This is a genomic window from Rahnella perminowiae (assembly GCF_019049695.1).
Taxonomy (GTDB): domain Bacteria; phylum Pseudomonadota; class Gammaproteobacteria; order Enterobacterales; family Enterobacteriaceae; genus Rahnella; species Rahnella perminowiae.
Window position 1 is genome coordinate 57,547 of sequence record NZ_JAFMOT010000175.1, and the last position, 56,653, is coordinate 114,199.

Sequence of the window (56,653 nt, forward strand, 5' to 3'; positions counted from 1 at the left end):
GTAATCATCAAAGTTTTTGTAGCGGCGTGAGCCTTTAACCCAGATGTCCCCGGAGCGCAATGCACCCTTAAGCTCGCTGAGCGCACAAAATTCATAGTACTGCCGGTCAATACCCGCAGGTGTAATCACCACTTTGCGCCAGCTTTCAGGGACAAACTCAAGCGGCGCTGTCGCCGGAACTTTACGCGACTGCTTCCGGTACATATCCTTGATCACAACCAGCGCATCAGCCAGAGGTTGCGCTGCCGGGGTTGCGATTAACTGTAAAGCGGACAACATGCGCGGGGCATATTTCCGTAATGTGCTGTATTTCTCGGTAATAATATGTAACGGGTCAAAATTATTTTTTCTGGCAAGATGGCGTGTTTCCTCCAGACTGGCGACAAATTCAGGCCATGGGAGTATGTTTTCTATTGCGAGCCATGGATCGCCACCGGAATCACGAGCTTCAGACAGTGCCTGGCCGACATCTATGTACTGCCTCAGTTTTGACTGGATTAGCTTTCCGGTCTGTTGAAGGCGCTCAGCCTGTGTTCTTTTGGCTTTGCTGAACAGGCTGTTCAGCATGCGTTCATGCAGCTCAATCACTTCATCTGTCAGTGTGGCTCTGGCTTCTTCCAGCACGCACACCAGGATCGCATGACGGCGGGCTGCTGAAAATCGGGTCAAATCCCGGCTACTCATCTTTCGGCCTTCCCGCGCCAGTTTCAGCAACCGGTTCTGGTGAATGGTACGATCTATACCTTCAGGTAATGCCAGCGATTCAATGCTACTGAGCCGATCAAGGTGTTGCAGCACGTTCTTACCATTTATTTTACCCGGCGGTTGCAGAAGCCATGTCAGCCTGGAAGGCTGATTATCTGAGGACTCAAGTAAACGATCCAGGGCATCCCTGTGAGCCGGAGTTAACGGGGCATTCAGGGTCTGAAATACGATTTTATCGCCGCCAGCCATGGCCTCCGCACAGGTACGCTCCACGACATCAATCGCGGGAATTATCACGTTGTTCTTCCGGAGCCAGACCAGCAGTTCTTCGGCCAGGAGAATACCTTTATCGGTGCGCGTCGCCATCGGCAGCAGGTGTGTAATACAGTCCTGCTGTATTTTTCCGGTAAACGCTTTTACGCCAAGATAGCGGTACAGTTCGGTTAAATGTTCGCGTCGCGTGGTTTCCCTGCCGGAAAGGTAAGCAGGCCAGAGATCCCCGGTAAGTTTTAGCCTGCTGGCGATATGCTTCAGCAGCGCATCAGAGGGTGGGATTTTTTTATCCGGTGCAAAGCCGACATTTTTCAGATAGCAAAGAAGGACGGCAAAACCAAAACGACTGGCGGGTTTACGGTGAGCACTGATAAGCGCCAGATCATGCTCACTAAAATACGCCATTCGTGTCAGCGTTAACTCATCGTCCGGTAATGCCAGTAATGATTCTCTTTCCGACAGAGAAAGAATCTGCCTCCTTGCCATATAGTTTCCCTCATAAATTATTTGATGCGGAATTTTTAACAAAAATGGTATCGCATAAGGGTACACCCTTACGCCATAATCAAAACGTGACGTAATACAATGAATGACATAACCTATATGCGACAGATTAAATGCAATAACCTAAATGCGATAATGCGGTGAAAAAATGTTCATCAGAGCTTATTTAAGGGCATCGACGGAAGATCAGTTTGCCGATCGGGCAAAAGAGATGCTGGAGCAGTTCGTCCAGGAACGGGGGCATAAAATAGCCAGTTACTACCGGGAGAACATCAGCGGGACAAAACTTGACCGTCCGGAACTGGGTCGCTTACTGATGGACAGTCACCACAATGATATTTTACTGGTCGAGCAGATAGACCGCCTGACCCGTCTGAGCAACAGCGACTGGATGACGCTGAAAAAGCAGATAGAACAACACGAGCTGCGTATTGTCAGCCTGGATGTGCCCACCTCATGGCAGGCTTTGTCGGATAAAGACCCTTCGCAGGCTGACCCAATCACCCGCGCCGTGATAACAGCCATCAATAACATGCTTATCGACCTGATGGCCGCGATGTCGCATAAGGACTGGCTGAGCCGCCGCCTGCGTCAAAAGCAGGGAATTGAACGGGCACATACACTGGGGAAATACCGGGGTAAACAGGCCGATCAGGAGCGACATCAGAAAGTCTTGTACTACAGACAGGTAAAGAAACTGAGTATCCAGGAAACGGCTGATGCTACGGGCTACAGCGCGTCACAGGTTTGCCGGATACAAGCGCTTCATAAAACCTAAAAAGCTGAAATAACCGTATTTATTTGCAGTCATGGCGTAATAGTTAACTCCCTGTGACTAGCAGCCTGACACATCATCTATGTAAGTAAAGTCCGCTGTGTGCCAATAGCGGACATTACTAACATCGCGTTGCATTAAAAATTAGGGAGCACGTCAAAATGAATTACATTAAGTATTGGACTAACAGAAAATAGTAATGGACCTTTTAATCAGTAAGGAAAATAGCGCATGCTGATACCCACGCTAAAAACAGATCGTTTGCTATTAAAGCCATTAGTTTCCAAAGATGCACTCCAGATTCAGAAGCTCTATCCGCGCTGGGAAATTGTGCGTTATATGGTGTCATCAGTTCCCTGGCCCTTTCCTGACAATGGTGCAGCGCATTACGTGAATAATGTCGCGCTGCCTGCTATGGCAAAAGGCCATGCCTGGGTTTGGACCATACGGCACCGGGATAACCCTGACAATTTGATAGGCGTTATCTGCCTGGACGAAGCGGAAGATAATAATCGTGGTTTCTGGTTGGTACCTGAGTATCAGGGGCAGGGATTAATGAGGGAAGCAAGTATTGCGGTTACAAATTACTGGTTTAATACTTTGAACAAGCCTGTTTTGCGAGCCCCAAAAGCGGCCGAAAATATACGTTCTCAGCACATTTCAGCCAGTAGCGGTATGCGACTAATCAAAACGGAAAAGAAACAGTTTGTCAGCGGGCTTCTGGACTCAGAATTGTGGGAGATTACTCGTGATGAGTGGAATGCCCTTCACTCAAGCTAATGGGATACAATGTCCACTTTTCGCTCTCAGCAGACCTTCAGCGTCAGGTGTTTGTCTGCTGCGTGCCAACAGCAGACGTTACTTCTTGCATATTTCAATTTTCTTCTCCCCACAGCGGTGTATCTCCTAACGCTTTAGCAATAAAATCAACAAAGCTGCGAACCTTGAAAGGAATACGGATCGCGCTGGGATAAACAGCCTGAATAGTAAGTTCAGTCGTCCGGTATGCTGGCAGCAGCTTTATCAGCTTGCCCTGCTTAATATGCTCGCCAAAAACAAAGTTGGGCCCGTAAGCAATGCCTGTTCCGGCCAGTACAGATTCAAGAAGCAACTGAATGTTATTGGCAGTCATACGGCATGGGCCTTCAATACTGTGCGGCCTGCCTTGTGCATCATAAATCGTCCAGTCTCCCGCTGAAACCGCCTGGCTGAACGCCAGTCGAGGCGCACGGGAAAGATCATCCGGCGTCTCTGGTGTGCCATGTTTTTTCAAATACTCCGGTGAGGCGCACAAAACCATCCTGCAAGGTGCCAGCCGCCGCGTAACCAGTGTCGGATCCTCAAGACGCCCAACTCGGATGGCAACATCGATTCGATTTTCGAGTAGATCGGCGTATTTATCCTCCAGTACAACGTCCAGACTGACCTCCGGAAATTGCTCCAGATAGCGTGATACGATCCTACCAAGATGCATTGCACCGAAGGCGACCGGTGCTGCAACGCGAAGCAACCCCTTCGGTGTTTTCTGAACATCACTGGCTTCCCGGTTCGCATCCTCAAGAACCTCAAGAATAACTTTGCAACGTTCATAATACCGCTCACCGGCATCCGTCAGGCTAAGACGGCGTGTTGAACGCTGAAGAAGTCGTACATTTAGATCAGATTCTATAGCGCTGACATGCTTTCCTGCCATTGCAGCCGAAAGCTTAAAACGTCTCGCGGCGGCGGCGAAACTGCCTTCATCCACTGCCGCGATAAAAATCTGCATGCTGGTGAACCTGTCCATTACTTACCACCATTCGATAATCAGAGTATCGGCTGTCGACACAATTACGCTGATTATCATCACTCATGACAGCAATTACCATTACCTTAATTACATGAAGAGGCATGAGACGATGAAAATTAAGGTGAATGGAACGGGTATCCACATTGAGCAACAGGGCAGCGGTGAAATTGCACTGGTATTTTTGCATTATTATGGCGGTTCATCCCGTACCTGGGAGAGCGTGATAAGTCAGTTACCTGACCACTACCGCACAGTTGCAATCGACCACCGGGGCTGGGGGGGCTCAGACGCACCTAAATCAGGATACCGAATTGGTGACCTTGCTCGGGATGCCGAAGGGGTTATTTCAGCGCTTGAGCTTAAACGCTACATTCTTGTTGGCCATTCGATGGGGGGAAAAGTTGCCCAACTGATGGCGTCGCGTCGGCCTGCAGGTCTTGAAGGCCTGATGCTTATCGCTCCCTCTCCACCTTCACCTATGCGTCTCACGCCTGAGCAGCGCGATACGTTATCCAGCGCATATAACAGCCGCGAATCTGTCGGCTTTGTGATTGATAATGTCCTGACAGCGGGGGCACTAAGTTCTGCTCTGCGTGAACAGGTAATCGAGGACAGTTTGAGGGCCTCATCCGAGGCCAAAGAAGGCTGGCCTAATACGGCTATCGGCGAAGACATTACCCAGGAAGTGGCCTCAATTAATGTCCCTGTGACGGTCATTTCAGGGGAGTTGGATCGTGTAGACCTTCCGGCTACTCTGCAAAGAGAATTGCTGCCCCTTATTTCACATGCATCAATGTATATCATTCCAGACGTCGGACATCTCTTGCCTCTGGAGGCCCCTACAGAGGTCGCCAGCCACCTGTTAAAATTTACAGCCGCCATTGAAGGGGGGACAGCAGTCTACCATTCGCCTGTCGAAACGATAGCCGCGTTTGATGATGCTTTCAATGCAGGCAGGGTTGATGACCTGCTGGCTCTGTTCAGTAACCGTGCCACTATGAAAATGACTGATGGTGTGGTCATCGAAAGCGATCCTGAAAAGCTTCGGGACACTTTTTTGTCACTGACATCATCCCAGCCAGTTATCAGAAACCATATCCGCTCGATCCTCTCCGCCGGTGAAATGGCTCTGCTTATTATTGACTGGACTTTGACCATAACCACTAAGGATAGAACACTGCACGAAGAGTCCGGTACAGCAACGCAGGTGTTGTTGCGAAGCGTTGACGGAGGTTGGCGGCTGCTGATTTCAAATCCATCAGGAACGTAGTGAGTTCAGTAAGAATAGCTTGCGCTAGCAATATCGCGTGGCTGCAGAGAGGTAAGTGACATCCGCCACCACCCGCATGCCGTTTTAAGGCATGCGGTAATAACGATGAGCGCAAGATTGCTGTTATGTCTTGCTGCTTTCGGAGCGCCTGCTTTTCGCTCATGAGGGACAATCATACTTAAATCTCCTACATTGCAGGAGGTTTGGGCATGAACACGTCACCGTGGAACAAAAATCGTATCATCGGACAAAAAAGACCGCTTCAGATATCTCATATCTGGGGGATTCGAATCAGACTTGAACTGGAAGGAAAAACACGCGATCTAGCCCTGTTCAACATGGCTTTAGACAGTAAACTTCGGGGTTGTGATTTGGTAAAACTCAAAGTATCAGATGTTGCATATGGCAGTTCTGTTGCGAGCAGAGCAACGGTGTTACAACAGAAAACCGGTAGCCCCGTCCAATTTGAGATAACCAAAGGGACAAGAGAAGCAGTTGCAGCGCTAATAAAGCGGGGCAATCTGCACAGTAAAGACTACTTGTTCCAATCTCGGGTCGGTTCCTGCCAACACATTTCAACCCGGCAATACAACCGTATTTTTCATGGATGGGTAGAAAAGCTTGATCTCGAAGATTCGCTGTACAGCACACATTCCATGAGAAGAACAAAACCTTACCTGATATACAAGAAGACCAAGAATCTCCGGGTGATCCAACTTCTGTTGGGTCATAAGAAACTAGAAAGCACAGTGCGTTATCTGGGCATTGAAGTCGATGATACGTTAGAGATCTCTGAGTCGATTGAAGTCTAAAGTCGATTGAAGTCTAAGGTTGTCAGGGCTGCAACAGCAGCCCTGTGCCAGAAGCGGACGTTTTCTTTGAGCCAGAACTGCCAAATTTCTATCAGTATCAAAACCATTAAACTGTGTGTGCCGCAAAGCGGTTTTCAGGTAATCCGGGACTGAGATCAGATTTAGCTTTGAGCAATGCACCGTCATATTCAGACAGCGCAGTGAGTCCCACTGTAGCCGTGGTGCAATAGAGACGGGTAAAACCCTCACCGGCGAGTGTCGGACAGGTGCTCTGGATTCCAGGTGACGTCAGAATAACGTCTGTGGTCCCATCCGGGCGGTAACGGACAACACGGTTCCCCCCCCATTCAGCATTCCATAGATAGCCCATCTCATCCACGCAGGAGCCGTCAGGCGCGCCGCTGCCTTCGCTTTCGGCGAACACGCGCTGGTTCTGCAGCGAGGGGTAATCACAGCACATTATCCGACCCTGCATCGAGTCACAGTAATAGAGCGTGCCGCCATCGGGGCTGAAACAGATGCTGTTCGGTATAGCGACATCGGGCAGTGCAAGCATCTCAACAGTCAGCGTTGCCGCGTTGAGTCGATGAAACTTACCGATGGCTTTAACGGGATAACCGTCATCCATCGTCCCGAAGACAAAATTACCGGCACGGTCACATCGTCCATCACCTATGCGGGTGCCGGTGCCTCCCGGTGAAGCGGCCACTGGGGTAATTAACCCGCTGTTGAGATCATAGAAAGCCAGCCTTGACGCGAATCCCATCAGCAGAATGTGACTTTGTTCAGTCAGTGCAAAGGAGCCGAGGCGTTCAGGCAGCGACCAGCGCATCACAGCATCATTGCCTTCTTCTATGGCGAGCAGTTCACTGGCTTCAATGTCAGTCCAGTAGAGCCTGCGGGTTCTTTCACACCACAGCGGGCACTCTCCGAGCGTATTCCTGACCTCAGCTGCAATTGAAAACATGATAATCCTCCGGATATAAAAGGTCGTACTGCACGAGGGCAAAAGTGGATAACGCAGTTACTGCAGAAAACGTGCAGAGAGCCGATCGCCGAAAAGCATGACGGCAAGTCCGATCAGCATGACAACCATTCCCCCCAGCCTGAGTAACGAAACCGGACGCCGCACAGCGCCCAGCAAGCCAAAATGGTCAATCATCTGCGAGGAAAGTAACTGTCCGACAATCGCCAGCCCGAGCAGAGCTGAAAACCCGATTTTCGGCGCAAGCACGACATAGCTGAACAGGGCACATGCGCCTATCATTCCGCCCGCCAGACTCCAGAGGGGTTGCGACGGGATCGCCGCTAGCGATGTCATCAACCCACCCCGCAGCAGCGCGTAAATCCCCAGACTGAACGCGCCCGCCGTAAATGAAAACAGCGCCGCAGTGACCGGGTCGCCGCCCAGTCCCTTTGCCAGCTGGCTGTTCAGGGTCGTCTGCAGGGTGATCCCCAGACCTGCGGCAAAAGCGATTACGTAATAGATCATGCCCATGCTTTTCACCCTGGTCAGTCGGCCTGCACCAGCGGCAGGAAGGTGTCAGCAAAAATGTCAGGCTGGTAGCCAGAGGCTGCAAAAAGGTGCTCACGCGACTCATCAATCGCCGCACGTAGTCGCGCGCTGTCTACGCCCAGCACCTTACCGTTCTGTTTAACGATGCGTCCGCCGATCATGACGGTGTCGATGTTGCTGCGCTCGGCGGCATGAACCACCGTGCCAAAGGCATTGCCGGACGGGTAAAGATTGAGATCACTGACGCTAATCAGCACCAGGTCGGCTTGTTTGCCTGGCGTCAGGCTGCCCACTTTGTCCTGCAGCCCTGCACAGGCAGCGCCATCAAGAGTCGCGGCTTTAAGGAGTTGCGCCGCCGGAAGCGTTTTCAGCGCATGTTCAGAATCGCAGCACTGCTGCTGATGCATGCCCATCACGCGCTGCAGGTAAAAGGCGACGCGCATCTCCATAAACATATCGGTGCTGTACGACGTTTCATTGTCTACGCTCAGGCCAGGGTTGATGCCATGACGCTGCGCGGCCTCAATGGCGAACATCCCGCTTTCGATGCCATAGTGCGAATCTGAGCGCGGGCAGACATTCACCCGGACACCGGCCTCCCGTAGAATTTTCCATCCCCGGTCGGGCAGCGCCGTGCAGTGATTGAAAATATTGTCCGGACCCAGCAGCCCTTGCTGATGCAGCGACTCAAGTTCAGACCCCATCTCAGCGCCAAAGAACTCAGTGACAATCGACAGTCCCAGCCTGCGGGCCTCGGCCCACAACTCCGGCTCCAGCTGGGCCATGACGGCGAGAGAGACCAGGCTTTCAGGGTTGTCGGTGAAATACTTATCCTGCAGACGCTGCCAGTTTCCCGGCCAGTGGGCTTTATCCCATTCGCCAGCTACCGGTGCGCCGGAAGCATGAATGGCACGAATGCCGGTATCAAGCAGGGCCTCCACGGCGGCATCGGAATGCGCTGCGGTTCGGCTGTTGTGCGAGTTATCGATCATCATGGTGATGCCCGCGTCAATAGCGCCCAGCGCCGTCAGCAGGTTGCCAACATAGATATCGGCAGGACGGTAATATTTAGCGAAGGAGAAGTGCGTGGCGTTGCTGTAGTCGTCCAGGCAGGTGGCGTTTGGGTTAATGCGGCGCAGCTGTCCTTCCCATGCGTGACGATGAGAATCGACCATTCCCGGCATGGCGATCATGTTGGTGGCATCAATGACATGCGCACCCTGCACATCAAGGTTCTGGCCCACGGCGGTAATCGTTGAGCCGTTGATGAGAATATCGCCGCGCTCAATGTTACCGACGTTCCCGTCCATGCTCAGTATCGTCGCGCCACGAATCAACGTAGCCCGTGAAGTGACATTCTGATTGTTAACAATATTTCGGATGTAGTCGGTCATTAAACCTGCCTCTTTCCTGATTAATGGGGAAACGATACGCCACGTCATTAGCCTAAAAAAGATGCTTAAAACGTTTTCATAATTCATAATTCGCGAATAATCAGACTCACTTTTACCCAGGAGCAGGACGATGGATCGGATTCAGGCTATGCAGGTCTTTATAAGAGTTGCTGAAGCCGGAAGCTTTGTGCGCGCGGCAGAGACACTGTCACTGCCAGCTTCCACCGTCACCAGCACGATTAAAAATCTGGAGAGATACCTGCAGGTGCGTCTGCTTAACCGGACGACGAGGCGGGTCAGACTCACTCCTGAAGGCCTGCAGTATCTTGCGCAGTGCCGGGAAATCCTTTCACTGATTGAACACACGGAATCCAGCCTGATCGATTCCGTCAGACGGCCCCAGGGGCGACTGCGGATAGATATGCCCGGTGGGATCGCCCATTTTATCGTCATGCCGAATCTGAAAGATTTTTACCGGCTCTATCCGGATATTTATCTGATGATTGGCGTCAGCGACCGGCAGGTTGATCTTGTTCAGGAAGGTGTGGATTGCGTCATCAGAACCGGGGAATTAACCGACTCCACGCTGGTTGCCCGTCCCCTTGGCCGGTTTCGCTGGGTGACCTGTGCCTCGCCGGACTATCTCAGGGAGTACGGTATCCCTGAGACGCCTGAAGCGTTGTCGCAGCATAGGGCAATCCATTACTTTTCCGGTTCGGGAAGACGGACCAATGAACTGCGTTTTACGCGTGGCACTGAGATGCTTTCCGTTCCGGTAGAAGGGGACGCAGCCGTTAACGAAACGGGACTCTATATCAGACTCTGTCTTGAGGGTTTTGGGCTGGCGCAGCTTGCTGAGAATGTGATTTCGGAGAATCTGCGGCAAGGCAAACTGGTCGAGGTTCTGGCGGACTGGCAGCCACCTTCCGTGCCGGTGACGATGCTCTATCCGCATCAGCGTTTTCTCTCTCCCGCCGTGCGTGCTTTTGCTGACTGGGTCGGCGAACTTTTCAACGATGTCGCAGGTGAGAAACGGCCTTCCCGGTAAGAGATGGTCTTGAGAGCAAGAGTACGCTTCAGAACGATAATGGACAGCATCCACAGCAGAGGAACCGATCGTTCCCCTGTGGTGCCAGCCAATTCAGCCCGTCTGCTGTACAGGTTCCAGATGCGCATTTCGTCCGGCAGCCATTCCGGTGCAGGCACCTGCGACCGCGATTGCTGCGGTCATCAGTAATGGCAATGTCCAGCCTCCGGACAACTCCTGTACTTTGCCCAGCAGCAGCGGACCCATCGCCGCCATCAGATAACCGACGCTCTGCGCCATGCCTGACAGCGCGGCGGCGTCACCGGCATTTTTGGTACGAAGTCCGATGAAGGTCAGGCCCAGCATCATACTGGCACCCGAGCTGAAGCCGAGAAGAGCAGCCCACAGCATCGCCAGATTCGGCAGGTACATGATGCCGATAAAGGACGCAGCGGTTAACAGGCTGACGCCGGCAGCGGCTGCTTTCTGATCGTTGAGGCGACGCAGCGTGGCGGCCAGAATCAGGCCGGGAATGGCGGTGGTCAGCTGAAGAATGCCGTGTACTTCACCGGCCTGGGCTGAGGAGAGTCCACTGTCCGTTAGAATGGCGGGCAGCCAGCCGACAGCAACATAAAACGGCATCGCATTCAGGCCCATAAACAAGGTGACCTGCCATGCCAGAGGCGAGCGCCAGACCGCGACGGTCGCCGTTGTTTTCTCACCCGCTGCTGGCAACTGATGCTTCATCTTTAACTGGGGCAACCATAAAAGCAACGCAAGCAGCGGTGCAATAACCAACATGGCTAACGCGATGTTCCAGCCCCAGTTCTGCGTCAGAGGAATGACAACGGCTGAACCAATAGCACCAGCCGCGCCCATGGTGATGGAATATGCCCCCGTCACGGAAGCCACGTTGCCAGAAAAGTCGCGTTTGATAAGGCCAGGCAACAGGACATTGCCGAGGGCAATCCCGATACCTATCAATATGGTTCCGCCATAAAGCGCCCAGACACTGCCTGTGGAGCGAAGCAGGATGCCCGCTGAAATCACGGCCAGGGCACCAAAAAGGGTGCGTTCAAGACCGTACTTGTGTGAGATGGATGCGCTCAGCGGTGAAAAGGCGGCAAATGCCAGTAAAGGCAGCGAGTTAAGCAACCCAACGGCAGTAATACTTAGCCCAAAATCATGGCGAATAGACTCTAAAACGGGTGCGATAGCGGTAAAAGGAACACGCAGGTTGATAGCTATAAAAAGGATGCCGGTCACAAGTATGATTGAAGACCACTTGTTCGTAGTGTGGGACATAAATTTTGCTTTCTCTGGTAAAAAGAAAGACTTTAAAGGACGCATGAGTTACAGAATATAGATAACCTGACAACATATAACTAAATCATGCCACTTAATAAAAAACCGGTGACCTCACCGGATGAGTTTAATTCCGATGCTTTCAGTCAGGCTGCTATCGCGCTGCATGTATCATCGTCAGGCGAGTATGCAGGTCAGAGTCCGCACGCTCACCGTAAGGGACAACTTATTATCTCTTTGCGCGGTGCAGTGAGCTGTGAGGTTGAGGATGCGCTGTGGCTTGTTCCACCCGGACATGCTGTCTGGGTTCCGGGTGAAATCCCCCACAGTTGCCGGGTCACGAAGAATGCAGATACCTGCTTTCTGTTTATCGAACCCGGCGCGGCAGCGATGCCGGAAATCTGTTGTACCCTGGCGATTACTTCTCTGGTCCGCGAGCTTGTTCTGTATCTGGCAGAACAGGGACAGGCTTATTCTCCTGACAGTAAAACTGCCAGGCTCGCAGCGGTGCTGCTGGAGCATATTCCGGATGTGCCGGTTGAAGCGCTCCATCTTCCCGTATCCGATCATCCTAAAATCCGGAATATGGCGGAGGCACTTTTTAATGAGCCTGATGATCGGCGAACGTTAAAGCAGTGGGCTGCACATCTGGTCACCAGCGAACGATCGCTGGCCAGGCTGATAAAAGAGGCGACAGGAATGAGCTTTGGTCGCTGGCGTCAGCAACTGCATTTGATGATTGCCCTGAGCCATCTGGCTGAAGGTCAGTCCGTGCAGCGCGTAGCCGGAACGCTGGGATATGATTCGGTCAGCGCATTTATTACGATGTTCAGAAAAGCGCTGGGTAAATCACCGACGCAATATTTTTCGTCTCTAAACTAATGCAAAACAACACAAACCGAATTTTTATAAAGAACCCCAGCGTCCGCTGTTCACTCAAAACTGCCTGTCATTCCTGCTTAAAAAACAGGCTTAACGTAGGATATTTTCCGTTTTCCAAGCGGACCCTATCCAGGCATTGCTCAAGTTGCCCAGCCAGCAGGGGAAAATCCATGAGGCTGTATAGTCGAGGCCATTTGATCAATTTTCGGTAGCGCAGTTGCTCCGACTCGATGCGCAAGTCATCATTTGGGCGCCACTGAATGTTGAACAGCTTGTCATGACGCGATAGGTCGACCAACCAGTTTCCGTTAGATGGGATGCGCAAATCCAGTTTCAGGCTTTCAGGCCGCAAGTTGTTGCGCTTGTAAAACCAGTGCTCAGGCGGTTCGTTGGTTAGGTCGACGGAACACCCGCTATATGACACCTCGGCAACACCGAACCTTGCAAACCATTCGGCGACTTCGGGGTGGGTAGAATGGTCGAACATATTTTGCATGCTCCTTAGAAAGCGTCATTTAGCACAAGAGCTTATCGCTCATAGCAGCCCAATAAAATCCTTTTGGGCTGCTCTGTGCCAGAAGCGGACATCTGCGCTCCGCACCAACGCAAACGGTGGGCCGAAGTGCTTTTGTGTAAAATGAACTTACCGCCCTCTTTCAGCTCTGAGAGGCGCCCCCATCAGCGAACAGCTCTATACCATTCACATAACTTGAGGCATCACTGGCCAGGAATGAAACAACAGAAGCTATTTCTTCCGGCTCTCCGATACGTCCCAGCGGACTTTTAGCGGTGAGGAAGGCGATCCCTTCTTCGGCATTATCGCCGAATGCGGCTCTGAGCGACGCTGTATTCACAGGGCCCGGGCTGACGATATTTATGCGTATACCCGAACCGCGCAGCTCTGTAATCCAGCTTCTCACCATGTTTCTGACTGCGGCTTTGGTCGCACCATAAATACTCATGGTGGGTCCCGGGTCTGCTGAAGCCGTCGAACCAATGATAACCACGCTTGAACCCTTTCCAAGCAGGGGCAACGCCTGCTGAACAGTCAGAACAACGCCTTTAACATTTGTGGCAAACTGGTCGTTGATTTGTTTTTCAGTTATTTCACCAAGCGGGGCATGAACCCCACCGCCGGCATTAGCGACAAGAATATCAATGTGTCCGAATTCCGCTTTAACCTGTTCATAAAGCGCATCAAGACTAACCTTACTGCTGACGTCAGCAACAATACCTTTAACATTTTTCCCCAGAGCCTTTACCGCCTCCTGAAGGGTTTCTGCATTCCGGCCAGTGATAATGACATCTGCGCCATCATCACTCATGCTTTTCGCTATAGCCAGACCAATGCCGCTTCCGCCACCGGTGATAACGGTGACCTTACTCTTAAATGACTGATTCATATATGTACCATTTTTAAGTTTGTAGTGCTCACTATATACATACTCATGCGGGCTGTCATCACCTGAATATAGCGATCACTACAAGAAAGCTTTAAGATGATAGCTTACATATTTGTGATGCAAGGGATAAAACATATGAGCGATAGTGAAAAACAAAAGGCGCCCAGGCGGATATTTGACAGGGCGTCCGGCGTGCAGACGGCTAAAGCGCTGTTTCATCAGCGTGGTTATGATGCTGTAGGTATTACGGAACTGACAAAGAAGCTCAATATAAACCCTCCCAGCCTTTACGCCGCTTACGGTAGTAAATCAGGGCTGTTTGAACGCTGTCTGAATCTGTACGTAGCAGAGGGAAATCTTCCGGCTGACAAAATTTTGACACAGGGCAGGCCGCTGGATGAGGCAGTTTCAGATCTCTTTATGACTGCTGCGCGGCTATATGTCCGCTCTCCGGCGCAGCGAGGTTGTCTTGTGGCTGAAGGTATGCGTGCCGACGATCCGCAGGCCCGTGAGCTGGCAAGTCGCTATGGTGAGGCTGGGATTCAGTTCATCAGAAGTTATATCCGGCAGTGTGAACCTTCACGGGACCGCGAGCTTTCTGATTTTGTCGTGACAACGCTGCGGGGCTTTTCCGCAGCCGCAGTAACGGGACTGTCAAAAGCCAGGTTAACTGCCGTGGCTCAGATGGCCGGTCAGGCATTCAGCGCACTCGTGACGCCAATTAATGTTTAACCCGGAGATAAAAGTCATGTCTGTTATCGACCATGTTGAAATTGCAGTAAAAAATGCGCAGGTATCGCTTAAATTTTTTGAAGCAGCCCTCGCTCCTCTGGGGTTCAGGCTGATTATTTCTGTGCCTCCGGAGCGGACTTTAACAGGCGGTGCCCGGTACGGGCTGGGCCCGGAGGGATATCCGAGGATCTGGCTTCATGATAAAGACATAGCAGGGGCTTCAACACATCTGGCTTTTGCTGCCAGTGAACGGGCTTCAGTCGACGCATTCTGGCGTGCCGCTCTACAGGCGGGGGGTGAAGACAATGGCGCACCGGGAATTCGCAACCATTACCACTCTCAATATTACGCGGCTTATGTCCTGGATCCTGACGGTAATAACATCGAAGCCGTCTGTCAGAAATGATGAGTAATACTGCCGGTCGTGACTTTACGAAAATGAACCACGTCTGAGTTACTGCCTGTTGGGTTTGCCTGGCTGCCAGTCACTGAATAAAACATCGAAAGATGAGTTATTCAGTGACTGGCAGCAAATGTACTGTCGCATTAATCATGGTGATTCAGAGCGCTTTCTGCATTTTCATCCTTGTTCCGGAGGCTTGCAGCATCTTTTAAAGGAGAGCGGCCAAAGAAACGGGCGTACTCACGATTAAACTGGGGCACGCTGCGATAACCCACCTCCATGGCAACAGACGTGACGCTTTGCTGCCGCACCAGCAGCCGAGTTCTGGCATTAAGAAGGCGGACGCGCTTCTGATACTGAACCGGGCTCATGTTTGTCACGGCCTTAAAATGACGATGAAAGGCCGATACGCTCATAGCTTCCTGTCCGGCCAGTGATTCGACCACAAATTCATCAGCAAAATTATGTCTTATCCAGCGTATCGCATTACCAATTCGCGCCAGCATAGTTCCCGGTGAAGCAATATCCCTCAGCATCCAGCCGTGTGGGCCTTTCAGAACATGATAAAGAATCTCACGTTCATACACCGGCCCGAGAGCGGGGATATCTTCAGGCGTGTTCATCAGGCGAAGCATTCTCACCCAGGCATCCAGCAGTTCGGGCGTGACGGCAGCCACGGAAAAAGCACCCGACTGTGAATCGGCCTTCACGGGAGGTAAATCAGCCAGCAGCGTCGCAATCCGTTCGGGCGTCAGGGTCAGGCTGACCGCGAGATACGGCTCACCGGTGGCCTCAGGGTGGACTGCGCCTACGGCTGGCAGGTCTACTGACATGACAAAGTAAGAAGCAGGATTGTAATTAAACACCCGGTCTCCCACCGTCATGGATTTACTGCCACGCAGTATGAGATTAACCATCGGCTCATAAACCGCAGCCAGCGCATGTGGGGGAACGTCACCTTGCACCATTGCCACACGGGGGATACCGGTTTCGGTTCGCCAGTTTCGGGCATGAGCGGCCAGGAGACGCAGCTCGTCAAGCAGGGGTTCCAGTGTCAAAGTCGGCCTCCTCAGTAGGGTGAATAAAGCGAGCATAAAGCAGAAAAAGGCAAGAATCGAGCAGGAACGCAGAGGCTGACCGCTCCGGGGTACTTTATCCTTTTTCATATCGCAGGAAGAAAGGATGAAATCATGAAAATTGTACTGATTACCGGCGGCAGTGGCGGGATCGGCGCCAGCGTGGCGCAGCAGTGCGCGGCTAAAGGGATGGGAGTTATTGTGACTTATAAACGCCACCCTGAAGCTGCCCTGAGGGTTGTGAAGGAAATTGAAGCGTCAGGCGGTCGTGCCGTTGCGCTGCATCTGGATGTGGCTCGTACCGAAACCTTCGGCACTTTCCGCGACGCCTTACTGGACATAGTCAGTGTCACCTGGGAACGTGAGCAGATTGACGTGCTGGTAAACAACGCCGGGTTTGGGCTCTTCAACCCGATTGAAACGGTGACGGAGAGTGAGTTCGACACTCTTTTTGCCGTACACCTGAAGGGCCCTTTTTTCCTGACCCAAAAGCTGCTGCCTCTGATTTGTGATGGAGGACACATCATCAACGTTACCAGCGCCACCACGCGCGTGGCTACGGCAGGTGTTGCGCCCTACGCTGCCTTTAAAGGCGGCCTTGAAGTACTGACCCGCTATATGGCCAAAGAGTTCGGGCCGCGGCGCATCCGGGCAAACGCAGTCTCTCCGGGTGCAATCCGTACGTCGCTTGGCGGAGGGCTGAATGATGAAATTGAGGCGCTACTCGCCTCACAGACCGCGCTGGAACGCGTGGGGGAGCCGGATGATGTCGGCCGGGTTATCGCAGGCCTGGTCTCTGATGACAGCGTCTGGATCAACGCACAATCCATCGAGGTCGCCGGCGGCTACCAAATCTGAATCCTTCCGGAGGTTTTATGCTCGATCATCTGTTTTTAACGGTCAGCGATACAGACCGTTCTGTCCGTTTCTATACGGAAGCGCTTGCCCCTCTCGGCATCACGGTTCGTCATGATTATGACGGAAAAGAGGGGCCGCCCGGCCACCCGGATTTGAAAGGGTTCGGTGCTGAGGGCCGGATCTTTTTCTGGCTACGCGAAGGAACTGTTGCACCAGCTGCTGTACATGTCGGGTTTGTCGCGCGAAATCAGACAATGGTGAATGAAGCCTATGCTTCAGCCATGCGTGCCGGCGCGTCTGACAATGGTGCACCCGGTGTCCGGCTTCACTACGATCCCCGTTACTACGCCGCTGGCGTTTTCGACCCCGATGGCTACAGCTTGGAATTTGTTTATAAAGAATGGCAGCACCCTCAACCATGAAAACATTACTGATTTATGGCGCCACCGGTTACACGGGACGCATGACCGCCGCGCAGGCTAAAAGTGCCGGCCTGAATATTATTATTGCCGGCAGAAACAGGCAGCGGCTGGCCGCACTTGCCTGTGAACTTGACGTCAGTATGCGGGTATTCGGCCTGGAGGACGCTGCTGAAACCGCGCTGCAGCTGGCAGGCATCGGCGCTGTGCTGAACTGCGCCGGGCCGTTTGCTGCTACGGCAGAACCACTGATGAAAGCCTGTATAGACCAGGGTATTCATTACCTTGATATCACAGCGGAAATTAACGTTTACCGGCTGGCTGAGTCACTGGGAGAAAGAGCGGCGCGGGCCGGGAGTATGCTATTGCCGGGCGTGGGCTGGGACGTGGTGCCTACCGACTGCCTGGCCGTTCGCCTTGCACGACATGTACCGGAATCACGACGGTTGCGTATAGCATTACAGGTGGCCGGAACGATGTCCCGGGGGTCTGCCGTCAGCGCAGGCGAAATAATCGCAGCCGGCCTGCTGGTACGTGTTAACGGTATTCTGATGACGAAAGAGGATGCACAGCCCGGCTGGTTTGATTTTGGCGACGGTCCCGTTGCCTGTGCGCCGCTTTCCTTTGGCGATCTGGTAACAGCATGGCATTCAACCGGTATTCCGGATATTGAGATGTTTGTGCATGTCACAGGGGATGCCTTTCCGCAGGGGGATTTGTCCATGCTTCCTGAAGGGCCCGGGCAGGATGAACGCGATGCAAATCGCGCACGCGCAGTTGCTGAAGTTACCGGGGCTGACGGGAAGACCCACCGGGCTGTGATCGGGACGGTTAACGGATATTCCTATACGCCGCTTGCGGCCACAGAAGCTGCCAGACGAGTTCTGAACGGTGACAGTTTCCCCGGCTTTCAGACGCCGGCGATCGTTTTTGGTAGTGAGTTTGCGCTGAGTATTCCGGGTACATGGCTCCAGCTCTCCTGACTCTGTTAATAAGCTGCCCCGGGCAGCAATGAGCTGACCGGGGTCCCGCATTACATCACTACATTATTTATGTTCCGATATGGCTTGCCGTTCTGGCACTGATGACTGACTGGTATAAAAAGTCAAATCCACTGCGTACCGCAGTAGATAATGATGGGACGTCGGGCTGACAGTTTGTCGGCTTAGTCAGTAGCTTGTCTGTTTTCCCGACATCCCGGTTATTGTATCAGGCGAACGGACATCCCCTGTTACCAGGGCTGGCGTCCGTGACTGCCGAAGAAACCACCTGTAGGTCCGTCCGGTCCCGTTAACGCCATTTTTATTGCCGTTGCAGCCCCTTCATCCGGTGTCAGAAAGCCGGTGTTGGCATTTAAATCGGTTCGTACATGGCCGGGTTCAACAGCGTTCACTTTGATCCCAAAGGGTTCAAGTTCCTTTGCGAATGAAACCGTAACGGCATTCAGGGCGACCTTCGAAGAGGTATAATCAAGGAGATTAACGCTTGAATATATCGAAGTTGGATCGGTAATCAGCGTCAGAGAACCCACGCCGCTGCTCATCATTACGATCCGGGCCTCTCCAGAAGCTTTGAGCAGGGACAGAAAGGCCTGCGTCACGCGTACCGGGCCGAAGAGATTGACTTCATAAACCGCTTTCATGTCTTTAATACTAACCTGGCTCGGAGGTGTGATGGTGTCACTGAGAATGCCCGCATTATTAACAAGAACGTCGAGAGAACCCAGTTCATGCGCAAGTACTGCAGCCGCGTTCTGCACGCTCGCTTCATCTGCAACATCCAGTTCCAGTAGCCTGACGTCAAGACCTTCCTGGCGCAGGATGGCAACTGCTTCTTCACCACGACTGCGATCGCGCGCACCCATCCAGACTGACATACCCGTTCTTGCAAGGCCTCTGACTATAGCAAAGCCAATCCCTTTATTGCTCCCGGTAACAAGCGCGGTCTTTTTCATCTTTACTACACCCCCTCAGTCTGTGAACTGTCGATGGGCGTGCCTACGTGAAACTGAAGTTCGCCCATCAGCCGGGGAACAACGTTGCGCGACGTAAAACGCCACTGACCGTCATGTTTTTCAAAACTGTCGTAATACCGCCCTGTACATATAGGCTGCAAAGGAAACCCCTCCAGTTCCTGATGCACAGTGAAATAGCTGACGCAAGTGGCTGAACTACCGGATGGCGATACATCTACCAGCACATTAGAAACGTTATGCCACGTACGGGGAGTTCCGTCCTTATGGCGCTGAACGCCGCGGTTAAAAAACTGCTCGACCTCTTCACTACCATGTGCCGTATCACTGAGAACAATAAATTCAGCATGTTTAAATAACTCGGCATTCTCTGCAAACTTTCCGTCATCCAGGTTGTGGACGTAGGAAGCAAGTAACCGCTGAATTTTTAATTCATCGAAATAACGTTGTTCATTTTCTGCGTGAACTGAATTAACCATAATTTATTCTCTTCATATCAGGAGGGAAATAGATCCGCCACGCATATACCAGGCGAATCACGTTAAATAATGCCACTGAAAATCAGCGCAACAGGTACACTTCCGGCACGAAGCATCTGTGCCGGATCACATCGAGCCAGTAGGGCCGGTTCCCCTTGAAGGTAGAACTGTTATGATGCCCAAAACCTTAGTTCTTCAGTAACAATGTTCAGATCTGAGATGCGCCGCCATCGGCAAAAATTTCCGCGCCGTTGATATAACTGGCATCATCACTGGCAAGGAAAACAACAGCTTTTGCTATTTCGTCTGTCTGGCCGATGCGACCAATCGGACTGCGGTCACGCAAATACTGCAGGATGGCGTCAACGGGTTCGGGAAGGAAATCGTGTAAGGATTGAGTATCCACCGGTCCGGGGCTGAGAATATTAATGCGAACGCCAGCACCTTTTATGTCCAGAATCCAGCTGCGTACCATTGCGCGTAAAGCAGCCTTGGTGCCTCCATAAACACTGAGGCCCTGACCGGGATTAATGGAGGCCGTTGAACCTGTAATTACAATGCTGCTGCCTGGTTTCATCAGTGGTAATGCTTTCTGAACGGTAAACGTGATACCCCTGACGTTCGTTGTGAACTGACGATCGAACTTCTCCGGGGTTATCTGCCCGAGGGGTTCAAATTCGCCCATTCCGGCATTTGCTATCAGGATGTCGATGCGACCAACCCGGGACAATATTTGCTGATAAAAATCATCTAGTTCCGATAGACTGGATACATCCACCTGAAACTGACTCGCATCCGGTCCAAGAGTACTGAGTGCAGATTCAAGTTTATTCCTGTCCCGCCCGGTAATAATCACGGTTGCACCGAGTGCTGCTAATTCCTGTGCGATACCAAGACCGATACCGGATGATGCGCCGGTCACAACCGCGATTTTGTTCTGAAATGAGTGAGTCACTGTGTATTCTCCTGCTTGTTGTGGGTTATGTATATAGTGATCACTACATATAAAGTTAAAGTATCACAAGTGAAAATTAAACTTAATTTAACAAGTCTTTCCATATCAATAAGATAAATTTAGCATTTGATGCTAATGCTTTTTAGCGATTACTATATAAACTGATTTTGGAGGCAAGATGAAACAAGCAAACAGACTGCGGCGACCTGCCTTTGATCGCGAAGCAGGAGTAGCAATTGCACAGGCACTCTTTCATGAACATGGCTATGACGCTGTCAGTATTGCTAACCTGACTGAGGCGCTGAATATAAAGCCGCCAAGTTTTTATGCTGCATATGGCAGTAAGGTTGGACTGTATGAACGGAGCCTGGAGCGTTATGCGCGGGAGAGTGCGCTTCCCCTGAACAAATTATTATCAACTAATAAAAATGTTGCGAAAGGCGTGGAAGGTTTGCTGGTAGCAGCAGCCAGACAATATGGCCGTCATAAACATCAGCGAGGATGCCTTGTTACCGAAGGCATGCGGGCAGATGACAAAGATGCCCGTGAAGTGGCATGTAAACTGGCAAGACCGGGAATTACAGCCATAAATGACTGGCTTAAGGCTGTGTACCCGGAGTCAGCAGACTGTCTTACAGACTTTATTGTGGTAACACTGAAAGGGTTATCTGCTGCTGCTTATCAGGGCATGCCACAGCGCAGACTGGTCGAAACGGCAAAATTAGCTGCTCATGTTGTAGCCACGCATATCAATACATGACCAGTATTTTCAGAACCTGGAAAAAAAGGATACGCCATACACCTCTGTTCAGGTATCCGAATTGAGTGTATTGACCCTGGCCCATAATCCTGCGCCATTCAGAAACAGAATTCCGGCACGGTAAACACTCGCCATACCGGATTTGCTGATGAGCTTTTTCACACCCGCGAAAACAACGTAAGAGTTGGTGATTTGCCCGTCAACTGAATCGACAGGGGGTCAACATACATTCAGAACCACAAAGAAGGCCCTGCTCAATAGCAGCCACGTAAAATTTCCGCTCTTCGCTCAAAGCTGCCTGTCAAAGTGGTCAAGCTTTACCATAGCTCAGAGGTACAAAAAATAACCTTAACGTACAATAATTTTCGATATCCAAACTGCCCCCTCGTACATCAATTCTTATATATGTCCGAAAGTAAGAGAAATTCATTTCGTACAGGCGTTATAATTCGGACACCCTTTACGTACGGAAAGTTTCTAATGTCACGAGTTTTTGCCTACTGCCGGGTCTCCACTCTGGAGCAGACCACAGAAAACCAGCGCCGGGAAATTGAAGCTGCGGGTTTTATTGTCAGGCCCCAGCGACTGATTGAGGAAAAAATCAGCGGCTCGGTGGCGGCCAGTGAACGGCCGGGCTTTGCCCGGCTGCTTGACCGTATGGAAAACGGCGATGTTCTGATAGTCACCAAGCTTGACCGCCTGGGCCGAAATGCGATGGATATCAGAAAAACAGTAGAACAACTGGCAGATTCAGATATTCGTGTTCACTGCTTAGCTTTGGGCGGAGTAGACCTCACCAGTCCCGCGGGGAAAATGACCATGCAGGTTATTTCTGCTGTCGCTGAGTTCGAACGAGACTTACTTCTTGAGCGCACCCATGTAGGTATTGCTCGAGCTAAAGCTTCAGGTAAACGTTTTGGTCGCCCACCAGTCCTGAGCGAGGAACAAAAAAGAGTAGTGACAGAACGTCTTAATACCGGGATAAGTACCAGCGCCATTGCGCGAGAATTTAATACAACCCGGCAAACCATACTCAGAGTAAAAGTAGGGAAGCGGCAATCCTGAATATAGAAACTGCCTCAGACACTACCGGTTTTGATCGGCCGCTTTGTGCTGTGGCTTCCAGAGGTCAATGCAAGTGCTTTACTCACCGCATAAGTACACGCTATGCGGGCTGCTAAAATTCTTTCAGTGCCGTTGCGGTCTCGAAGAGAATTTCATCGGACAGGCTACCTTCGCCGATTGCTCGTGCCATGACAAGGGCGCCAACCAGTGCGCTGAGTACCAGGCAAGAGCGACGTCGATCATCAGCGGCGTCCGTACTCGGCGTCAACTCAGCCAGAAGCTCGAGGTATTGCTTGACCTGACGTCGATAGGCAGAGCGGGTTCGGTCGTCCGCGCGCGAAACATCCTCGGCCAACCCGGCCACTGCGCATCCGGCCTCAGGGTGGGAGCGGTGGGCTGGGCTGAGGTAGTCGTCGATGATCGCTTCGAGCGCTCGTCTGCCACCCTGGCCGGACGTCGCCACAGTCCGCGCACTTCCCTGAGCCAACGCGCGTTCTACTGCAGCACCGACCAGCTCATCTCGGGATGCGAAATGACGGTAGAACCCGCCGTGTGTCAGTCCGGCTTCCCGCATCAGCTCCGCGACTCCAACACCGTTTATGCCACTGCTGCGCATTCGAGCCGCAGCGATTTCCACGATTCGATCGTGGCTTGCCGCTTTGTCTGCTTTTGAACTACCCATGAATAAACCTATGGCCGCGATGCGACATCTGACAAATTTGATAACGATCCACTTAAGGTAAACGGACGTCAGGGCGTCGGCCCCTTCAGGGGGCCGACGTTGGTATCATTGGGTATCGGTGCTGAGATTGCCGAGGTGATAACCCATGCGTGCCTCGAAGTCTGACCCCACTTCGTCGCGCTTTTGCGCTATCCGAGCTCCCCGCTCAGAGACCGTCGGCCAAGAGAACGCGTTAAGGAATGCGCCCTGTGTCTCCATCAAGTCATCAGCAGACGGCAGGGTTCTACGGTTGATTAGCCGCTTAGCCTCGGCAAGCGCAGGCTTGTCGAACGACGCGATGCGCCGAGCGAGGTTGTCGACATGAGCGTCGAGCTGGTCATCCGGAAGTGCGCGGTTCACCCACCCGTAATTCGCTGCCGTTGCAGCGTCGAAATCGTCACTTCCGAGAACGATTTCGAGTGCCCTGGCCCGTCCGACGAGTAGTGGCAGGCGCTCAGTTCCGCCGCCCCCCGGGAAGACGCCTGCCCCGACTTCGATCTGAGCGAAGATCGCTCGCTCCAGGCTGGCAAAGCGCATGTCACATGCAAGAGCAATCTCAGAACCGCCGCCCCGGGTTCGCCCCCGAATCAACGCGATAGTCACTACCGGGGAGTCGGTCAATCGTGTGGTGGTATCGATGAACGTCGGCAGCCCAGTCGGCCCCGGCGTCAGGGGAAAATCGGAGAACCGGGAAACGTCGTAGTGGTTGACGAAGAAGTCCGGGTCAGCACTATCGAACACGACTACCCGCAACGTGTCATCGGACTCGATGAGACCGACGATCTGCTGCAGCTCGATAAGGGTTTCTGGATCGCAAAAGTTCAGCGGCGGATTGTTGAAGGTTATACGCCAGTATCCAGGCACCGCCTCGGTAATAGTAAACTGGGTCAGTGGAGCACTCATATGAAAGATTCCTTCGTTCGAGGACAGTTGACACCAGAAGTATCGGGTGCGCAGACCATCTGGTTGAAAATATTTTGGATGACAGTCATCATCCAAAATGAGGATGATGTATGTCATCCTCATTGTCAACAATATAATCTAATTGAGGCTACCGGATAATTAGCTGCCGTAAGGAGGCATCTAAACAGATGCTCTTTCCAGCCTTGTAAGACAGTAATGTCTACTTCACAGCTCAAAGCAGCCCCTGATAAAAGAACAGGCTTAACGTAGGATATTTTCCGTTTTCCAAGCGGACCCCATCCACAATGGGGAAAACTCACAGGAACGCGCGTTCATCGGCCTATCTCGATAGTGAAAGAATTCGATCAGACTACACCACTCCTGTATCGCGCTGTGTGTGAAGGTCGAACAATGAAAAAGGCAACAATCAAGATGTACCGCATCCTGGAATCTGGCATCGAGGCTGAGTATTTCAATATCATCTTGGATAACGTCAAGCTCACGACGATTGCGCCGTACCTAGCTCCAAATGGTATGAGCAGTACGCATCTGGAAACGCTCGAGTTACGTTATGAAGCGATTACTTGGAAGTACACTGACGGGAATATTATCTACCGCGATTCATGGAATGATCGCTGTTGCGCATGACCCCATTTAGTAACAGTTTTTTTGCCGGATTTTTTTCAGGCAAAAAATGCCTAATCAGTCTGGTTAGCCTTCAAACCAAAAGCAGCATCCAGATAAAAAAGAAAATGAACGCTGAATGATTTCCTGAATGGCATTAACTGATTAGGTCTTTAACTCGACCGGATGACATATTGGCCCAATTTAATTGATTCTTGGCGTGCTACCCACTCATTGACTACACATCACTCTCCCTATTATGGCAACGTCAGCAGGCCATTGACCCATCTTTCTCATGAAAAATCGCCCTGTTTAAACCTGACCACCATCCTGGCCCAGCACGTTTCTGAGTGAAGTAACAGATAGATTAAAATCATAATTCATACTTATTTTTTATGAATTCATATTTAATTAATTTTGTCCTGATGGTTTTTTTTCCATCAGATCAATCATAACCCCTTCATGCGCCTGAAGGTTACGGATATAACGCATTAAAGTTTCAGGTTTTTTCCAGGTTCCTTCCTGCATAATCTGAGCGACCGCATAACCACGGCCTGCCATATCCTGGGCAGCGCCTACGCGCGCACTGTGACCGGTCCACTGTTTATAGCGCCCCTTATTTGGGCTGAGGGTTTCTGCTGCACCCACCGTACGCCAGGCATTTGCAAAAATGGATTCCATCGCCGGCGTGCTCAGCGGACGGGTGATTGAAAAAGTTGCGCTACCCGAACGGTGCACCGGACAAAAAAGAAAGGCATCAGGTTCAGTGCTAATACCAGACAACGATAACCATTCTGACAACCGGTGCGAGGATTGCGAACTGAGAGATTTGATCAGCCCGCCAGTCTGAACAATCGTTTTGGTATAGCTCACGTTAAGGATGATCCTGCCATCTGTTGCCCTGGAGATATCGCGAACGCGGAGACGGGATATTTCACTGACACGCAGCAAAGTACTGTAAGCGACATGCAGAAAAGCCAGATCACGTTTTTGGCGAAGTGATGCAGGACCAGACCATAATGCATCAAGCTCAAGAAGATCCTCAAGACGAAAGGGCACGGCCTGGCCAGTACGTTCGCCAGTAACGACAGCAACACGATTTATCTTCTTCACCGCCCGGAAAACCAGAGGGGAAGCGTTTGGCGGTGTAAGACCGGCGTTACGGTGTAACATCGAAATCAAAGATCCATGTGTCGCAATCGTTGAAGAAGCTCGGCCGTTTTCTTGCAGCCAGTTCAGGTAATCGCGAAGGTCGGCCGGAAGCATAGGCAAAAATGGGCGGCGATTATCTATCGACCATCTGTGGCAGATCCGCATTACGCTCATCAGTTGCCGCCAGGTATTGGGTGAAAAGGCTTCCCGATCCTGGACAAACTCCTTAAGCCTGTCCAGAACATCTTCTTCGGCCTGGATAACAGGCAGCATCTGGTTCGTTGGTGTTAATTTACCCATAGATAGCTTAAAAAGCGAACTCCCGGTCACTGACAACGCTACGTGGATTCTGAGAAAGATGCAGGGGATTTACCTTGCAGATTTCACGTAGCGGTATCTGTACGCGATCCACGGTGAAGAATCATTTGCATCTGTAACTACTGGATAGAATACCAGCCATCCCAGTAGATGGCTAACTTTATATAAGTCCCATTATATAAAGTTAGTAAAAAAGAATCATCTACAGTGAAGTGAGGAATTTTTGGGAGAGAGTGGGTTCTTTTAACATAATTATGATTATGCGTACTTTAATTGTTACTCCATGCACTGCGCGCATTTGCAACACTAAAAACCGTTACCAACATAGCGTTTTCGTTCGCAGGGAAGCGCTGCAAATTCCTGAATACTCATACCGCCCCAAAGTAGGCCTCTTCGATCGCGTTAAATCCAACCGTGGATTTAGCGCGACTTTAAAGTTAGATCACGCCTTGTTTTCGAGCTCAGGGATACCGCTGCTACGGTCTGCATATGCAGCCTGGAAACTTGGACGCTGCTGCCAGCGCTGCCAGTATGCGTCCAGGAACTCGAAACGTTCGTCCAGCGGCGTAGCATTCACCGGGAACTTCGAGAACGCGATCGCGGTTGCCAGCGTGATGTCGGCGAAAGTAGGCTCGTCGCCCCCCAGCAGCCATTGGCGTCCGTCTGAAAGATGTTTGTTGACCAGTGCAGCATGGGCCAACGCTTCTTTACGGCAGTGTTCGCCCCAAGCTTCGTTCTTCGTCAATTCGAGTTTGAAGCCGAGACCGGTATGCAGAACGTGGAAAGCCGTGACGATTCGATACAGGATGTGAACCCAGATGCGGTTATCCCACATGTTGTCCAAGCCCTGTTCCAGCGGCGTATCCCCCATGATCTTGCGGCCGGGGTAGGACTGGTCCAGGTAACGGACGACAGCTGCAGTTTCGGAGATATAGCTACCGTCAGCGAGCTCGAGGGTCGGCGTCTCACCCCAAGCATTCATTTTCAAGTGACGCCATCCACGCTGTTCGCCAACCGGCGTCATGTCGTAAATAGTCTCCTGGAACTGATCAGCGATTCCCTTTTCATGCATGAACAGGCGCAGGCGCTGTGGGTTAGGGAAAGCCGAAGGCGAAGTGAAAACGTTCAGTTTGCTCGTCATTGTGTCGTTCCTAAAAGTAAATTGAGGTGTAGGTCAAAACCGTGCACTGCTTGAGTAGCGCGGCCTTGTCACGGTGTTGCTGAAGTTGTAGACGTACTTTAATGCGTTGTTCCTGGTTGATAAACCATGTAATAATCAATTCATTTATTACAAATGGTAATCAATATGGCAGCAGGTAACCCACTTCAGCTTGGCAGTATTGAACAGTTCTGCAGAGCAGCGGAGACCGGCAGCTTCACCAGTGCGGCTGAGACTCTCGGTCTGACGCCGGCCGCAGTCAGTCGGTCGATCAGTCGGCTCGAGCAGCGCCTCGGAGTACGTCTTTTTTTGCGGACCACCCGCGCCGTCAAGCTTACAACTGAGGGCGAGCTCTATTGGAAAGAATGTCATCTAGCGCTTGAGCAAATCGCCGAGGCTGAGCGAGCGATCACGGGTTCACAAACCGTCCCTAGCGGACCGCTACGCATTAGTGTCAGTGCTGCTTACGGAACGTTTCGCCTTTTACCCTTGATGCCCAAGTTCACTGATCTTTATCCGCAGATCGATATCGAGATTAGTATCTCGGACAAAATAATCGACTTTGTTGAAGAAGGCTTCGACCTAGCAATCAGGCTAGGCGTTCCGCAAGATTCGCGTCTTGTCGCCTTCAAGCTTGAGGACGCCTCGCTTGGGGTATTTGGAACTCCGACATATCTTGCAAAAAAAGGTGAACCATACCGTATTGATGAGCTCAATCAACACGATTGCATCCAGTACATATCACCGAATACAGGGCGCCCGCTGCAGTGGCTGTTCACCGATGAATTAGGTACTTCAATCGAGAAACAGATAACGAGCCGGATGCGCGTACATAATGATGCGTTAGGGGCTGTCGCTTGGGTTAACGCGGGCGGAGGCCTTTATCAAACCTATCGCTTTGCAGTGGGAGACGCTTTAAGGCGTGGAGACCTTGTAGAGGTCCTTCAAAAATACAGCGGCTGCTCTCGCCCTTTTTCGATTCTCTACCCCCAGAATCGTCATCTATCGGCGCGAGTACGCGCATTTGTTGAGTTCTTGCGCTCAGCAGTGAAATCCTAACTTATAGGATGCGCTCGATATCGAAGTCGCAGCTTTTTTAGCACGATCAGACGTTCTCTCAGCGTTTGCCAGCGGCCCAGGCTGTGTAAAAATGCGAAAGCATAATGTTTTCAGGGGTCGCTTTACCATTCCCTACCTCGCATTCGGTAGTGGCAACGTGGCTCAAATGAAAATACGAACAGGCTGCTCAGACAATATTTTCCAAAAGGAACTGACTTATCGGTTCACAGCCAGCAAAGACTTAACAGTGTTACCAGACAGCTAAATGAAAGATTTTGTGTATAAATCATACCGTTGAGCATAGGGTTCAGATGAAGAAAGAAGAGATTCATCAGCATCTTGATGAAGCGTTGGCACAACAGGCACATTTATAGGCAGACTATTATGGTTAAAAAAACCACTTCAGAGCAGCGTCGTGAACTCGGTGCTTTCCTTGTAAGCCGGCGCGCACGCCTTAATCCTCAGGACTTCGGCATGCAACAGGGTACTCGCCGTACACCCGGTTTACGTCGTGAGGAAGTCGCCGTCCTGGCTGGAGTCAGTGTGAGTTGGTATACCTGGCTTGAGCAGGGGAGAGAGATTAAACCTTCGGCAGATGCACTCCAGCGTATAGCCAAAGTTCTTAAACTTAACAGAATTGAATCATCCCATCTTTTTGCCCTTTCACCGCGCGAAGAGCCGGTACCCCATCCCCTCGCGGATGGTGTGAGTGATGGCCTGAAAAGTTTAGTGCGCGCTATCGATCCCATTCCGGCATATGTGAGAAATGCCCGACTTGATATTCTCGCCTGGAATGATGCTATTGCTGATTTGTTTATTGATTATGGATCGCTGGAACCTCATGAACGTAATACGTTGCGCCTGCTGTTTCTATATCGTCCGTATCGCACGCAGATCCTGGATTGGGAGCAGATGGCACGAGGGATGATCTCCGTTTTCCGCGCGTCACGTGCCCATGCTCAGGACAAAAAGCCTTTTGACCATCTCATTGAAGAACTCTCTGAAAAAAGCCCGGAATTCAAGGAGTGGTGGCTGGATACGGAAGTGAAAGGCATGGGAGAGGGGAGCAAGCGGCTTTTGCATCCCACTTCCGGACATATTGAATTTACCTACGTTGCACTCACGCCAGAGGGGAGACCCGACCTCTCTCTGGTGACCTATATTCCCCGGCACGTTGCCTGTGACTCCCAGTCATAGGATAACAAGACGCCTTCCAGGGATGATTCGACCTGCCTAAACTGGATTTTATCGAAGCACACAACGTGCTTCTCTTAAACCGTTTATGAGGCAAAAACTATGTCATCCCAACATGTCACACAGAATACGCTTTCTACTATTGATGTCGCGACTTCACGTAATCCTGCGACGGACGAGTTGATCGCGACTTATGCATTCCAAACTGCAGACGAAGTAGAAGGCATGCTGGCAGGTAATAACACGGCTTTTCGCCTGTGGCGTGCTACTCCCATGTCTAAACGCGTAGAAGCTTATCGTCGTTTATCCGCGATTCTGCGCGAGCGCTCAGAAAATTTGGCAGGGATCATCACCGCTGAAATGGGAAAAACCCTCGCGGCTGCCCGCGCAGAAGTCGAGAAGTGTGCAGCGACTATTGATTGGATTGCCACCAATGGCCCGGCAATCCTCGCAGATGAGCCTGTTTCTGTCGAAAATGACGATCAGGTACATGTCTCCTATCTGCCGATTGGATCTATTTTGGCCGTCATGCCCTGGAACTTCCCTTTATGGCAGGTCATTCGCGCTTCGGGCCCGATTATGCTGTCGGGTAACGGTTTTATCCTCAAGCACGCACCCAATGTGATGGGCTCTGCCTATGCTTTGCAGGATGCTTATGAGAGTGCAGGCTTCCCTAAAGGTTTATTCGCCAATCTTATTGCTGATAACGAAACGGTTGCAGAAGTGATTGAGGATGATCGCATTGCAGCAGTGACATTGACGGGGAGTATGCGGGCGGGTTCTGCCGTATCGGCGATTGCAGGCAAAGCATTGAAAAAAAGCTTGCTTGAGCTAGGTGGATCAGACGCATTTATTGTGCTCGCTGACGCCAATATTGATTTGGCTGTTAAAGCGGGTGTTGAAGCGCGATTCCAAAATGCGGGCCAGGTGTGCTTAGCCGCGAAACGGTTTATTTTGGAAAAACCCATCGCGGAGGAATTCACACAAAAATTCATCGCGGCCGTCAGACTGTTGAACGTTGGCGATCCGCTGGACCCGCAAAATAGAATCGGGCCAATGGCGCGAAAAGATTTGCGTGATGAATTACATCATCAAGTAGAACGAACTCTCGCAGCCGGCGCGACACTTCTTCTTGGGGGGAATAAAATCGCGGGCCCCGGCAACTTCTATGAGCCTACCGTATTGGGCGAAGTAGGCCCGGGAATGGCTGCATTTGATGAGGAAACCTTCGGCCCTGTTGCAGCCATTACTATCGCAGATAACGTCGAGCATGCCATTGAACTGGCAAATACCAGCGATTACGGCTTAGGGGGCAACCTTTGGACCAGCGATGTTTCCCGTGCCCAGCGAATCGCGCGGCGCTTAGAAACCGGAGGCGTATTCATCAACGGATTTTCTGCCACTAATGCCAGCATCCCGGTTGGCGGCGTGAAAAAGAGTGGGTATGGTCGCGAACTCTCGCACTTTGGCCTGCGTGAATTCACAAATGCTCAGGCAGTTTGGGCAAAGAAAGTTGACTAAGTGCATTATCGATACGTGAAAAAACGCAGTTGAATAAGCAGTAAAAAGAGTGGTTTATCTCATCGTGACAGGCATCTGCTATGAGAAGGTGCCTGGCACATAAAAGACCAAAAAGTTTTATTAACTATCTGTAGACGACCGGTCTATTCAGTGTTAGCTTACTCACATGGCAACGGCGACTAAGCGACATAGCACGACAGCCGTTCCGGAAAAATCAAACAGCACGCAGAGTTGGCCGGAATAACAGGCACAGGTGAAACATTTTTATTTAAGAACATATTAGACGACTGGTCTAATTCAACTATCATTTTGAAATGCAGGAGAGTAGTGATGAAAATTCTGATGGTCTTAACCTCACACGACAAACTGGGTGACACCGGCCGCAAAACCGGCTTCTGGCTGGAAGAGCTGGCTGCACCTTACTACGCCTTTAAAGACGCAGGCGCGGAAATTACGCTGGCTTCACCGAAAGGCGGTAACCCGCCGTTAGACCCAAAAAGTAATGAGCCTGACTTCCAGACCGAGCAGACCCACCGCTTTGAGGCAGACCCCGAAGCAACCGCACACCTGGCGTCAACGGTTCGCCTCGACAGCGTTTCACAAGCTGATTACGACGCCGTTTTTTATCCGGGTGGTCACGGCCCTCTGTGGGACCTGGCCGAAGATAAACACTCCATCGCCCTTATCGAAGCCTTCCTGGCGGCAAACAAACACGTCGCTCTGGTCTGCCATGCGCCTGGCGTGCTGCGCCACGTTAAAACCCCGGAGGGAAAACCGCTGGTAGCAGGCCGTAAGGTCACCGGTTTTACCAACAGCGAAGAGGAAGCCGTAGGCCTGACGCAGATTGTGCCTTTCCTGGTAGAAGACGAGCTGATTGCCAAAGGCGGGATTTACTCGAAAGGGGCGGACTGGAGTTCTTATGTTGTTACTGACGGCCTGCTGATCACCGGGCAAAACCCAACCTCCTCTACCGAGGCGGCAGAAGAACTGATTAAACAGCTGGGTGCATAACGGTTAATCACGTGGGGAGGGAGTTCTTTAAGCCCTCCCCCACTGAGCAAATCTGGACAACATTACACACCTGAATGTCCGTCCGCTGGCCTGTAAGGCAGGGTGCCATGATGTCAGGGTATTAACTTAAAAAATGACAATTGAAGGAAATACATCATGTTTAAAAAATCATTGACCACGCTGGCTTTAAGCCTGGTTCTGTCTGTTTATGCTCAGTCTTCAATGGCTGCGCCGGTAAAAAACATCGTTCTGGTACATGGCGCTTTTGTTGATGGTTCAGGTTGGGATCCGGTGGCTCGCATTCTGAATAAAGCGGGCTACAAAGTGTCGATTGTTCAGGAGCCGCAAACCTCGCTGGCTGATGATGTCGCGGCGACCCGACGCGTTCTGGCATTACAAAGTGGTAAATCACTGCTGGTTGGCCATAGCTACGCCGGGATGATCATCAGTGACGCGGGAAATGACCCCTCTGTTGCGGGGCTGGTTTACATCGCAGCGTTCCAGCCGGAGCAAGGTGAATCATTGCTGAGTCTGGCCAAAAAATATCCGCCAGCCGCTCAGTCAATTACTGAAACGCCAGATCACTTCCTTTATATCAAACCGGAAAATTTGCACGCTGACTTTGCCGCTGACTTGCCGGTCAAAGAGACAAATCTGTTGGCGCAATCTCAAGTCATGACCGCAGTAGCAGCATTCGCTGCCCCGGCAGGCGTTCCTGCATGGAAAACGAAGCCAAGCTGGGCAGTCGTGGCGACGCAGGATCGTGCTATTAATCCAGAACTGGAGCGCTTCATGGCTAAACGCGCGCACAGCACCGTCACTGAATTGAAAGGCAACCATGCCATTTACGCATCGCAGCCGGAAAAAATTGCGGTCCTGATCGAAAAAGCGGCACAAAGCTTATCTCAGTAAACATCAGTTAAATGCTTTCTAGGCCAGTCATTCTGTCAATGACCGCCCAGTGTAAAAGTAAATATACGAAGAAAAATACTTTTAAATCAAATGCTCCGCCCATGAGGCGTCGCCAACAGAAAAGAGAATAAAGAGATGAAAACTATTCAGGTGAAAGACGGTTCTAAGATTGCATACAAAGATTTTGGCAAGGGACAAACCATTATTTTCTCCCACGGCTGGCCATTATCAAGTGATGCATGGGACGCGCAAATGTTGTTCTTCGGTCAGCAGGGGTTCCGTGTCATCGCTCACGATCGCCGCAGCCATGGCAACTCGAGTCAGACGTGGGACGGCAATGATATGGATACCTACGCTGAAGATTTATCATCACTCATCGAACAGTTAGACCTCAACGATGTTGTTCTGGTTGGACACTCGACCGGCGGTGGTGAAGTCGCACGCTATATCGGAACGTATGGCTCGGCACGCGTCAGCAAAGCCGTTCTTATCGGCGCAGTACCTCCGGTTATGCTGCAAAGTGAGAAAAATCCTGGCGGTCTGCCTATGGAAGTGTTTGATGGCATCCGTGCTGCGGTCGAAAAAGATCGTTCTCAGTTCTACAAGGATTTAACCACGCCGTTTTTCAACTATAACCGTTCGTCAGAGACGCCTTCTGAGGGTGTGAGAGAAAGCTTCTGGCTTCAGGGGATGCGGGGTGGGATCAAAGGTCAATATGACTGTATCAAACAGTTCTCTGAGGTTGATTTCACTGATGACCTCAAGAAAATCGATGTGCCAACCCTGATCATGCATGGTGATGACGATCAGATCGTTCCGCTGGCTGACTCTGCCATTCTGTCCGCGCAACTTGTCAAAGATGCGCAGCTCAAGGTCTATGCTGGATTTGGCCACGGGATGACAATCACCCAAGCCGGGACGATTAATGAAGACCTGCTGAGATTCATTGAAGAGTAATGCGATAAGGGACATACAGGGTCCCCATTTATACCCGTTTCCCAGGCATTGAACGAATTTTAAAAAGAATTCAGTGCCTACCCTTGCCCACGTTTAACGTGTGCTTAAAAATAATTTAATGAGGATATAATCATGAAAAAATTAAATAAAGCCTTTGCCGTCATCGTACTGACTGCCGCTTCTTTTGCCACTTTTGCCGCGACCGAAGTCAACGCTGTACCTGTGAAGGGACAAAGTATTGGGGTGATCAACGCTTCAGCTGTTGGAAGCAATTTGAGCGACCTGCAGGACAAACTGGCGGCGAAAGCGACTGAACATGGCGCAACGTCTTACCGTATTATTTCAGCCGGTGGCGATAACCATCTGTACGGCACTGCTGAAATCTACAAATAAGCGTTAGCAAAATGGAATAGTTTTATCTTGCCTGTAGACGACTGGTCTAGTTCTTGGTAGATTGAACCTATGAATACTACAACGCAACTACATAACAATGAAATCCGCGAGCATATTCTGGCGACAGGTCAGCGTATTATGGCGGGTAAAGGATTTTCTGCGGTCGGATTGAACGAAATACTTAAAGATGCTGGTGTGCCTAAAGGCTCTTTCTATCATTACTTTAGTTCGAAAGAAGCTTTTGGCGCAGATATGCTGGCACACTATTTTGATGATTATCTCGCCGATATCGACAGGACACTGGGCCAGCCAGGTCTCAATATGGCTCAGCGACTGATGAACTACTGGCAGCAGTGGCGAGAATCTCAGTCGTTCTCTGACTGTCAGGGTAAGTGTCTTGCCGTGAAATTAGGTGCTGAAGTTGCCGATCTTTCGGACACGATGCGCTTAACGCTCGAGGCAGGCACTTCCGGGATAATCTCACGTCTGGCACAAGCGTTAGAAACGGGCGTAGCCGAGGGATCTCTCACTATTGACGATACACCTCGCACTGTGGCAGAAAGCCTCTACCAGCTTTGGGTAGGTGCAAGCGTAATGGTCAAGATTGTTCGAAATACTGGCCCGTTTGATTCAGCGCTGATCACGACAAGAAAAATTATTCATATTACCCCCTAGCAAGGGGGTACTCAGTATAGAGCCGTTTTTTGTACCCGTTTAATATACGACCGGTCTAATACTTACCACTTAATGTCACCTCTTACGATGATCACTCATGGAAAATCCTTATGAATCATAAAGCCTTATTCGAGCCAACTCAGCTTGGCCCTTATACCCTTAAAAATCGCATTGTATTCCCCCCACTGACGCGCCAAAGAAGTGAACAACCCGGTAATGTACCCAGCGACCTCATGGCCGAATATTACCGTCAACGCGCAGGTGCAGGTTTCATGATCACTGAAGGCACTCAGATTGAGCCCCGGGGACAAGGTTATGCATGGACACCGGGAATTTATACTGAGCAACAAATTGAGGGTTGGAAAAAAGTGACCCGCGCTGTCCATGCCGAAGGGGGGATTATTTTTGCACAACTTTGGCATGTGGGACGCGTTTCTCATTCTGCATTGCAACCAGAAGAAAGTGCCCCTGTTGCTCCTTCAGCCATTCAGGCTGAACAAGCAAAGGCTTTTATTGAGACAGGGCCAGGTACGGGCACGTTGGTTACCCCTTCGGTTCCTCGCGAACTGACGCGGTCAGAAATTAAAGACCTCGTGAATTTATATGCCCAGGCGGCGAAAAATGCCATCAGTGCAGGTTTTGACGGGGTCGAGATCCATGCTGCGAATGGTTATTTGGTTAATCAGTTTATTTCAGAGCATGCAAACCAGCGTAAGGATGAATACGGCGGTTCTATTGAAAATCGACTGCGGTTTTTGGATGAAATTGTGCAGGCTATCTCTCATGCAATAGGGCCAGACCGTCTGGGCGTTCGCTTCACGCCTTTATTTTCCAGCACAGATGAAGACCGCGTCTATATCGGCCTGGTTGAAAGTGATACGCATAAAACCTACGTCGAAGCTGTAAAAATCCTGGAAAACGCCGGTGTGGCCTATATGTCTATAGCCGAAGCCGACTGGGAAAATGCTCCCGACTTACCCGAAGCGTTCCGCCGTGCGATCCGCGCGATATTCAGTGGACGCATCATCTATGCCGGTCGATACACAGCAGAACGTGGAGCCCAGATGGTCGAGGAGCAGTTGGCTGATCTCATCGCATTTGGTCGTCCATTTATCGCTAACCCTGATCTCCCTGAACGCATTGCGATGGGTTGGGCATTTAACGATCTTAATGCCGCCACGCTGTATGGCGGGACGGGTGAAGGTTTTACTGATTATCCGGTTTACAACGCGCAGCGTTAACAAATTTAAAGGGCATATCATGAACAATGGAATTGAAAATAAAGTTATTTTTATCACCGGCGGTAATACAGGGATCGGTGCTGAGTTTCTGAATGGAGCAGGATTTTGGGTCAGGATCAAAATGTCGTCCAGTCTTGCTTAGAACTGGTGTTTTTAGGGGGGCGTTCTATGCCGCCGCCAGATGTCACCGGTGTACTTAACCTCAGTTCAGTTGCGTTTTTGCGGGAGCTGACACCTGGAACCCTAAAAACAGAAACCATCTCATCAAGCCGTTTCGCCTGCTCTTCCAGTGAAATAGCTGCAGCGGATGATTCCTGAACCAACGTGGCATTTTGCTGAGTGGTGGAGTCCATTTCAGTGACGGCTTTACCTATCTGCTCTATGCCCTGGCGTTGTTCGTCTGACGACGTTGAAATTTCGTCAATGATCTGACTGACATGCGTTACCGACTGCACGATGTCTTCCATACTAATTCCTACCTTGGTCACCAGCTCTGTGCCGGTACCAATACGGTCCACCGATTCATTAATCAGGGACTCAATCTCCTTGAACGGTTAAATATTGCTGACCATCATTTTGTTTCAACTTAGCGGCAAGCGCATTGCTGCGAATACTTTTTTCATGGAAAATGGCGCGTAATTGACTGTAGTTTTTGATGCTCTCGGAGAGCAAATCGAAGTTGGTTTTTGCGTTGCCGGTCCAGGTAAAATTATCTGCTTCTTTTAATAAGGCCTGCATGGTCTGTATGGCATCACCATTAGCTTCCATCGTCTTTTCATCGCCATTCTGCATATAAACTATCTGGTTCCTCCTTGCCACATCCAGTAAGTCACCCACCTTGTTCGTCATGGAGATTTTATCTGCATTATCCGCAAGAACCTTAAATGAATAAATGTTGTAAACCGACATCGCGGAATAATCCTGGTGTAATATTTATGGAAAGATTGGCTTAAATGAACCAGTGGTAGAGGAAAAGAATTATTATCATAACCCTTAAATATAGGTTACATATCATGTCTGCATAAATTTGTCTCACCAACTCAAACTGATCAATAATTAATCTACTTTAAGCCGCCCAAGATGAAAAAAGCCCGCGACAGGCGGGCAAATAGATCAGGATCATTTTTGTATATATTGGGTGAAACACGACTAAGTTAACCTGTCTCTGGTAAACCAATCACAAATGGAGAAGCCAATATTTAACCCTACTCTTACCATTACGTAATCAAACGAATGCTAAGCCAAGAAATGTTCAACATTCTGTTATCAACAGAAACCTAAGAAACTCAAAACAAAATTAAGTAATCGGTTGCTTAATTAATGCGTCTCAATTCCGAAATAATCATTCACACAAGATAAGATAATAATCAAACTGTTGATTTTAATTGTAAATTAAATTAAATAACTAATGTAACCACAGATAACAAAACCAAATTAACACTTCTTCACTGTTATTTACACATTCTCTTTTATTAATATTAAAGATCTGCTCCACCTCCCCCGATAAAGCGTCACAAACCTAAACCGGCGTTAAATCAACCAAACGTTCATTTTGATTGGAAATGTACGGAGTTTATTTGACTTAGCTGCGTAAGGTAACAGTGTTCTCCATAACCTCATTTATGATTCACCTGCCAGAGGGTAATATCTTGACTTTTAATAACATTAAAATTGGTGTGCGTTTAGGACTCGTTTTTGGCTTTATTATCACGCTCTTAATTATCGTTAGCATAACTGCGTTCGTAAAAATAAACGCCATCAATGCCTTAACCCAGCAAATGATTGAGGTTCGCTACGAAAAAGTCAGGTTGGCCTTTGATGTGCGCTTTCAGGTCAATGAACAGATAAAGTTTCTGCGAGGTGCCGTCATTGATTACGCCAGACCTGAATATAATAATCAGCGCTTACAATCGCTTAATAATGCATCATCTGCGACACAACAATTGATCGCAAAAATCACTGCTCTTCAAACGACGGCCATCGGGCAACAAAAAATCAAAGCACTCGCCCAGGCAAACGAAGAATACAGGGACGCACAGAAAGGATTATTTGCTCTTTTGAAAGCAGGCAAACGTGAAGAGGCAGAAAATTATGTCCTACGCAGCATGCGGGCGCCGGAAGCTGCAATGCTGAAATCCACAGCAGATTTCGCCGACTCTCAGGCTTCACAAATGAAAGAAGAAGGTCGTCAGATACTGCATGAGAGTGCAATGGCAATCAGGATAACCCTGCTGATATCCCTCATGGCCATCATATCTTCCATTATTTTAGGATATTTACTCACCCGCTCTATCACACGTCCGATGATGCATGCTATTCGTATTGCTGAAAATGTAGCCAAAGGCGATCTCACCTCCGAAATACAGGTCAATTCTACGGACGAAACCGGGCAAATGATGCTTGCTCTGCAGAATATGAATAATAACCTGCGGAAAATTGTCAGCGAAGTCCGTTCGGGCACTGACACCATTGCGACGGCTTCTCAGCAAATATCAATGGGAACGCTTGACCTCGCTTCACGTACCGAGCAACAGGCCAGCTCGCTTGAAGAAACGGCCTCTGCGATGGAGCAGATGACATCCACCGTAAAACAAAATGCAGACAATGCCCATCAGGCAAATAACTTGTCCAAATCAGCGTCACGTGTTGCCACCGAAAGTGCCGATGTGGTGAGTCAGGTTGTGGTGACCATGGACATGATTAATGACGCCTCTAAGAAAATTGTCGACATCATCAGCGTCATCGACCGCATCGCTTTCCAGACCAATATTCTGGCGCTCAACGCTGCGGTGGAGGCTGCACGGGCCGGAACGCAGGGAAGAGGATTCGCGGTCGTTGCAACAGAAGTACGTGGCCTTGCACACAGTTCTGCGACAGCAGCCAGAGAGATTAAAAATTTGATTGAGGAATCCGTTACCCGGGTGGACGAAGGTACCCGTCTGGTCGCTCAGGCGGGCTCAACTATTTCGAACGTCGTGAGCAGCGTAAGCAATGTCACCGACATTATGGGTGAAATTTCTATCGCCAGTGTTGAACAAAGCACCGGCATCGGTCAGATCAATGCTGCGATCAACCAGATGGACAGCGTCACACAACAAAATGCCTCCCTGGTTCAGGAAGCCTCTTCATCTGCGCAGTCACTGGAGGATCAGGCTGTCCGACTGGTGAAGGCGGTTAGCATGTTTAAACTCTGATAAGGATTTAAACATCTTAAACGGGGCATTGCTGTTTATCCGCTCCCTGTAGCGTCAGAAAAATTTCTGACGCTACAGAAGAATAAATTATTAACAAATATTTCACTTTTGAAACTTGTCAAATAAAAGATTTTTAACTATTTTTACGACTCTTTAATTTCAGGCAGGAAAAAAAATATTAATGAAGGATTTTTTAATCGAAGCAAATCGTTTTCTATACACGGCACCCGATACATTAATTATAAGAAAATTACCTCAGAATGATGTGAATCTCATTGAATACAGTAGGGATAATTATTCGTACAGAAACTACTTTACGGAAGGTAAAATAGTTTTCGGACAGATAATTATCTCGCTAAACAATAATCCAATTTGGTGTATGCAATTTAATGGCGGTGCCACAATACCGTCCCTGGATGAGAGGACAATGCGTAATCTCAGGTTTATTGCGCGTAAGAACCGTGGACAGGCAGATCATCGTTATCCCATCAGGGGGCCCAGAGAAAGTATTTATGCGGATTTGCATTACTTCAATGATGTGTTTGGCTGCCTTGATAAATTTCAGGGACATGAGTTCATTCAAAGTCAGGGGGAAACCTGCTTTAAAATGAAATTCTGTGGTGGGTCATTATGTTAGCGGCTCCTCTCCCGATGAGAAGTCATATTAAATAAATATAATCGGGCAACAAAAACGGCGATTTTCTCCGACAATTTCTTTCACTTCATCAACTGATGACTCACTTTTAGGATTAACGGAAGGTATTTTGTCACGGAACGGTATTATTACCTGAGTAGAGTACCTAACTCATGTTTACTGTTGCGTCAGAGGGTTCTATGGCTTACATCGTGGTTTTTTTATCATCATTGTTCATGGTGGGTTCCGTATTTGCGGCTTCCGTGTCCACCGTTGCGATTTCCACCCTCACTTCAGCCATGAATCAGCGCATGCTGGACATGAAAGATGTCGCGGATTATAAAGCCGCACACCATCTGCCTGTAGAAGATATGATCCGGGAACAAAGTGTCCTAACCCGTACCCGTGAGGAGGCTGAAGAGTCAGGGCTCGACGGCAGCTCAATACAGCCCTTTATTCAGGCGCAAATGGATGTCGCAAAGGCGATTCAGTATCGTTACTTTGCCCAGTGGTTATCTCAACCACCCGACCGCACGGGTACGCAAAGAAGCCTGGATGACGTCAGGGCGTCCATTTCTCTGCAGGATAAAAAGATTCTTGAAGCTATCAGTCAGAAATTACTTGCTGGCGGCTTCCGTGAGTCAGACAAGTCAGAAATATTTAGTCTATTGCAGGCACCGCATCTGACAGATGCGGATAAAAAAATGTTGATCGGCTCTTTAGTTCATGTCAGGCGTATTAAATAACGGCCTTTCATCAATACAGCAACCAGGACGAAAGGAATAACGATCCACTTCAGCAAGCATGGGATGTTGAGCTAGCTCGCTGAGCGGTATAGCATTCTGTACGTTTCATAATGGTTCTCAATTCTCTGTCCAGAGTGGCTTATCTTAACGATCAATTGATCTTGGTAGCAGGAAATTAACTGATGGATTTCCCTCTCCATTCAAGCCTTGCCCTCAATCAAACTAAGTGTATTGTTAATTCTCGCTAAAAGTGATCAATAGAATGCGCTTCAAACAAATTAAAGACCTTAGTTTCTCATTTGTTTAATAAAAGCGCAGAATATGACAAACAATATTAATCTGTGGTCGCTAGCTATTTTAAATAGGATTCTTCCTGATTACAGCCTGCATCTTCTGTTTTTTCAAAGGTTGGGCTGCAGAGGATTTTAGAAACGGTTTCAATTGTTTTAAAAGTGCATGAACACTCTATGTTTTGGCATTGATAATATGACTCCTTGGTTTGCTGTGACAGGTATCGGCTGGTTCGTATATGTGCTGAGTGATTGCAAAGCGGGCAACGCATCATAGGTAAAGCCTCGTTAATGTAATCATGCTAACTCATTGAATGTTAAGAATTATATTGCGTGGGGTAATGATTGTCTTACTTCGACTGAGAGCGCAGAAGAAATGGGTGGGATGCAAACAAAATAAAGAGGAGAAAATAAAATCATTCCTGACATAACGCTTTCCTTAAAGATGTTGTGTACTTACTGTCTGATACATTCCATAAAAATTAAATAATTTATAGCTGTCTTAACCCTCACACAACAAATTAAATTGACATTGAAAAGTAATTCAAAATATTTCTTCCTAAGGATTTATTAATAATTATTTAGAATTTCGTGCTATTCCTCGCAGTTAAACCGATTATTTTTCTCTGGACATTCATAATGAGTAAGCCCATCTCGTTTGCTAGCTATTTTACTAGAAGTTGTGATGAACCGGTAGAGGATAAAATTCGCTTCTTTTCCTGACTATGAAAAAATAATATGTAGCCAACTACACAACTTCCATTACCCAAACATATATATAAGGTATTTCATATAAATTATGTATACATAATGGCACAACATCAACTGAGTGCATGCCTTATTTAATCATGCAACTATTCTTACGACTTCAAACGTCAAACACTCTTAATACTTATTTAATTAAAGGATATTTACATGACAAATTTAAATTATACACCGACAATCTGGACACGTGCTGATGCTCTTAAGGTCAACGAAAATGACCCTACCACCACCCAACCGATTGTGAGCGCCGATTTTCCGGTCATGAGTGATGAAGTATTTATTTGGGATACTATGCCCCTGCGGTCATTAGACGGTACGGTGGTTTCTGTAGACGGATGGTCCGTTATTTTCACGCTTACCGCTCAGCGTAATAACAATAATTCGGAGTATCTCGATGCGGAAGGAAATTATGACATCACAAGTGACTGGAATAATCGCCACGGGCGCGCAAGAATTTGTTACTGGTACTCCCGGACGGGTAAAGATTGGATTTTTGGCGGGCGTGTGATGGCAGAAGGTGTCTCCCCTACAGCCCGCGAATGGGCAGGAACGCCCATTTTGCTTAATGAAGACGGTGATATTGATCTTTATTATACCTGTGTCACGCCGGGAGCGACCATTGCAAAAGTGAGAGGCAAAGTGCTGACCTCAGAAGAAGGTGTAACGCTGGCCGGTTTCAACGAGGTTAAATCATTATTTTCAGCTGACGGCGTGTACTACCAAACTGAAAGTCAAAATCCGTACTGGAACTTCAGGGATCCAAGCCCGTTTATCGATCCCCATGACGGGAAGCTCTACATGGTATTTGAAGGAAATGTGGCGGGTGAACGCGGTTCTCACATCGTTGGCAAAGAGGAAATGGGTATCCTGCCGCCGGGCCATCGTGATGTGGGTAATTCGAAATTCCAGGTGGGCTGTATTGGTATGGCCGTCGCCAAAGATCTGTCGGGAGACGAATGGGAAATTCTCCCACCTCTGGTCACGGCTGTCGGTGTGAATGATCAAACCGAACGCCCGCATTTTGTCTTCCAGGATGGAAAATATTACTTATTCACTATCAGTCATAAATTTACTTATGCAGATGGTCTGACAGGTCCTGACGGTGTTTACGGCTTCCTGAGTGATAACCTTACCGGCCCGTATTCTCCGATGAACGGCTCCGGTTTGGTGTTAGGCAATCCGCCTTCTCAGCCCTTCCAGACCTACTCACATTGCGTCATGCCCAATGGCCTGGTGACATCCTTTATTGATAACGTTCCGACAAGCGACGGTAATTATCGTATTGGTGGGACAGAAGCTCCTACCGTAAAAATTGTCCTTAAGGGAAACCGTTCCTTTGTAGAGCGCGTGTTTGATTACGGGTATATCCCGCCGATGAAAAACATTATTTTAAATTAATGAGGTAATCTGCCCTTCCGCATATTGTTTGCGGAGGGGCAGGTTAAAGGAGTCATAGTATCTGAAAGATATATGCCTCATCAGACCTCAAAGGTAAAAAGGCTTTATTTTGAAACCCGACCATCCATTAATAATGTTGTTCTTAACGCTTTTTTTTCGCCAGGATTCTCCTGTCAGCGGTGTAATGATGTCAATGTTAATGGCACTGCTCAGGACAATATATTTGAAAGGCTCCCGACGGGAGATAATATGCGAAGCGTTACTTTGTGGAGCTCTCACTATAACTGCGATTTCAATAAGTTTATACTTTGGAGCCTCTGAAAATATGACGATGAGTATCGGCGGTATCATTGGTTTTATCGGCGTCAGAAAAATATGGGAATATTTAACCAGTTATATTCAGAAGAAATTATTAGGGAAGTAAACTTATGAGCGGCTTAACATCCCCCTTTTCGGTCAAAGCACCAAGTGGCAATAAATCATTTCTGTCTCAGAAACGCTCAAATCGATACGGAGCGGGATCAATAATTGGCTGACAGCCGGAAACAAGATCGGCCGCCAGTTGTCCGGCTGCTGGCGAAGTACCAAAACCATGACCGGAAAAACCCGTTGCAACCGTCAGACCGGGTATTCGGTTTACAGGTCCGATAACCGGGTTGGAGTCTGGTGTAACATCAATCGTTCCAGCCCATGTATCGGCAATCTCCGCTTTGGCGAATGCGGGCCAGGCTGCCATTAAATTATCCATTGCTTCCTGATTAAGTGCCCGGTTGGCAGGGGGATCCATCATCCGCACCTTCTCAAACGGCGTGATACTTTTTGCCCCCCAATGACGTGCCAGCGTCAGGTCATGCAAAAAATTCTTACCCAGCGAAATGCGTAAATTGCCGCGCTGTGCACGCAGCTGGGGCAAATAGCGTAATCCGAGCAATAGATGATCCGGTACCAGTGAAGCATCCAGCGCGCCGCGCTGGGTAATAATGAACCCGCCATCCTGATGTTTTCGGAAAGAAAAATCCGGTGCGCCAACTGCTATTTCTGTCGGGCCAGCCATAGGACGAGTGCGCAATACCGAGCAGATTAATGGTAACGTCGGCAAGGATACGCCATGATTGCCCAAAAAACGCCTCGACCAGAGCCCGCCGGCGAGCAGCACCTGATCGCAACGAATTTCGCCTCGTTCCGTGACCAAACCACTGACCTTCCCGGCAGAAAGTGTCAGGCTGCGCACTGCGCAATTTTCCACAATAAAGGCCCCTCTGGCGATCGCAGCTTTTGCTATCGCGCTGGCAGCCAGTGTCGGTTCGGCCCGTCCGTCGGAAGGCGTATAGATCCCCCCTGCCCATTGCCCTCTGCCCCCGGGGACCATTGCAGCAATTTCGTGTCGACTAAGCAAACGTGAGTCAAGTGACAGCTGCGCAACCGATTTGAGCCAACCTTCATACAAAGCCATCTGCGCCTGCGTGCGGGCAACGAACATTATCCCCGCCTGGCGGTAACCCACATCACTTCCCAGCCGATGCGGCATCATCGCCCAGAGCCGATCCGATGCCAGCGCTAACGGAATATCTTCGGCAAGACGGCTGGTCTTACGTACCCATCCGAGATTACGGGATGATTGCTCTCCTGCAATAGCGCCTTTTTCCAATAAAACTACAGGGATTTTACGTTCAGCCAGCGCCAGTGCAGCAGTCAGGCCAACGATGCCCCCTCCGATCACCACCACAGTCGTTGCGGCAGGGAAAGTGGCGGAAGTCTGAACAGGAGTTATTGCCGGAGCCATAGCGACCTTCTTAAGTGGTTTAATATGCAAAAATTCAGTAAAAGAACCCGGCACTAAGACCCGACAATGATTTCTTCCACTTCCGCTTTTCCAGCCCCGCGCCAGGCAGTGGCTTCTAACTCAACTTTATAAACGGTCGATCCCAACGGCGGACAGGTCACCGTGGTCGCCGGATTGATGCCACGAAACTTCGCACCAATAATCTCCATCACGCTAGCGACATCCTTAGGATCCTGAATATATACCCGGGAAAAAACCACATCGGAAAGCGTGGCATCGACCGCTGCCAGAGCCATCTCAATATTTGCAAAAACCTGGAGTGTTTGTTCAGTCACGTCGTCAGGAATTTCGTTGCTACGCGGATCCCGGCCGGCCGTATTGGAGACAAAAATCCAGTTATCGACAGCAACAATGCGGGAATAACTCCCCCGTTCTTCAAATTTTGAGCCGGTTTTTACTTTAGTAATTTGGGTCATTTTGTACCTGTAAGATCAGATTATTGGAGGTGAATACGTGACTTATCCGGTACTCAGAAGAGTACAGGCGCATTCCACAGGTTGAGTTTGAGGCCGATCCCTTTTTCAAGCGCATTGCGATAGACAACAGTACCCCAGGCCACATCCTCAACCGGCATACCGCCGACTGACATGATGATGATTTCGTCATCGCTTTGGCGCCCCGGCGCATCTCCGGCAACAATCTTGCCGATGTCTTCCAACTGGTCAGCGGACAATTTCCCGGCCGCCAGCATGTCCATAAACCGCACGCCTATTACGGGGATGGTGTGATGGGCAGGTTTCGGGACCTCTTCATACCAGGCGTGATAAAGCCCGGTATTGTCGAGCACTTTACGCACATCGGGTTGCTCCATGCCCTCGTCAAGGTTACACAGCGCCGGCATGGCGAGAAAAGCACCAGGCTTGACCCATTCGCGTTTTACCAACGGATAAGTTGCCGGATCGCCGACTTCCCCTGAGCTGCAATAGGTGACGATATCCGAATCACGCACCACCTGTTCAAGGCTATCGACGACCTGGATGTTGGTGATCTGAGGAAAGGTATTTCTGGCCCAAACGATAAAGCTGTCGAGATTCTTCTGACCACGGCCTTTCACTTTGATGGTGTTTATCTGCGGGCAGACAGCCATAAACGCCGCCACAGTAGTTTTCCCCATAACGCCAGGCCCCAGCAACCCGATCACCTGTGCATCGTGACGTGCTAAATGGCGGGCGCCGACACCGGGTACAGCCCCCGTGCGGTAGGCTGACAACAAATTTGCCGACATATACGCCAGTGGTGCCCCAGTATCCGCATCGTTTAGCGTAAACATCAGAATGGATCGTGGTAACCCCTTCTGCCGGTTGGCGATATTAGAGCCATACCATTTCATACCCGCAGTGCAGAAATCGCCGCCGAGATAGGCGGGCATCGCCATAAAGCGACGTTCAGCTGTCGGTTTAGGCATATTGGGAAACGGTGAGTCGTTCGGAAAAGTCACCATTGCCCCATGTGAATCGTTGTTCGCTCCGGCCATGCGATAATCTCCCTGGTATAGCAGAGCAAACATCTTTTCCATCGTGTCAACACAGGCAGTCATATCAGTTACACCAGCACGGATCATGTCCTGCTCGGAAAGATAGATAAAATCAATTTTAGCGGCGTCAGACATGCCAGTTACTCCGTTAATGGGTGGGTTACATTTTTGTTAATCGTTTCGCGACACGATGAAAATTACGGGATAGGAAAACGGCTGTATTGAATATTTGCGACATTGTGAAAAAGAGATCGCCGGATATGGCATCCGAATTGCAGAGACAGGAAATGTTCTTTGTTATGGCGGGGGGCTTATGTCCTGTACAAACATTATCAATCCGGAACAGCCGTGGTTTGTGCTCAGTGCAGCGAGACAATATTCGCTGATGAACGCTGAGAATTCGGCCATTTCCCATTTTTACAGTTTCGAGGTATCTCCGTCTGCCCCTCTGACCCTCGCGGTACCGGATGGTTGCGTAGATATTGTCTTTGACTGCGATACCATTCATCCCATGGCGCGGGTATGCGGAACCACCCTTGAAGCGCGCAGCGCAAGGTTAATCCCAAACCACCGCTATTTCGGTGTGCGCTTTGCCCCTGGTGTCATTCCGGATTTTCTCGATGTGATGGCAGAAGATCTGACCGACCGCGAGTTTAATTTTCTGGACGTGGTTCCGGACGCACGTCAGGCCTGCGAGCAAATCCTGCGCACTGAGTTATTTGCACAGCAAATCACCTTGTTTAATAACTATTTTACGCCGCGACTGGCACGCAAAACGTCAACGGTGACTGCTTCAATTATTCGCACAATCCTGCAACAGAAAGGCAATTTCCGTGTCGGGCAACTGGAGGCATTAACTGGCTATACCTGTCGTACCATCCAGAGACAGTTTCGCCAGGATACCGGTATGTCTCCGAAGGCATTTGGCCGCATCATGCGCTGCCAGTCTGCCCTGAACAGCTTACATCAGGGTGCCAGCGTCTCGTTTTCCGAACTGGCACTGAATTTGGGTTTCAGTGATCAGTCACATTTCCTGCGCGAATTCAAAAAACTGATCAGTACCACCCCGCTTGATTTCCAGCGCCGTATGCTTCTTGCCGCCCATGCCGAGCGTATTAGTTACCATTAGGTTATTTTCAAGTTAACAGAAGGTGGCACTAAAAAAGTGCATATGTTGCACTATATGACTGTCCGATTTGTTCTATCCCACGCTGGCGCCGCTGGGAAATGATGCTGTCCTATATCCACTTACAAATAGGGCGCTGGCGATGAGTAACATTAATGGGTTAAGAAAAAACTCCCTGGGTTTATTTTCTCTGGTCTTCTTTGTCGTTGCCGCTGCCTCCCCCCTGACAGGGGTTATTGGTGGGTTGCCTGTGGCAATTTTTACGGGGAATGGCGGCGGTGTTCCGGCCGTTTATATTATGGCCTGCATTATTCTGATGCTCTTTTCTGTGGGCTACATAGCGATGAGCCGCTATGTAAATGACGCCGGAGCTTTCTATACCTATATATCAAAAGGCCTGGGAGAAAACTGGGGGGCCTCCGCGTCAGTACTGGCCTTGATTGCCTACCTCTCTATTCAGATAGCCATAATTTCCATGCTCGGCTTCTTTAGCCAGGAGTTCCTTGCACAGCATCTTGCGCTACATATTCCCTGGTGGGCACTCAGTATGCTGTTTACCATTATTGCCTGGATTTTCGGTATTAAACGGGTAGAAGTCGGGGGGAAACTGTTGGGAGTGCTGATGATCGCGGAAGTGGCAATTGTGCTGTTGACGGACGTCAGTTTGCTGATAAAAAAGCCGGGGCCACTGAATTTCAGTTCATTTGATCCGGCCGTGTTTAGTCACGGCAATCTCGGTATTGCGTTTATTTTTTGTATCGCTTCATTTATCGGCTTTGAGTCAACGGCGATTTATGCCGAAGAGTGTCGTGATCCGCATAAAACCGTGCCGCGCGCCACCCTCTGCGCACTGCTGATGATTACCGTTTTCTTTGGCTTTACCAGTTGGTCGCTGGTGCAAGCCTATAATTTTGATCAGATTGTGGAGATTGCCCGTAAAGACCCTGGAAACTTCATTTTTGATATTACCCGCGAATATGTCGGTCAGTGGGCCGTTGAAACCATGTCCGTGCTGCTGATCACCAGTCTGTTTGCTGCTGCACTGGCATTTCATAACAACATTTCGCGTTATATCTTCAGCATCAGCCGTGATGGCCTGATCTGGAAAGAACTGTGCCAAACTCACCCGGCCAACGGAACGCCGCACAAGGCCAGCCATGCCCATAGTGTGATTCTACTATTGCTGCTGATGGGAATGGGCGGCACCAATATGGATCCGTTAGTCCAGATTTTCGCCTTCGGCTCCGCGATTGCGACCTTGTCGATCCTGATACTTCAGGTAGGGGTCTCTGCTGCCGTTATCCGGTTTTTCCGGCGTGTTGGCAAACACAACCACAGCGCGTGGCAAGTGCTGTGGGCACCAATGGGCGCACTCATTACCATGTCGGTTACCATTATCATGGCGATCAACAATCTGCAGCTACTCACTGGTGGCGGTGATGCAAAGCTGGTGGAATTTATTCCCTGGTTTCTTGTTGTTTGTGCCGGTGCTGGTTACCTGTTATCGGCGAGGCGTAAGATGCATGCAGTGAAGTCAAAATGATTTATCTCTTCATTGCACCCTGCTTGTAAAATATCAGGCATATTCGCGGTCAGCGTTATTGTTCGTTTCTCTTTTATAACGCTGCCCTCGTTTTTACTTCTACCCGTAGCGCTTCCCGTTACGTCAGCGACGTCTATTTCCCGGGAAAATAAACAGGCTCACCCCCCTGACCTCCCTTCCGCCGAATACTGTGACCTGGATCTCTCGTCCCCCCCATAATGTGAAGCCGCTCACGCGCGTCTCGCTGTAGCAGGTTATTACTGGTCGGTAGCGAAACGTTTATGACTCCCCGTCGCGCAAAACGGTAACGTTGCTCGCGTCTCTACATCAAGATTCGTGTGTGAGGAAACGAGGGTATCATGAAAAAAAATTATTCAATTAGCTGCCTGTTCTTCCTGTTCTTCTTCATCGGTTGGGGCTGCTGTTATCCCTATCTGTCACTTTGGCTGACGGAAACCATCGGCATCAGCTATACCGATGTCGGTCTGGTTTACTCATTTACCGCTATCATCGCGGTTTGTGTGCAACCACTTTTTGGCTTTATCTCCGACAAACTGGTCTACCGCAAACACCTGATGTGGATGCTGGCCATCATTATTACACTGTTTGCTCCCTACTGGATTTATGTCTTCGCCCCACTGCTGAAGTACAACGTGATTCTCGGCGCACTGGCTGGAGGGGTTTATATAGGCATGGCCTATGGCGCTGGCTGTGGCATCTGCGAAGCCTATATTGATAAGGTCAGCCGCGCCTCCGGATTTGAATTTGGTCGGGCGCGTATGTTCGGCGGGATTGGTGCTGCTATAGGTACATTTGCCGCCGGCAAGCTCTACGGCGTCGATCAGAACATGATTTTCTGGCTGGCCAGCGCTGCCGGGGTCTGCCTGCTGTTTGTCGTCTGGAAAACCCGGGTCGACACCACCCATGCAGGAGCACAACCGCAGAGCAAAGGCTCTCCCGTGACTTTTGATGACGCCACCGCTCTGCTAAAGATGAAGAAATTCTGGTTCTTCGCTGCCTACATGATTGGCGTCGGTGCGGTCTATGAAACTTACGACCAGCAGTTCGCTATCTATTACAGCCACTTCTTTGAAAGCAAGGCGCGCGGTGCGGAAGTCTTTGGTTACCTGACGACCGGGCAAATCGTCCTTGATGCGGTAGTGATGTTTTTCGCGCCCTGGTTCGTCAATAAAATCGGCCCTAAAAACGCCCTGCTGTACTGTGGCATAATTATGAGTCTGCGCATTATCGGTTCTGCCTGGGCGATCGGCCCGGTCTCCATCAGCCTGATTAAACTGCTGCACGGCTTTGAAAGTTCAGTGCTGCTGGTTGCTGCGCTGAAATATATCGCCGCTAACTTTAACCCTATGCTTTCCGCCACCGTCTATCTGATTGGCTTTCAGTTCGCCAAAAGCTTCAGCTCGATTTTCCTCTCTACCGGCATTGGCCATATGTACCAGAGCCTGGGTTTCACCAGCAGCTACGTGGTGCTTGGCAGCATAGCCCTGTGCTTCACTCTGCTCTCCTTTATCACGCTGGATAAAGCGCGATTTTTCGCCCCGCAGTCCGCAGCCGCACACTAACTTCATGAGGTAAACTCTATGTCTGATTTATATTACGGTGTCGCTTATTACGACGAATATATGCCGGAGGACCGACTGGCGAAAGATATCGCACTGATGCGCGAAACGAACATCAATGTCGTACGTATTGCCGAATCCACCTGGAGCACGCTGGAGCCGCAGGAAGGTGAATATAATTTTTACCACATCGATCGTGTGCTTAACGCAATGCACGAAGCGGGTATCGCGGTGATCATCGGCACTCCCACCTATGCGGTACCGGCCTGGCTGGTCGCTAAATACCCTGATATTCTCGTTACCACCGCCGGGGGGCAGCAGAAGTACGGCCCACGGCAGATTATGGATATCGTTAACCCTAATTTTCGCCGCTATGCGGAAAAGATTATCCGCACCCTGCTGGCGCACGTGCACCACCACCCGGCGATTGTTGGCTGGCAACTGGATAACGAAACAAAGCACTACGACAACGTCGGACATTATATGCAGACGGGATTTGTACGCAGTCTGCGCGAAAAATACACCAGCCTCGACACGCTAAATCACGACTTCGGCCTCGATTACTGGAGTAACCGCATCGATAACTGGGATGATTTCCCGCCCGTTGAGAACACCATTAATGCCAGCCTCGCCTGCGCCTTCTCATGCTATCAGCGCCAGCAGGTGACGGAATATCTGGCCTGGCAGGCGGAGATCGTGCGGGAGTACTCGCTCCCTCATCAGTTCGTGACCCATAATTTTGACTTTGAGTGGCGCGGCTATTCGTTTGGCGTGCAGCCGCGGGTTGACCATTTTGCCGCCGCGAAGGCGCTGGATATCGCCGGGGTTGATATCTATCACCCCAGCCAGAAGCACCTGACCGGGCGGGAAATCGCCTTTGGCGGTACTATCACCCGCGCACTCAAGGGGGGAAATAACTATTTCGTTCTTGAAACGCAGGCGCAGGGGTTCGCCCAGTGGACGCCGTTCCCCGGCCAGTTGCGGCTGCAGGCCTTCAGCCACGTGGCCGCCGGCGCGGCGATGGTTTCCTACTGGCACTGGCATTCCATTCACAACGCTTTTGAAACCTACTGGAAGGGTTTGCTGAGCCACGACTTTTCGCGCAACGCCACCTGGCAAGAAGCGACGACTATCGGCGCCGATTTCGCCCGCCTCTCCCCTAAGCTTGCCGGGCTGCGCGCGGAGAATGATGTCGCACTGTTGATCAGCAACGAAGCGATGGATGCGCTTAACCAGTTTCGTCCCGGTAATGCTCAGGGCAACGTCTACAACGATATTTTCCGTCGCTTCCACGACGCGCTCTATGATCATAATATCGCGTTGGATATCATTAATGACGTAACTGATGAAACCTCGCGCTATAAAACGCTTATTGTTCCTGGTCTCTACGCCGCTGATGACGGTCTGCTGGCGCGCATAAACCACTATATTGAGCAAGGAGGGCGAGCGCTGATTGGCTTTAAGTCTGGTTTTAGCGACGAGAAAGTGAAGGTGCGCAGCAGTGCCCAGCCGGGCATCCTGTGTCAGGCCTGCGGCGTAACCTATAGCCAGTTCACGCTACCTGAGGACGTAACTGTTGCTGCCTGTACGCCAGCGATCGACTGCCGTGCACATAATAATGTCGAACTGTGGATGGAACTGCTGACCCCTGCGCCGGGCACCCGCACGCTGCTGCGCTACCAGCATCCGGCCTGGGGAGAATACGCGGCGGCCACTGAGGCAGATTACGGTAAAGGACGGGCGCTGTATGTTGGCTTCCTGCCACATAAATCGCTGATTCAGCAGCTTTTTGACACGCTGACCGATGGGCTGAGCTTACGTTCACGCACCTCCATCCATCGTTATCCGCTGGTCGCCAGAACGATGCGTAACCGCGACGGCAAGTATATCCACTTCCTGTTTAACTACAGCGCTGATAATCAGGAAGCGATCGCGGAAACGGCAGGCACTGAACTGCTGAGCGGTAAAACAGTGGCCTGCGGTGAGCCATTGCGTCTCAAAGGCTGGGACTTTAGTATCATCGAAAGTTAACGGCACATGACTACCGGCGGAGAAGATATGGAACTGGATATCAATGAGCTTTTGAACTTCTCGCCATTGATAAAAACCTTCACCTTTAACGCCTGGGTAGTTGCCGGTTTTACCCCCATCAGCCGTGGATCGAAGCTCGACTACTATATTAACCGCCCTCAGGGGATGAAGGGCTACATCATCAACCTGACCCTGCGCGGCCAGGCGCGGGCCAAAGCAGGGGACGGGGCACTGCTGTTTCGCGAAAATGAACTGCTGTTGTTCCCGCCCGGCGTATCCCACCACTACGGGCGTGATGAGCATAGTGAGTTCTGGGATCATCTGTGGATTTACTTTATCCCGCGGCCCTATTGGGTCGACTGGCTGAAGTGGGATCACACCACTCATGGCATTGGCAAAACGACGGTCAACGACCCGCAGCAACAACTGGTGCTGCGCGATCTGTTTTACGAAGTAATCCGCCACTATAACGACTCAGTACCTTTCTCCGAAGCGCTGGCGATGAATGCACTGGAGCGGCTAATTATAAACTGCTTTCAGTTGCAGCCGATCAGTAACCGTCATGCCCATGACCCACGTATCAACGCAGTCTGCGATTACCTGAACGAACATATCGCCCAGGAGATGAGAATTGAAAGGCTGGCCGCGATGGTTTTTCTGTCGCCCTCGCGGCTGGCGCACCTGTTTAAAAACAATCTGGGGCAGACTATTTACGCCTGGCGCGAGATGCAGCGCATTAATCGGGCAAAATGGCTGATGCAGACCACGGCATTGCCGCTGAGCAAGGTGGCAGCGTCAGTGGGCTATAGCGATCCGGTCTATTTTACACGGGTGTTTCGCAAACATAATGGTATTCCCCCAGGGGAATACCGAAAACGCTATGCTGCAATGAAGGGCTAACGTGCCAAATCTGACGCCAACGGAGCAGGATTTTAGGGTAGGGTCATGGCTGATAATGACTGTTTCATAAAAAACGTATCATGACACGGAACTGAAAGTTATCACCTGACTAAGAAAATGCGTCGGACTCAGGTGAAATCAGACAATTTTTGCCCGAAAACGATCAACTCTCTCAGTAACATCTGACGGCGCTCCTCAGGCGTATCGCGACTCACCATAAAGCAGATAGCGGCTATCGCCTGCCCGCTACGCGAACGAATCGGTGCTGCCATACAGCAGGTAAAACTCTCTGACAAACCTTCGGTCAGGCAATATCCCAGTTGTCCGGCACGATGGATATCTTCGAGGAACGCCTGCTTGTCGAGGACCTGCCCGTTTGCCAGGCGATAATCTTCTTCAGGGATGAGATCGAGAATGGCACTGTCTGACCAATTACTGAGCAGCAGACGGCCGGTGGCCGTCCAGGTAATCGGTACCCGCACCCCGATATCAGAAGTGATTTTGAAGGGGTGGGCACTACTTTCTGACAGAACTACGGTGTACTTATCCCCTTCCAACATACATAGCTGCACCGTCTCACCAAGACGGGCCACTATCTCAACCATTAACTGATGTGCACGGCGGATGAGATCGTTATGCGCCATGTAATCTGCACCGTAGTAGTGCATTTCACGACCAAAGAACACCGCGCCGTCGGCATCCAGTTCAATCAGCCCAGCCTCACTCAGCAGACTGACAAGTTCATATACGCTGGAACGCGGCGCACCGGTGGCGTCGATCAAATCTCGGATCGCCATGGGCTGACGAGCGATATGCAACTGGCGAAAAATGTCGATAACCCGGTCAACGCCGCGCGCACGCGATAGTTTCTCGTCCGGCATAAGCAAATTCTCCTGATGCAGTCAGGCGATCACGCCAGACAGTAAAAAAGAAAAGCATCATACACCGAGAGTCGTCGTTAACCCATCCCCGTTAATTAAAATTTTATTGGCTGAGTGTATATTTCCTTGTTCTATTTTGGGGCCTCATTTTTGCGCATAACGTGCAGATTATTTTTTTAAATTACGAGAGGGATAACATTTCCATTCGGAAACTTGCTTCTTTCATTTTTATTTTGCGATCGCGACGGCATCACAAAAATTAAATTCCTCACGACATATTGCAAAAATAAAAAACCTGTGCAAATCTTGGGCAATCCGATATTGCAGATAATAGTCCGATATACCAGACTACTGCCATGCCGTACAAATGGGCATTCTCAGAACAAAAAGGAGCAGTGTTGCATGACGATCAAACGTTATGGTATTGAAGGCGGCACCGGTACCGGTGGGCAAAAACTGCCGTTCGCACGAGCAGTAGAGGCCGATGGCTGGCTATATATCTCGGGTCAGACACCAATGCGCGAGGGCGAAGTGGTGGAAGGCGGCATCATCGAACAGACCCGGTTGGCGTTTGATAACTGCCTGTCCATTATGCGTGAGGCAGGTTATACAGTGGAGGATGTGGTTCACGTTACAGCGGTATTAACTGACGCACGTTACTTCAGTTCATTTAATAAAGTTTTCAGCGATATATTTACCGGAAATCCACCGGCACGTATTTGTAGCGTGCAGGATTTAGTCGTCGACTGCAAAGTGGAAGTGGATATGAAATGCTTTCGCGCCGATAGAAAATAATATTATTAATCTGATAACTACCTGAGATTTTTATTTATTCGCCAACACCACGGCAGTCCGTTAATAACTCATGTTTTTCATGTTGTCTCCATTTAATAAGCGAGAAAAATAATGAATGCAATTTCGTTAAAAATCATCGCCGGAACGCTGGTCATGCTGGCCGTTGCCGGTTGTACTCCCACGGAAGAAAAAAAAGAGGCGGGTGCGGCACCTCAATCGGCGCTGCAAACCGTATTGCAACGTGGCACGCTGCGCGTGGGTGATTGCCTGAGTTTCGCTCCTTTCGGCTTTTACGATAAAGACGGCAATCCTGATGGTTATGACGTCGATTTGGCGAAAGCGCTGGCGAAAGAGATGGGTGTGAAACTGGAGATGGTGAACACCACCAGCGCCAACCGCATCCCTAACCTGCAAACCAACAAAGTGGACGTGGTGTTCTGTAACTTCACACGTAATCTGGAACGCGCCAAAGAGATCGGCTTCACCAATCCGTATGTGGTGGCAAGCGAAGCGATGCTGGTCCGTAAAGAGAGCGGTATCAAATCGGCGCATGACATGGCCGGAAAAACCATCGCGACGGTGAAAGGGTCAACCAATGGTGACGAAGTGCGCAGCATGGGTATCGACGTGAAAATTCAGGAATACGATTCCTCTCAGGCAGCGATCCTTGCCGTGAAACAGGGTCAGGCTGATGCGATGATCGAGGATAACAACTTCCTCGCTTATCAGGCCAAGCTTGATCCGACGCTCGCCGTCACCAACGAAGCGCTGGTGCCGCTGGAGTACAACGCTTTTGGCGTGAAACAAGGAGACCAGGCGTGGCTGAACTACCTGAATGAGTTCCTGTTTGAGATCAACGCTTCCGGTGAGAATGCCAGATTGTATCAAAAATGGTTTGGCGATAAACCGCGTTATCCACTGAACCCGCAATTCTGATCACCTGCGGCGTGGCAGCTTTTGCTACGCCGCAGGAAGGAGTCCATTCATGAGTTATCAATGGCTAACCCTGTGGAGTTATGGCGAGACTTTCCTGACCGCCGCCTGGCTCACGCTGCAGGTCACTCTTCTCGCCTTCATGCTGGCCGTCGCACTCGGGTTGCTGGCAGCACTGGCGAAAGCTTCCGCGTTAGCTCCGCTACGCTGGCTGAGTCACTGCTATGTCGAATTCATCCGTAATACGCCGGTGTTGCTGCAAATTTTCATTATCTTTTTCGGTCTGCCCTCGCTCGGCGTCACCAT

The 56,653-nt window shown here is 50.2% G+C and carries 58 protein-coding genes and 2 pseudogenes (2 of these 60 running past the window's edge); 37 read left to right on the top strand and 23 right to left on the bottom strand.

Translation table 11 applies throughout. The annotated features are described in order from the left end of the window. On the bottom strand, positions 1-1,464 hold the 5' portion of the coding sequence (locus J1781_RS12170; protein WP_217233658.1) for a Tn3 family transposase. The gene continues 1,524 nt to the left of window position 1, outside the view; 1,464 of the gene's 2,988 nt are visible here — the first part of the coding sequence; its start codon is at positions 1,462-1,464; its stop codon lies off the left edge, out of view. Between the two features lie 166 nt (positions 1,465-1,630). Between J1781_RS12170 and J1781_RS12175 the strand changes: the two genes are divergently transcribed. Together J1781_RS12175 and J1781_RS12180 are read left to right on the top strand one after the other, a co-directional pair. After that, the gene (locus J1781_RS12175; RefSeq protein ID WP_100936155.1) at positions 1,631-2,260 is read left to right on the top strand and encodes a recombinase family protein; all 630 of its coding nucleotides are present in this window, start codon (positions 1,631-1,633) and stop codon (positions 2,258-2,260) included. 228 nt (positions 2,261-2,488) lie between these two features. After that, positions 2,489-3,037 (top strand): GNAT family N-acetyltransferase, encoded by a 549-nt coding sequence (locus J1781_RS12180; protein WP_112151352.1) that lies wholly within the window; start codon positions 2,489-2,491, stop codon positions 3,035-3,037. A gap of 94 nt (positions 3,038-3,131) precedes the next feature. Here J1781_RS12180 and J1781_RS12185 read toward each other — a convergent pair whose 3' ends face one another. Further along, entirely contained in the window at positions 3,132-4,025 is an 894-nt protein-coding gene (locus tag J1781_RS12185; protein ID WP_112152621.1) for a LysR family transcriptional regulator, read from the bottom strand. On the opposite strand from J1781_RS12185, the gene J1781_RS12190 reads away from it, so the two are divergent. Together J1781_RS12190 and J1781_RS12195 are read left to right on the top strand one after the other, a co-directional pair. Beyond that, complete coding sequence (locus J1781_RS12190; protein ID WP_112152620.1) at positions 4,024-5,316, top strand: alpha/beta fold hydrolase; 1,293 nt, start codon at positions 4,024-4,026, stop codon at positions 5,314-5,316. The two genes, J1781_RS12185 and J1781_RS12190, sit on opposite strands and share 2 nt — an antisense overlap. Positions 5,317-5,525: 209 nt before the next feature. Next, positions 5,526-6,128 carry a site-specific integrase gene (locus tag J1781_RS12195; RefSeq protein ID WP_217147027.1) on the top strand — a complete coding sequence of 201 codons (603 nt, stop codon included), beginning with the start codon at positions 5,526-5,528 and terminating at the stop codon, positions 6,126-6,128. Between the two features lie 106 nt (positions 6,129-6,234). Here the strand turns inward: J1781_RS12195 and J1781_RS12200 are convergent, their stop codons facing one another. From J1781_RS12200 to J1781_RS12210, 3 genes are read right to left on the bottom strand one after another with little or no spacing between them, the layout of a single operon-like run. Beyond that, positions 6,235-7,095, bottom strand: coding sequence for an SMP-30/gluconolactonase/LRE family protein (locus tag J1781_RS12200; RefSeq protein WP_216377396.1), 861 nt, complete (start codon positions 7,093-7,095; stop codon positions 6,235-6,237). A 57-nt stretch (positions 7,096-7,152) separates the two neighbouring features. Further along, entirely contained in the window at positions 7,153-7,626 is a 474-nt protein-coding gene (locus tag J1781_RS12205; protein WP_004958554.1) for a DMT family transporter, read from the bottom strand. A gap of 14 nt (positions 7,627-7,640) precedes the next feature. Next, complete coding sequence (locus tag J1781_RS12210; RefSeq protein WP_039991723.1) at positions 7,641-9,038, bottom strand: amidohydrolase family protein; 1,398 nt, start codon at positions 9,036-9,038, stop codon at positions 7,641-7,643. Between the two features lie 130 nt (positions 9,039-9,168). On the opposite strand from J1781_RS12210, the gene J1781_RS12215 reads away from it, so the two are divergent. After that, entirely contained in the window at positions 9,169-10,086 is a 918-nt protein-coding gene (locus tag J1781_RS12215) for a LysR family transcriptional regulator (protein ID WP_217233659.1), read from the top strand. A gap of 93 nt (positions 10,087-10,179) precedes the next feature. Here the strand turns inward: J1781_RS12215 and J1781_RS12220 are convergent, their stop codons facing one another. Continuing rightward, positions 10,180-11,370 carry an MFS transporter gene (locus J1781_RS12220; RefSeq protein WP_119261557.1) on the bottom strand — a complete coding sequence of 397 codons (1,191 nt, stop codon included), beginning with the start codon at positions 11,368-11,370 and terminating at the stop codon, positions 10,180-10,182. Between the two features lie 87 nt (positions 11,371-11,457). Between J1781_RS12220 and J1781_RS12225 the strand changes: the two genes are divergently transcribed. Beyond that, positions 11,458-12,252, top strand: coding sequence for an AraC family transcriptional regulator (locus tag J1781_RS12225; protein WP_187510456.1), 795 nt, complete (start codon positions 11,458-11,460; stop codon positions 12,250-12,252). Positions 12,253-12,319: 67 nt separating this feature from the next. Here the strand turns inward: J1781_RS12225 and J1781_RS12230 are convergent, their stop codons facing one another. Together J1781_RS12230 and J1781_RS12235 are read right to left on the bottom strand one after the other, a co-directional pair. After that, positions 12,320-12,739 carry a hypothetical protein gene (locus J1781_RS12230; protein WP_217216315.1) on the bottom strand — a complete coding sequence of 140 codons (420 nt, stop codon included), beginning with the start codon at positions 12,737-12,739 and terminating at the stop codon, positions 12,320-12,322. 169 nt (positions 12,740-12,908) lie between these two features. Next, a complete protein-coding gene (locus J1781_RS12235) occupies positions 12,909-13,655 on the bottom strand; it encodes an SDR family NAD(P)-dependent oxidoreductase (RefSeq protein WP_217147240.1) in 747 nt (248 codons plus the stop codon). 117 nt (positions 13,656-13,772) lie between these two features. Between J1781_RS12235 and J1781_RS12240 the strand changes: the two genes are divergently transcribed. Next, positions 13,773-14,387 (top strand): TetR/AcrR family transcriptional regulator, encoded by a 615-nt coding sequence (locus J1781_RS12240; protein WP_217147243.1) that lies wholly within the window; start codon positions 13,773-13,775, stop codon positions 14,385-14,387. Positions 14,388-14,403: 16 nt separating this feature from the next. Next, positions 14,404-14,793, top strand: a complete 390-nt coding sequence (locus J1781_RS12245; RefSeq protein WP_217147239.1) for a VOC family protein — start codon at positions 14,404-14,406, stop codon at positions 14,791-14,793. 140 nt (positions 14,794-14,933) lie between these two features. Here J1781_RS12245 and J1781_RS12250 read toward each other — a convergent pair whose 3' ends face one another. Beyond that, on the bottom strand, positions 14,934-15,884 hold the full coding sequence (locus J1781_RS12250) for an AraC family transcriptional regulator (RefSeq protein WP_217147242.1): 951 nt from the start codon (positions 15,882-15,884) through the stop codon (positions 14,934-14,936). A 96-nt stretch (positions 15,885-15,980) separates the two neighbouring features. On the opposite strand from J1781_RS12250, the gene J1781_RS12255 reads away from it, so the two are divergent. From J1781_RS12255 to J1781_RS12265, 3 genes are read left to right on the top strand one after another with little or no spacing between them, the layout of a single operon-like run. Continuing rightward, complete coding sequence (locus J1781_RS12255) at positions 15,981-16,724, top strand: SDR family NAD(P)-dependent oxidoreductase (RefSeq protein WP_217147238.1); 744 nt, start codon at positions 15,981-15,983, stop codon at positions 16,722-16,724. A gap of 17 nt (positions 16,725-16,741) precedes the next feature. Further along, positions 16,742-17,146, top strand: a complete 405-nt coding sequence (locus J1781_RS12260; protein WP_217147237.1) for a VOC family protein — start codon at positions 16,742-16,744, stop codon at positions 17,144-17,146. Continuing rightward, positions 17,143-18,126 carry a saccharopine dehydrogenase family protein gene (locus tag J1781_RS12265; protein ID WP_217147236.1) on the top strand — a complete coding sequence of 328 codons (984 nt, stop codon included), beginning with the start codon at positions 17,143-17,145 and terminating at the stop codon, positions 18,124-18,126. The genes J1781_RS12260 and J1781_RS12265 overlap by 4 nt, the downstream gene beginning before the upstream one ends. 248 nt (positions 18,127-18,374) lie before the next feature. Here the strand turns inward: J1781_RS12265 and J1781_RS12270 are convergent, their stop codons facing one another. From J1781_RS12270 to J1781_RS12280, 3 genes are all read right to left on the bottom strand, one after another. Continuing rightward, complete coding sequence (locus J1781_RS12270; protein WP_217147235.1) at positions 18,375-19,097, bottom strand: SDR family oxidoreductase; 723 nt, start codon at positions 19,095-19,097, stop codon at positions 18,375-18,377. A 5-nt stretch (positions 19,098-19,102) separates the two neighbouring features. Continuing rightward, positions 19,103-19,594, bottom strand: coding sequence for a nuclear transport factor 2 family protein (locus tag J1781_RS12275; RefSeq protein WP_217147234.1), 492 nt, complete (start codon positions 19,592-19,594; stop codon positions 19,103-19,105). 208 nt (positions 19,595-19,802) lie between these two features. Further along, complete coding sequence (locus tag J1781_RS12280; protein ID WP_217147233.1) at positions 19,803-20,549, bottom strand: SDR family NAD(P)-dependent oxidoreductase; 747 nt, start codon at positions 20,547-20,549, stop codon at positions 19,803-19,805. A 178-nt stretch (positions 20,550-20,727) separates the two neighbouring features. Here J1781_RS12280 and J1781_RS12285 point away from each other — a divergent pair, with 178 nt between their 5' ends. After that, on the top strand, positions 20,728-21,309 hold the full coding sequence (locus tag J1781_RS12285; RefSeq protein ID WP_217147232.1) for a TetR/AcrR family transcriptional regulator: 582 nt from the start codon (positions 20,728-20,730) through the stop codon (positions 21,307-21,309). Positions 21,310-21,789: 480 nt separating this feature from the next. Next, positions 21,790-22,374, top strand: a complete 585-nt coding sequence (locus J1781_RS12290) for a recombinase family protein (protein WP_014333877.1) — start codon at positions 21,790-21,792, stop codon at positions 22,372-22,374. Between the two features lie 112 nt (positions 22,375-22,486). Here J1781_RS12290 and J1781_RS12295 read toward each other — a convergent pair whose 3' ends face one another. Beyond that, the gene (locus tag J1781_RS12295; protein ID WP_014333878.1) at positions 22,487-23,056 is read right to left on the bottom strand and encodes a TetR/AcrR family transcriptional regulator; all 570 of its coding nucleotides are present in this window, start codon (positions 23,054-23,056) and stop codon (positions 22,487-22,489) included. A gap of 105 nt (positions 23,057-23,161) precedes the next feature. Then, complete coding sequence (locus tag J1781_RS12300; protein WP_014333879.1) at positions 23,162-23,998, bottom strand: enoyl-CoA hydratase/isomerase family protein; 837 nt, start codon at positions 23,996-23,998, stop codon at positions 23,162-23,164. 300 nt (positions 23,999-24,298) lie between these two features. Between J1781_RS12300 and J1781_RS12305 the strand changes: the two are divergent. Continuing rightward, a pseudogene (locus J1781_RS12305) lies at positions 24,299-24,646 on the top strand (Hcp family type VI secretion system effector); the annotation flags it as partial. 387 nt (positions 24,647-25,033) lie between these two features. On the opposite strand, the gene J1781_RS12310 reads toward J1781_RS12305, so the two are convergent. Together J1781_RS12310 and J1781_RS12315 are read right to left on the bottom strand one after the other, a co-directional pair. Continuing rightward, positions 25,034-26,074, bottom strand: a complete 1,041-nt coding sequence (locus J1781_RS12310; protein ID WP_217219319.1) for a tyrosine-type recombinase/integrase — start codon at positions 26,072-26,074, stop codon at positions 25,034-25,036. Between the two features lie 460 nt (positions 26,075-26,534). After that, complete coding sequence (locus J1781_RS12315) at positions 26,535-27,233, bottom strand: glutathione S-transferase family protein (protein WP_014333875.1); 699 nt, start codon at positions 27,231-27,233, stop codon at positions 26,535-26,537. Positions 27,234-27,398: 165 nt separating this feature from the next. Here J1781_RS12315 and J1781_RS12320 point away from each other — a divergent pair, with 165 nt between their 5' ends. The 10 genes and pseudogenes from J1781_RS12320 to J1781_RS12365 all read left to right on the top strand — a co-directional run bounded on the left by J1781_RS12320 (position 27,399) and on the right by J1781_RS12365 (position 36,214). Continuing rightward, complete coding sequence (locus J1781_RS12320) at positions 27,399-28,310, top strand: LysR family transcriptional regulator (RefSeq protein ID WP_217233660.1); 912 nt, start codon at positions 27,399-27,401, stop codon at positions 28,308-28,310. Positions 28,311-28,460: 150 nt separating this feature from the next. After that, a pseudogene (locus J1781_RS12325) lies at positions 28,461-28,595 on the top strand (IS30 family transposase); the annotation flags it as partial. Positions 28,596-28,694: 99 nt separating this feature from the next. Further along, positions 28,695-29,507, top strand: a complete 813-nt coding sequence (locus J1781_RS12330; protein ID WP_217233661.1) for a helix-turn-helix transcriptional regulator — start codon at positions 28,695-28,697, stop codon at positions 29,505-29,507. A 99-nt stretch (positions 29,508-29,606) separates the two neighbouring features. Next, complete coding sequence (locus J1781_RS12335; protein ID WP_217233662.1) at positions 29,607-31,025, top strand: NAD-dependent succinate-semialdehyde dehydrogenase; 1,419 nt, start codon at positions 29,607-29,609, stop codon at positions 31,023-31,025. 330 nt (positions 31,026-31,355) lie between these two features. Next, positions 31,356-32,036 carry a type 1 glutamine amidotransferase domain-containing protein gene (locus J1781_RS12340; protein ID WP_217233663.1) on the top strand — a complete coding sequence of 227 codons (681 nt, stop codon included), beginning with the start codon at positions 31,356-31,358 and terminating at the stop codon, positions 32,034-32,036. A gap of 156 nt (positions 32,037-32,192) precedes the next feature. Beyond that, a complete protein-coding gene (locus J1781_RS12345) occupies positions 32,193-32,948 on the top strand; it encodes an alpha/beta fold hydrolase (protein ID WP_217233664.1) in 756 nt (251 codons plus the stop codon). Between the two features lie 135 nt (positions 32,949-33,083). Beyond that, on the top strand, positions 33,084-33,905 hold the full coding sequence (locus J1781_RS12350; protein WP_047611448.1) for an alpha/beta fold hydrolase: 822 nt from the start codon (positions 33,084-33,086) through the stop codon (positions 33,903-33,905). A gap of 132 nt (positions 33,906-34,037) precedes the next feature. After that, a complete protein-coding gene (gene bhsA, locus J1781_RS12355; protein ID WP_217219324.1) occupies positions 34,038-34,298 on the top strand; it encodes a multiple stress resistance protein BhsA in 261 nt (86 codons plus the stop codon). Between the two features lie 69 nt (positions 34,299-34,367). Beyond that, positions 34,368-34,973, top strand: a complete 606-nt coding sequence (locus J1781_RS12360) for a TetR/AcrR family transcriptional regulator (RefSeq protein WP_014333868.1) — start codon at positions 34,368-34,370, stop codon at positions 34,971-34,973. Positions 34,974-35,083: 110 nt separating this feature from the next. Further along, positions 35,084-36,214 carry an alkene reductase gene (locus J1781_RS12365; RefSeq protein ID WP_217233665.1) on the top strand — a complete coding sequence of 377 codons (1,131 nt, stop codon included), beginning with the start codon at positions 35,084-35,086 and terminating at the stop codon, positions 36,212-36,214. A 116-nt stretch (positions 36,215-36,330) separates the two neighbouring features. On the opposite strand, the gene J1781_RS12370 is transcribed toward J1781_RS12365, so the two are convergent. Both J1781_RS12370 and J1781_RS12375 read right to left on the bottom strand, forming a co-directional pair. Further along, positions 36,331-36,732, bottom strand: a complete 402-nt coding sequence (locus tag J1781_RS12370) for a methyl-accepting chemotaxis protein (RefSeq protein ID WP_408004158.1) — start codon at positions 36,730-36,732, stop codon at positions 36,331-36,333. A gap of 19 nt (positions 36,733-36,751) precedes the next feature. Beyond that, positions 36,752-37,123 (bottom strand): hypothetical protein, encoded by a 372-nt coding sequence (locus J1781_RS12375; RefSeq protein ID WP_217219326.1) that lies wholly within the window; start codon positions 37,121-37,123, stop codon positions 36,752-36,754. A gap of 737 nt (positions 37,124-37,860) precedes the next feature. Between J1781_RS12375 and J1781_RS12380 the strand changes: the two genes are divergently transcribed. The 3 genes from J1781_RS12380 (at position 37,861) to J1781_RS12390 (ending at position 40,788) form a co-directional block, all read left to right on the top strand. Then, entirely contained in the window at positions 37,861-39,408 is a 1,548-nt protein-coding gene (locus J1781_RS12380) for a methyl-accepting chemotaxis protein (protein WP_331252979.1), read from the top strand. A 181-nt stretch (positions 39,409-39,589) separates the two neighbouring features. After that, positions 39,590-40,045 (top strand): DUF5680 domain-containing protein, encoded by a 456-nt coding sequence (locus J1781_RS12385; RefSeq protein WP_235174996.1) that lies wholly within the window; start codon positions 39,590-39,592, stop codon positions 40,043-40,045. 197 nt (positions 40,046-40,242) lie between these two features. Then, on the top strand, positions 40,243-40,788 hold the full coding sequence (locus J1781_RS12390) for a chorismate mutase (RefSeq protein WP_217218604.1): 546 nt from the start codon (positions 40,243-40,245) through the stop codon (positions 40,786-40,788). Positions 40,789-41,140: 352 nt separating this feature from the next. Here the strand turns inward: J1781_RS12390 and J1781_RS12395 are convergent, their stop codons facing one another. Further along, entirely contained in the window at positions 41,141-41,353 is a 213-nt protein-coding gene (locus J1781_RS12395) for an ogr/Delta-like zinc finger family protein (RefSeq protein ID WP_217138054.1), read from the bottom strand. A gap of 640 nt (positions 41,354-41,993) precedes the next feature. On the opposite strand from J1781_RS12395, the gene sacB reads away from it, so the two are divergent. Next, the gene (sacB, locus tag J1781_RS12400) at positions 41,994-43,241 is read left to right on the top strand and encodes a levansucrase (RefSeq protein WP_129955387.1); all 1,248 of its coding nucleotides are present in this window, start codon (positions 41,994-41,996) and stop codon (positions 43,239-43,241) included. Positions 43,242-43,374: 133 nt separating this feature from the next. Then, on the top strand, positions 43,375-43,665 hold the full coding sequence (locus J1781_RS26505; protein WP_408004160.1) for a phage holin, lambda family: 291 nt from the start codon (positions 43,375-43,377) through the stop codon (positions 43,663-43,665). A 66-nt stretch (positions 43,666-43,731) separates the two neighbouring features. Here J1781_RS26505 and J1781_RS12410 read toward each other — a convergent pair whose 3' ends face one another. Genes J1781_RS12410 through J1781_RS12420 form a run of 3 tightly spaced genes read right to left on the bottom strand, consistent with a single transcriptional unit; the run spans position 43,732 to position 46,693 of the window. Continuing rightward, positions 43,732-45,024 (bottom strand): NAD(P)/FAD-dependent oxidoreductase, encoded by a 1,293-nt coding sequence (locus J1781_RS12410; protein ID WP_217233666.1) that lies wholly within the window; start codon positions 45,022-45,024, stop codon positions 43,732-43,734. A 53-nt stretch (positions 45,025-45,077) separates the two neighbouring features. After that, positions 45,078-45,500: a RidA family protein gene (locus J1781_RS12415; protein ID WP_217138051.1), complete on the bottom strand. Its 423-nt coding sequence runs from the start codon at positions 45,498-45,500 to the stop codon at positions 45,078-45,080. 53 nt (positions 45,501-45,553) lie between these two features. Further along, complete coding sequence (locus tag J1781_RS12420) at positions 45,554-46,693, bottom strand: ornithine cyclodeaminase family protein (protein ID WP_217233667.1); 1,140 nt, start codon at positions 46,691-46,693, stop codon at positions 45,554-45,556. A gap of 178 nt (positions 46,694-46,871) precedes the next feature. Here J1781_RS12420 and J1781_RS12425 point away from each other — a divergent pair, with 178 nt between their 5' ends. The 5 genes from J1781_RS12425 (at position 46,872) to araC (ending at position 53,738) form a co-directional block, all read left to right on the top strand. Next, entirely contained in the window at positions 46,872-47,687 is an 816-nt protein-coding gene (locus J1781_RS12425; protein WP_129992223.1) for a helix-turn-helix domain-containing protein, read from the top strand. Positions 47,688-47,826: 139 nt separating this feature from the next. Beyond that, the gene (locus tag J1781_RS12430) at positions 47,827-49,227 is read left to right on the top strand and encodes an APC family permease (protein WP_217233668.1); all 1,401 of its coding nucleotides are present in this window, start codon (positions 47,827-47,829) and stop codon (positions 49,225-49,227) included. 359 nt (positions 49,228-49,586) lie between these two features. Continuing rightward, entirely contained in the window at positions 49,587-50,810 is a 1,224-nt protein-coding gene (locus J1781_RS12435; protein ID WP_129955399.1) for an oligosaccharide MFS transporter, read from the top strand. Between the two features lie 18 nt (positions 50,811-50,828). Further along, positions 50,829-52,838 carry a beta-galactosidase gene (locus J1781_RS12440; RefSeq protein ID WP_217233669.1) on the top strand — a complete coding sequence of 670 codons (2,010 nt, stop codon included), beginning with the start codon at positions 50,829-50,831 and terminating at the stop codon, positions 52,836-52,838. A 27-nt stretch (positions 52,839-52,865) separates the two neighbouring features. After that, positions 52,866-53,738: an arabinose operon transcriptional regulator AraC gene (gene araC, locus J1781_RS12445; RefSeq protein ID WP_129992221.1), complete on the top strand. Its 873-nt coding sequence runs from the start codon at positions 52,866-52,868 to the stop codon at positions 53,736-53,738. Between the two features lie 128 nt (positions 53,739-53,866). On the opposite strand, the gene J1781_RS12450 is transcribed toward araC, so the two are convergent. After that, on the bottom strand, positions 53,867-54,619 hold the full coding sequence (locus J1781_RS12450; RefSeq protein WP_129955405.1) for an IclR family transcriptional regulator: 753 nt from the start codon (positions 54,617-54,619) through the stop codon (positions 53,867-53,869). A gap of 402 nt (positions 54,620-55,021) precedes the next feature. Here J1781_RS12450 and J1781_RS12455 point away from each other — a divergent pair, with 402 nt between their 5' ends. From J1781_RS12455 to J1781_RS12465, 3 genes are all read left to right on the top strand, one after another. Beyond that, entirely contained in the window at positions 55,022-55,414 is a 393-nt protein-coding gene (locus tag J1781_RS12455) for a RidA family protein (RefSeq protein ID WP_129955407.1), read from the top strand. A 111-nt stretch (positions 55,415-55,525) separates the two neighbouring features. Continuing rightward, positions 55,526-56,350 carry an ABC transporter substrate-binding protein gene (locus tag J1781_RS12460; protein ID WP_129955409.1) on the top strand — a complete coding sequence of 275 codons (825 nt, stop codon included), beginning with the start codon at positions 55,526-55,528 and terminating at the stop codon, positions 56,348-56,350. 49 nt (positions 56,351-56,399) lie between these two features. Beyond that, a protein-coding gene (locus tag J1781_RS12465; RefSeq protein ID WP_217233670.1) for an amino acid ABC transporter permease crosses the window boundary here: on the top strand, positions 56,400-56,653 show its 5' end (the start). Its footprint extends 481 nt past the window's final position; 254 of the gene's 735 nt are visible here — the first part of the coding sequence; its start codon is at positions 56,400-56,402; the stop codon falls past the right edge of the window.

Excerpts from the sequence above, each read along its gene's own strand:
- J1781_RS12175 (WP_100936155.1), top strand. The coding sequence starts at position 1,631 with ATGTTCATCAGAGCTTATTTAAGGGCATCGACGGAAGATCAGTTTGCC.
- J1781_RS12180 (WP_112151352.1), top strand. The coding sequence starts at position 2,489 with ATGCTGATACCCACGCTAAAAACAGATCGTTTGCTATTAAAGCCATTA.
- J1781_RS12190 (WP_112152620.1), top strand. The coding sequence starts at position 4,024 with ATGCTGGTGAACCTGTCCATTACTTACCACCATTCGATAATCAGAGTA.
- J1781_RS12185 (WP_112152621.1), bottom strand. The coding sequence starts at position 4,025 with ATGCAGATTTTTATCGCGGCAGTGGATGAAGGCAGTTTCGCCGCCGCC.
- J1781_RS12195 (WP_217147027.1), top strand. The coding sequence starts at position 5,526 with ATGAACACGTCACCGTGGAACAAAAATCGTATCATCGGACAAAAAAGA.
- J1781_RS12200 (WP_216377396.1), bottom strand. The coding sequence starts at position 7,095 with ATGTTTTCAATTGCAGCTGAGGTCAGGAATACGCTCGGAGAGTGCCCG.
- J1781_RS12205 (WP_004958554.1), bottom strand. The coding sequence starts at position 7,626 with ATGGGCATGATCTATTACGTAATCGCTTTTGCCGCAGGTCTGGGGATC.
- J1781_RS12210 (WP_039991723.1), bottom strand. The coding sequence starts at position 9,038 with ATGACCGACTACATCCGAAATATTGTTAACAATCAGAATGTCACTTCA.
- J1781_RS12215 (WP_217233659.1), top strand. The coding sequence starts at position 9,169 with ATGGATCGGATTCAGGCTATGCAGGTCTTTATAAGAGTTGCTGAAGCC.
- J1781_RS12220 (WP_119261557.1), bottom strand. The coding sequence starts at position 11,370 with ATGTCCCACACTACGAACAAGTGGTCTTCAATCATACTTGTGACCGGC.
- J1781_RS12225 (WP_187510456.1), top strand. The coding sequence starts at position 11,458 with ATGCCACTTAATAAAAAACCGGTGACCTCACCGGATGAGTTTAATTCC.
- J1781_RS12230 (WP_217216315.1), bottom strand. The coding sequence starts at position 12,739 with ATGTTCGACCATTCTACCCACCCCGAAGTCGCCGAATGGTTTGCAAGG.
- J1781_RS12235 (WP_217147240.1), bottom strand. The coding sequence starts at position 13,655 with ATGAATCAGTCATTTAAGAGTAAGGTCACCGTTATCACCGGTGGCGGA.
- J1781_RS12240 (WP_217147243.1), top strand. The coding sequence starts at position 13,773 with ATGCAAGGGATAAAACATATGAGCGATAGTGAAAAACAAAAGGCGCCC.
- J1781_RS12245 (WP_217147239.1), top strand. The coding sequence starts at position 14,404 with ATGTCTGTTATCGACCATGTTGAAATTGCAGTAAAAAATGCGCAGGTA.
- J1781_RS12250 (WP_217147242.1), bottom strand. The coding sequence starts at position 15,884 with ATGCTCGCTTTATTCACCCTACTGAGGAGGCCGACTTTGACACTGGAA.
- J1781_RS12255 (WP_217147238.1), top strand. The coding sequence starts at position 15,981 with ATGAAAATTGTACTGATTACCGGCGGCAGTGGCGGGATCGGCGCCAGC.
- J1781_RS12260 (WP_217147237.1), top strand. The coding sequence starts at position 16,742 with ATGCTCGATCATCTGTTTTTAACGGTCAGCGATACAGACCGTTCTGTC.
- J1781_RS12265 (WP_217147236.1), top strand. The coding sequence starts at position 17,143 with ATGAAAACATTACTGATTTATGGCGCCACCGGTTACACGGGACGCATG.
- J1781_RS12270 (WP_217147235.1), bottom strand. The coding sequence starts at position 19,097 with ATGAAAAAGACCGCGCTTGTTACCGGGAGCAATAAAGGGATTGGCTTT.
- J1781_RS12275 (WP_217147234.1), bottom strand. The coding sequence starts at position 19,594 with ATGGTTAATTCAGTTCACGCAGAAAATGAACAACGTTATTTCGATGAA.
- J1781_RS12285 (WP_217147232.1), top strand. The coding sequence starts at position 20,728 with ATGAAACAAGCAAACAGACTGCGGCGACCTGCCTTTGATCGCGAAGCA.
- J1781_RS12290 (WP_014333877.1), top strand. The coding sequence starts at position 21,790 with ATGTCACGAGTTTTTGCCTACTGCCGGGTCTCCACTCTGGAGCAGACC.
- J1781_RS12295 (WP_014333878.1), bottom strand. The coding sequence starts at position 23,056 with ATGGGTAGTTCAAAAGCAGACAAAGCGGCAAGCCACGATCGAATCGTG.
- J1781_RS12300 (WP_014333879.1), bottom strand. The coding sequence starts at position 23,998 with ATGAGTGCTCCACTGACCCAGTTTACTATTACCGAGGCGGTGCCTGGA.
- J1781_RS12310 (WP_217219319.1), bottom strand. The coding sequence starts at position 26,074 with ATGGGTAAATTAACACCAACGAACCAGATGCTGCCTGTTATCCAGGCC.
- J1781_RS12315 (WP_014333875.1), bottom strand. The coding sequence starts at position 27,233 with ATGACGAGCAAACTGAACGTTTTCACTTCGCCTTCGGCTTTCCCTAAC.
- J1781_RS12320 (WP_217233660.1), top strand. The coding sequence starts at position 27,399 with ATGGCAGCAGGTAACCCACTTCAGCTTGGCAGTATTGAACAGTTCTGC.
- J1781_RS12330 (WP_217233661.1), top strand. The coding sequence starts at position 28,695 with ATGGTTAAAAAAACCACTTCAGAGCAGCGTCGTGAACTCGGTGCTTTC.
- J1781_RS12335 (WP_217233662.1), top strand. The coding sequence starts at position 29,607 with ATGTCATCCCAACATGTCACACAGAATACGCTTTCTACTATTGATGTC.
- J1781_RS12340 (WP_217233663.1), top strand. The coding sequence starts at position 31,356 with ATGAAAATTCTGATGGTCTTAACCTCACACGACAAACTGGGTGACACC.
- J1781_RS12345 (WP_217233664.1), top strand. The coding sequence starts at position 32,193 with ATGTTTAAAAAATCATTGACCACGCTGGCTTTAAGCCTGGTTCTGTCT.
- J1781_RS12350 (WP_047611448.1), top strand. The coding sequence starts at position 33,084 with ATGAAAACTATTCAGGTGAAAGACGGTTCTAAGATTGCATACAAAGAT.
- bhsA (WP_217219324.1), top strand. The coding sequence starts at position 34,038 with ATGAAAAAATTAAATAAAGCCTTTGCCGTCATCGTACTGACTGCCGCT.
- J1781_RS12360 (WP_014333868.1), top strand. The coding sequence starts at position 34,368 with ATGAATACTACAACGCAACTACATAACAATGAAATCCGCGAGCATATT.
- J1781_RS12365 (WP_217233665.1), top strand. The coding sequence starts at position 35,084 with ATGAATCATAAAGCCTTATTCGAGCCAACTCAGCTTGGCCCTTATACC.
- J1781_RS12375 (WP_217219326.1), bottom strand. The coding sequence starts at position 37,123 with ATGTCGGTTTACAACATTTATTCATTTAAGGTTCTTGCGGATAATGCA.
- J1781_RS12385 (WP_235174996.1), top strand. The coding sequence starts at position 39,590 with ATGAAGGATTTTTTAATCGAAGCAAATCGTTTTCTATACACGGCACCC.
- J1781_RS12390 (WP_217218604.1), top strand. The coding sequence starts at position 40,243 with ATGGCTTACATCGTGGTTTTTTTATCATCATTGTTCATGGTGGGTTCC.
- J1781_RS12395 (WP_217138054.1), bottom strand. The coding sequence starts at position 41,353 with ATGATGCGTTGCCCGCTTTGCAATCACTCAGCACATATACGAACCAGC.
- sacB (WP_129955387.1), top strand. The coding sequence starts at position 41,994 with ATGACAAATTTAAATTATACACCGACAATCTGGACACGTGCTGATGCT.
- J1781_RS26505 (WP_408004160.1), top strand. The coding sequence starts at position 43,375 with ATGTTGTTCTTAACGCTTTTTTTTCGCCAGGATTCTCCTGTCAGCGGT.
- J1781_RS12410 (WP_217233666.1), bottom strand. The coding sequence starts at position 45,024 with ATGGCTCCGGCAATAACTCCTGTTCAGACTTCCGCCACTTTCCCTGCC.
- J1781_RS12415 (WP_217138051.1), bottom strand. The coding sequence starts at position 45,500 with ATGACCCAAATTACTAAAGTAAAAACCGGCTCAAAATTTGAAGAACGG.
- J1781_RS12420 (WP_217233667.1), bottom strand. The coding sequence starts at position 46,693 with ATGTCTGACGCCGCTAAAATTGATTTTATCTATCTTTCCGAGCAGGAC.
- J1781_RS12425 (WP_129992223.1), top strand. The coding sequence starts at position 46,872 with ATGTCCTGTACAAACATTATCAATCCGGAACAGCCGTGGTTTGTGCTC.
- J1781_RS12430 (WP_217233668.1), top strand. The coding sequence starts at position 47,827 with ATGAGTAACATTAATGGGTTAAGAAAAAACTCCCTGGGTTTATTTTCT.
- J1781_RS12435 (WP_129955399.1), top strand. The coding sequence starts at position 49,587 with ATGAAAAAAAATTATTCAATTAGCTGCCTGTTCTTCCTGTTCTTCTTC.
- J1781_RS12440 (WP_217233669.1), top strand. The coding sequence starts at position 50,829 with ATGTCTGATTTATATTACGGTGTCGCTTATTACGACGAATATATGCCG.
- araC (WP_129992221.1), top strand. The coding sequence starts at position 52,866 with ATGGAACTGGATATCAATGAGCTTTTGAACTTCTCGCCATTGATAAAA.
- J1781_RS12450 (WP_129955405.1), bottom strand. The coding sequence starts at position 54,619 with ATGCCGGACGAGAAACTATCGCGTGCGCGCGGCGTTGACCGGGTTATC.
- J1781_RS12455 (WP_129955407.1), top strand. The coding sequence starts at position 55,022 with ATGACGATCAAACGTTATGGTATTGAAGGCGGCACCGGTACCGGTGGG.
- J1781_RS12460 (WP_129955409.1), top strand. The coding sequence starts at position 55,526 with ATGAATGCAATTTCGTTAAAAATCATCGCCGGAACGCTGGTCATGCTG.